Genomic DNA, 56,898 nt, shown 5'->3' on the forward strand with positions numbered 1-56,898 from the left:
CGGCATCGTCCAGCTCGCCAAGACCGACTGGCATGTCCGCTCCACCGAGCTGTCGTACATCATCGCCCCCTGGGCCCGCGGCGAGGGCTACGCCTCCGAGGCCGCGCTCGCCACCGCCCAGTGGCTGTTCACCGACCAGAAGCTCGAGCGCATCGAGCTGCGCACGGCGGCCGACAACACCGCCTCCCAGCAGGTCGCCCAGAAGATCGGCTGTATCAGCGAGGGCGTCCTGCGCGGCGCCTGCATAGCGCACGTCCGCGCCGAGGACGGCACCTGGAGCGACGTCCGCACCGACTTCATCGTGTGGAGCCTGCTGCCCGAGGACCTCGACGGCGCGGGCGAGCAGATGGCCGACGCGGACGGCTTCACGCCCTACTCGGACTGGAACTGACCGAGTTCGGCGAAAGCGCTTCCCCGTCCGACGGGGTAACCTCCCGACGAACACCTGCGCATATTCCTGGAGACTGAGACACGATGGCCGACCGGGTCACGGTGATCGGCTGGGACGGCTCGCCGCTGACCGCCGCGGCACGCTCCGCCCTCGGCGCGGCCACCCTCGTGGCGGGCGCCGCCCACCACCTGGCACTTCCCGAGGTGCCCCCCAACGCCGAACGCATCCGCCTCGGCAGCGTCGCCCTCGCCGCCCGCCGCATCACCGGCCACCGTGGTACCGCGGTCGTCCTCGCCGACGGCGACCCCGGCTTCTTCGGCGTCGTACGGACCCTGCGCGCACCCGAGTTCGGCCTGGAGGTCGAGGTCGTCCCCGGTGTCTCCTCGGTCGCCGCCGCCTTCGCCCGCGCCGGGATGCCCTGGGACGACGCCCAGGTGGTCGTCGCGCACCGCCGCACCCTGCGCCGCGCGGTGAACGTGTGCCGCGCCCACACCAAGGTCGCCGTCCTCACCTCACCCGGAGCCGGCCCCGCCGAGCTCGGCCTGCTGATGGACGGCGTCCACCGCACCTTCGTCATCTGCGAGGAACTCGGCACCGACCGCGAACAGGTCACCGTCGTCACCTCCGACAAGGCCGCCGACCACACCTGGCGCGACCCGAACATCGTCATCGTCATCGGCGGCACGGCCCCCGTGACGCCGGACGGCGGCTGGATCGCCGGCCGTGACCCGGCCGCCGCACCGCGCGGCTGGACGCTGCCCGCCGAGTCCTACGGCGGCCTCATGGGCGAAGGCGAACTGGAACCGCTCCGCGCGGCCCAACTCGCCCGGCTAGGACCGCGCGTCGGCGACCTGGTGTGGGACATCGGCTGCGGCAGCGGCGCCTTCGCCACCGAGGCCGCCCGGGCAGGAGCCGCCGTCATCGCCGTCGACCGCGACCTCAGGGCCTGTGAACGCACCGAGGCCAACGCCCGTGCCTTCGGACTCCAGGTCCAGATCGTCGCCGGCACCGCCCCGCACGTCCTGGAGAACCTCCCCGAACCCGACGTCGTCCGCGTCGGGGGCGGGGGAGTGGCCGTGGTCTCCGCGGTCGCCGACCGCCGACCGCAGCGGATCGTCGCCCACGCGGCCACCCGCGACGAGGCCGAACTCGTCGGCCGGGACCTCACCGAACACGGCTACCGCGTCGAGTGCGCCCTCCTCCAGTCCGTCGAACTCGACACCAGGGCCTGGACGGAGACGGAGCGGAGCGTTGCGTTCCTGCTCAGCGGGGTCCTTCCGGACCGTACGGTCTGACCCGGTTCGCCGTCCCCGTGATCCTGTTGTCGTACTGCGCGCGGTAGGCTGGCCGACCGTTGTACCGCAGCAAGCGGCCCGGCATTCGTTCGTCAATGTCCGGAAAGCGCGCCCGTTTTGGGGTGGGTGCGGTACGGCACAACCGGAGGACGCGCAACGTGGCGCAGTCCACAGCGGGTCGTCGCGGATCAAGCTGTCGCGACGGGGGAACGGCCGGGACAATGCCAGTTAATGGCTTTGTCGTCTTTCTCGGCGGGCCGTTCGTGCCGCTGGGCACGCACGCTCGTTCTTCACTGCGGGGGCGGTCGGTGCGCCGTCCCCGGTGAGCTGGTCGTAGAAGCACTAACCGATGGGCGAGGGGTACGCATGACCGACACCGGCCAGGTTCCGGGCGAGGGACTGCCGGAGAACGCAGGCATGGTGGAACAGCCGGGCGTCCCGGGTGCGTACACCTACCTCTCCGAGACTCCCGCCGAGGACGAAGACCTGTTGCTGCTGCCGGGCGCCCAGAGCCCCTGGGGCAACGAGGTCGCCCCGCCCGCGCCGGAGCCGGTCGTCGAGACCCTCCACGAACCGGGACCGCACGAGATGGCCGGCCGCGACAGCGGGGCGCACGACCTCAGCGCCGTCCGCAGCCCCCAGCTCCAGGCGCCCACGGTGCCGATCCCGCCCATCACCCCCCGTCGGCCGCTGCACCTCGGCCCGCCGATCCCCGACTCCTCCGCGAGTCCGGTCCGTTCCCTCGCCGACCGCGGCCCCGCGGGCGCGCCCGTACGGCAGCCGGTCACGGCCGGTCCCGAGTACTTCGACGCCCCGCAGCCGCAGGGCGCGGTCCCGTGGGGCGCGCCGACCGCCGTCCAGACGCCGGTGAGCGCGGTGGCCCCGGCTGCCGAAACGGTTATTCCGGCGCCCGCTCCTGTTGCGGAGCCGGTGGGCGCGGCGCAGGCGGCCGTGGCCCGGCTGGCGTCCGAGGCGGGTTCCGTCGGATATGCGCCGCAGGAGCAGGCTCCCGTCGCCGTCCCGGAGGCCGTGCACGAGGCGGCCCCCGAGCCGCTGCCGGGCGCGGAGACGGGCGCGGTGGCCGACCTCGGCCCGGACGGGGAGCAGGCCGTGAGCGCCGAGGCGGCTCCGGCCGTCGCCGAGGAGCCGGCCCCGGGGCAGCTGCCGGGTGACGGCGATCTGCCCGAGGCGGTTCCGGCGGTGGAGGGTGATGCCGCTGACGCCGGGCAGGTGCCCGCGGATCAGGACGTCCCCGGTACCGACCCGGCCGCGGTCGAAGGACTCGTGCCCACGCAGGAGCAGGAGCAGGTCCCGGGTGCCGAGCCGGTGGTCGAGGGTGCGCAGGTGGGCGAGGTCGCCGAACCCGCACCCGAGCCCCCGTCCGTCGCGGTGGACGGCGAGACCACGGCGGCGGAGCCGGAGGCGGCCCCGCAGGATGCCGCACCGGAGGCCGACGCTGCCCCGGAGGCCGACGCTGCCCCGGAGGCCGACGCTGCCCCGGAGGCCGACGCTGCCCCGGAGGCCGACGCTGCCCCGGAGGCCGACGCCCTGCCGGAGACTGCCGTCGCCGTTGCCGCGGAGGCTGCCGAGGTGCAGGAAGAGGTCGGCGCCACCGAGGAAGCCGACGCTGTCACGGAAGCCGTCGTTCCAGAAACGGTTGTTGTGGAGGAGACGGCTGTCCCTCCGGTCGCCGAGGTCGCCCACGAAGTCACCGTGACCCCGGAAGCGGACGCCCTCCAGGAAGCGGCCCCGGAAGCGGACGCCGTCCAGGAAGCGGCCCCGGAAGCGCCCCAGGCCCTGGAAGCCGACGCTCCCGAGGAGCCCGTGACCGCCCCCGAGCCCGCCCCTCTCGCCGAGGAAGCCCTCACGGCACCCGAAGCAACCGCGCCGGAAACGGCCGCGCCGGAATCCCCGCTCGCTGCCGAGGACGCCGAGTACGCCGAGTACGCGGAAGACACGGCACCCGCGACCACCCCGGCCACCTCCGAGGCCGTACCCCTCCCGGACCCGACGGAGACCGAGCCCACCGCTCAGCCGACGGCCCCCGCGGCACCGGTCGAGGTCGTTCCTCCCGCCAAGGATCCGTCCTTCGCGGAGCCGCTTCCCGAGCCGCTTCCCGAGCCCGCTCACGCAAGCCACTACGCCGCTCCGGAGCCGACCGTGGTCCCGGACAGCGCTCCGCAGGGCCCGCAGCCCGCTCCCCGGCCGCTCCTGGCCGATGTCGCCGACGCGCAGGGTCAGTTCGCGGTGCCCGGCAGCGCAGAGGCCCCCGGGGTCCTGCCCAGCGCGGTGCCCATGGAGCCCCACCCGGGCCAGCCCCTCGGCGAGTTCGTGGCGGTGGACGGTTCGGTGCCCACCACTCCGCACCTCGCGCCGACCCCGCCCCACCCCCTGAGGCTCCCCGAGGACCAGGCCGCGGTCCCGGCCCCGCGGGAGGCGGACGGCGACGCCGGACTCGTACAGCAGGCGGACGACCTGGACACCAGGGCGGCCGACCAGGAAGACCAGGAAGCACCGGAAGTGAGCACGGCCCCCGTGGCAGAAGCACGCCGGTCCACGGGCCCCGCCGCGCCCGCCTACGACGACGCCGAGCGCGAGGCCGTGCTCAAGGTGATGCGGGAGCGCCGGGACATCCGCAACGGCTTCCGAAGCGACCCGATCCCGCACGAGGTGCTGCTCCGCGTCCTGGAGGCCGCCCACACCGCGCCCTCCGTGGGCCACTCGCAGCCCTGGGACTTCGTCGTCATCCGCTCCGCCGAGACGCGCGGCGCGATGCACGAACTGGCCCAGCGCCAGCGCGACGCGTACGCCAGGTCGCTGCCCAAGGGCCGGGCCAAGCAGTTCAAGGAACTGAAGATCGAGGCCATCCTCGACACCCCGGTGAACATCGTCGTCACTGCCGACCCCACCCGCGGCGGCCGCCACACCCTCGGCCGGCACACCCAGCCGCAGATGGCCCCGTACTCCGCGGCGCTCGCCGTCGAGAACCTCTGGCTCGCCGCCCGCGCCGAGGGCCTCGGGGTCGGCTGGGTCAGCTTCTTCGACGAGCGCGAGATGGTCCGCGCCCTCGGCCTGCCCGAGCACCTGGAGGTCATCGCGTACCTGTGCGTCGGGTACGTCGACGAGTTCCCGGACGAGCCCGAGCTGATGCAGGCCGGCTGGTCCAAGCGCCGCCCGTTGTCCTGGGTCGTGCACGAGGAGACGTACGGCCGCCGCGCCCTGCCCGGCGAGGAGCCGCACGACCTGCTCGGCGAGACCGTCGCGCAGATCCGCCCGCTGGACGCCAAGGCGCTCGGCGAGGCCTGGGAGCGGCAGAAGCGCATGACCAAGCCGGCCGGCGCGCTCGGCATGCTGGAGATCATCTCCGCCCAGCTGTCCGGGCTTTCGCGCCAGTGCCCGCCGCCGATCCCGGAGCCCGCGGCCGTCGCGATCTTCGCCGGCGACCACGGTGTGCACGCCCAGGGCGTCACCCCCTGGCCGCAGGAGGTGACGGCCCAGATGGTCGCCAACTTCCTCGGCGGCGGCGCGGTCTGCAACGCCTTCGCCGGCCAGGTGGGCGCGGAGGTCTGTGTCGTGGACGTCGGTGTCGCGGCCGAACTCCCGGCCACGCCCGGTCTGTTGCCGCGCAAGATCCGGGCCGGCACGTCCGACATGACCACCGGTCCCGCGATGACCCGCGAGGAGGCCAAGCAGGCCATCGAGGTCGGCATCGAGACGGCCCGCGACCTGGTCGCCGCCGGCAACAAGGCCCTGCTCACGGGGGAGATGGGCATCGCGAACACCACCGCGTCCGCCGCCCTGATCTCCGTCTTCACCGGCACCGACCCCGCCGAGGTCACCGGCCGCGGCACCGGCATCAACGACGAGACGCTGGCCCGCAAGACCGAGGTCGTGCGGCGCGCGATCGAGGTCCACCAGCCGGACCCCGCCGACCCGATCGGCGTCCTCGCGGCCATCGGCGGCTTCGAGCACGCCGCGATGGTCGGCCTGCTGCTCGGCGGTGCCTCGCTGCGCACCCCGGTCATCCTCGACGGCGTCAGCGCCGGCGCCGCCGCCCTGGTGGCCCGCGCCATCGCCCCGGAGGTCCTCGCCGCCTGCATCGCGGGCCACCGCAGCGCGGAACCCGGCCATGTCGCCGCGCTGAACAAGCTCGGCCTGCGCCCCCTGGTCGACCTCGACCTGCGCCTGGGCGAGGGCACGGGCGCGCTCCTGGCCCTGCCGCTCGTCCAGAGCACGGCCCGCGCCATGCACGAGGTGGCGACGTTCGACTCGGCGGGGGTCACCGAGAAGTAGCTCCGGAACCGGGGTGGGGTACGCGTCCCTGCGTGCACCCCACCCCGGCCGTACGCTGAACCCGACTCTTAAAATCTGCACGTCAGGGCTGCTCCAGCGCCGTAGCACCCATCGCCTTGCCAGGACGAGGAGCCGCACCTCATGGCCGAACACCCCGCCTACCCCGTAGGCCTCCGCCTCACCGGCCGCAAGGTCGTCGTCCTCGGCGGCGGCCAGGTGGCCCAGCGCCGCCTCCCGGCCCTGATCGCGGCCGGCGCGAAGGTCCTCCTCGTGTCCCCGGCGGCGACCCCCTCCGTGGAGGCGATGGCGGACACGGGCGAGATCACTTGGGAACGGCGGCCGTACCGGGAGGGCGACCTGGAGGACGCCTGGTACGCCCTGATCGCCACCAGCGACCCCGAGGCGAACATCCGTGCCTCCGCCGAAGGGGAGCGGCACCGCGTCTGGTGCGTCCGCGCCGACGACGCCGACGCCGCCACCGCCTGGACCCCGGCGACCGGCCACAGCGAGGGCGTCACGGTCGCCGTGCTCACCACGAACGCCAAGGGCCGCGACCCACGTCACACCGCGGCCGTCCGGGACGCCGTGGTCGAGGGCCTGCGCGACGGCACCCTGGTCGCCCCCCACTACCGCACCCGCACCCCCGGCGTCGCCCTCGTCGGCGGCGGCCCTGGCGACCCGGACCTCATCACGGTCCGCGGCCGCCGCCTGCTCGCCGAGGCCGACGTCGTGATCGCCGACCGCCTCGGCCCCCGGGACCTCCTCGCCGAACTCCCCCCGCACGTCGAGGTGATCGACGCGGCGAAGATCCCCTACGGCCGTTTCATGGCCCAGGAGGCCATCAACAACGCCCTGATCGAGCACGCCAAGCAGGGCAAGTCGGTCGTACGCCTCAAGGGCGGCGACCCCTATGTCTTCGGCCGGGGCATGGAGGAGCTGCACGCCCTCGCCGACGCCGGCATCCCCTGCACCGTCGTGCCCGGCATCTCCAGCTCGATCTCGGTCCCCGGCGCGGCCGGCATCCCGGTCACCCACCGCGGAGTCGCCCACGAGTTCACCGTGGTCAGTGGCCATGTCGCCCCCGACGACGCACGCTCCCTGATCGACTGGCCCGCGCTCGCCCGGCTCACCGGCACCCTGGTGATCCTGATGGGCGTCGACAAGATAGGCCGTATCGCCGAGACCCTGATGGCCCACGGCAAGTCGCCCCATACCCCGGTCGCGCTGGTCCAGGAGGGCACGACGGCCGCCCAGCGCCGGGTCGACGCGACGCTGGCGACGGTCGCCGAGGTGGTCGTCGCCGAGGACGTGAAGCCTCCGGCCGTCATCGTGGTGGGCGAGGTCGTCGCCGTAGGGCCGAAGCCGTTGGCGTAACCCGGGGTAACACAACTCGTTCCCAGCCGTTGGCACCGCTCCCAGGACAAGGCAGTATCACCCTGTGGCCGATCTCATCACCGTCGAGGACCCCGACGACCCGCGCCTCCACGACTACACGGGCCTGACCGACGTGGAACTGCGCCGCAAACGCGAACCCGCCGAGGGCCTGTTCATCGCCGAGGGCGAGAAGGTCATCCGCCGGGCCAAGGACGCGGGCTACGAGATGCGCTCCATGCTGCTCTCCGCCAAGTGGGTCGACGTCATGCGGGACGTCATCGACGAACTCCCCGCCCCCGTCTACGCCGTGAGCCCCGAACTCGCCGAACAGGTCACCGGCTACCACGTCCACCGCGGCGCGCTCGCCTCCATGCAGCGCAAACCCCTGCCCACGGGGGCCGAACTGCTCCAGACCGCCCGTCGCGTGGTGGTCATGGAGTCCGTCAACGACCACACCAACATCGGTGCGATCTTCCGCTCGGCGGCGGCCCTCGGCATGGACGCGGTCCTGCTCTCGCCGGACTGCGCCGACCCGCTGTACCGCCGTAGCGTCAAGGTCTCCATGGGCGCGGTCTTCTCCGTGCCCTACGCCCGCCTCGACACCTGGCCCAAGGGCCTGGACTCGGTCCGCGAGGCCGGCTTCACCCTCCTCGCCCTCACCCCGGACGCCAAGGCCAGGACCCTCGACGAGGCCGCCCCGCACAAGATGGACCGGGTCGCCTTGATGCTCGGCGCCGAGGGCGACGGCCTCACCACCCAGGCCCTGGTCGCCGCCGACGAATGGGTCCGCATCCCGATGGCCCACGGAGTCGACTCCCTCAACGTGGGCGCGGCGGCGGCCGTAGCCTTCTACGCGGTGGCCACGGGACGTCCGCAGGCCTGACCAAGGGCCACGGGGCCGTGCCTCCGGGTCAGTCCGTCCCGCCGTCGGCCGCCGGCTCCGGGTCCTGCTCCGCCCCCGGTGGCGCTGCGTGCACCTGCCCCTGCCGCTGCTCCCGTACGACACTCCCGTCGCCGCCGAGGCCACGGGACGGCCCCTCGCATCCCTGCGCCGCCGCGATGCCGAGCGCCACGAACAGGGTGACGACGACGAAGACGAACAACCGCTGGCGCAGCAGCCGGGGGTTGGCGGGCCGACGTCCGGTACCGGTGTTCCGCGGCGCGGGACGCCCGGTGCCACTGCGGGGGGCGGAACGGCTGCCGCTGCCGGAACGGGTCGTGTTCCGCCCGGACGGAGTGGGCCGGGCCGCACCGGAACGCGGCGCGGGCGTGCCGTTGCCGCGGACGGGCCCGCTGCCGCCCCGGGACGGGACGCCACCGCGCGGCGGAGTGCCGCCGCGAGCCGGGCCGGAACCGCGCGACGGGCTGTCGCCACGACTTCCCTGAGTCCCCTGCGTCCCCGGCTGCCCCTGTGGGCGGCGCTGCGCGGGCCGGTCCGGGTAGCTGTCGGCGATCCGCCCGGTGGGCCGGTCCGCCTCGGCGGCACGCGGCGCGGGCGGGCGCAGATCGGGCAGACCCTGCGCCTCGCGGGCCGCGATCTCCTTGAGCCGCAGCGACAGTTGGAGCGTGCTCGGCCGCTCCTCGGGATCCTTCGCCAGACAGGCGCGGATGAGCGGGGCGAGCGCGTCGGGCACACCGTGCAGCTGCGCCTCCTCGTGCACCACGCGGTACAGCATCACCTCGGAACTGCCGTGCCCGAAGGGCGAGTCACCCATCGACGCGTACGCCAGGGTCGCGCCGAGGGAGAAGACGTCCGTGGCCGGCGTCACCGCGGCGCCGCGCACCTGCTCCGGCGCGAGGAAGCCGGGCGAGCCGACGGCGGTCCCGACGTGGGTGAGGGTGGAGGCCCCGGTGGCCCAGGCGATACCGAAGTCGATGATCCGCGGGCCCTTGGGGGACAGCAGGATGTTCGACGGCTTGAGGTCGCGGTGCACCACCCCCGCCTCGTGCACGGCGACGAGCCCCTCGGAGAGGGCGGCCCCGATCGCGGCGACCTCGGCGGCGCCCAGCGCACCCTCGTCCACGACCTTGTCGTGCAGGGAGGGCCCGGGGACGTACTGGGTGGCGAACCAGGGACGGTCCGCCTCCAGGTCGGCCGCGACGAGCCGGGCCGTGCAGCCGCCGCGGATCCGCCGGGCGGCCGAGACCTCGCGCGCGAACCGCGACCGGAACTCCTGGTCCTCGGCCAGATCCGGCCGGATGACCTTCAACGCGACCCGCTGCCCCTTGCGGTCGGAGCCCAGGTAGACGACACCCATCCCGCCCGCGCCGAGCCGTCTGTGAAGCCTGAACGAGCCGACGACGCGCGGGTCCTCGCGCCTCAGGCGCATCATCGCCATGTTCATCCCCGCTGCCCGGTCCGTGTGACGAGCGACAGCTTACGTAGTGACGGGCCGCCGCGCGCAGAGGCCGCGCCCTCTCGTCCCGATGGATTGTCAGTGCCGGGTGGGAGAATTGAGAGGTGGTCAGGGAGCCGGAGGGCGGGCGGACTTCGGTTCGGATGTGATCCCAACCACCCGTCCAAGAAGGGGGATTGAACGCGTGAAGGGCGATCGCGTGGAGATAGTCGTGGACGCAGGGGACACGACACGTACCTATGAGGTGGTGGCGAGCAGGGCGGGCCGCCGGGTGGAGACGGCGGTACGACGAGGCGTGGTGGAAGTGAGCGAAGTCACTCGCAACGGCTCGGTGGTCCGGACGGCCCGTTTCATGGCGACGAGGGTGCTGGCGCTGGTCGAGCAGCCGGTGCCGCGCGAGGACGGCTCGGAGAAAGCGGCACAGACCGGGCGACCCCTCCGGGAAGACCCGGAGTCCTAGGTCCTCGTCTCCACCCATGGGAGTACGTCAGCGGTGACGGCTCATCCTCGGGGAGGCCCGGCAATCGGTACGAAGGCATGACGTGCCGCAGGGCCGAGACGCCTAGATTTGAGGTCAAGCGGCGGGTGCAGCACTCGTCCCCCGAGGTCAGACACCCGCCGCTGCCAACGACAACAGAACGGTCAGGAGAGGGACCATGGCTCTTACGGCACCGCGGACACTGTCCCGCACACGTCAGCCCCGCCGTACGGGCCGCCGTCACCCACTGGTGGCGACGCTCATGGCCCTCCCGCTGGCGGTCCTGCTCCTCGTCGTCTTCGACGGCTGGGAGACAGTGGCCACACAGGCGTCGTCCGTGGGAGTGATGCTGGGGCGCTGAGCGGCGACCCCAGGCCCGGAAGAGCGGTCCGGGCGGGGACATCCACCCATGAAACCCCGTGGGGACGGGGGTGCGGCGGACGGCAAAATGCCGGCGCAGCTGGGGAGCTGCGCCGGCATTGCTTTTGCCTCCGGCGGTCGAGCCGGTTTTGTCTGCGGCGTGGTGGGGGCGGGCGTTCTGCGCAGTTCCCCGCGCCCCTGAAATGCCTGCGGCGGCCTGCGCGGCTTCGGTGGGGGCGGGCGCCCGCGGCTGAGGTTCCCTTTGTGGCGCAGGTGGACTGCAACCCCCCAGGGGCGCGGGGAACTGCGCGACCAGGCCCCACTCACCCGCACCCGCCGAACAACCGAACCCGGCACCCTCACAGGCGCCCGGCCCAAGGCCAGCGCAGCGGACCGGCACATACTGAGGCGCAAACCCCACCGTCCAGGAAGCCACGTGACGCAACACCCCCTCCTCACCGAGCTCACCCTCAGAGTCAGAGCCGAGGCTCACTCGGGGGGCCCCGCCACCTGCCCCTGCGGAGCAGCCACCCTCGCCGACCGCCCCGACGCCACCGTCGTCCGGCACGCCCGCACCGTCGCGAAGGCTCACGCTCCCGACACGGTCGCCGCCGACCTCGCGCACCGCCTCACCGCGGCCGCCCACCTCCCCGGCATCCTCCTGCCCCCGCTCCGGGCGACGCACGTCGACCTGCACGGGCGGCTCGTCACGTTCTGGCCGTACGGCGAACCCGTGGACCCGGAGGACCCCGACGCCGCCCCCTGGGAACCCGCCGCCACCCTCCTCGCCCGGCTCCACCGCACCCCCGCCCCACCCGGCCTGCCCGCCATGCGGGGTCCGGCCAAGGCCGCCCTCGCCGTCGCCCGGCTGCTCGGCGCCGCCCGGCAGAACCACCACCCCGCCCTCGCCCCCGTTCTCCGAGCCTGGTCCGCGCTGCCGTCCTGGGCGCGGGGAGAGAGCCCCATGCGGGACACCACGACCCTCTGCCACGGTGACCTGCACCTCGGGCAACTCGTGCGGCACCCCGCCCCGGACGGCCCCTGGTGTCTCATCGACGTCGACGATCTGGGCGTGGGGGAGCCCGCCTGGGACCTCGCCCGTCCCGCCGCCTGGTACGCCTGCGGCCTGCTGTCCCCCGAGGACTGGGACCTCTTCCTCGCCGCCTACCGCGCGGCCGGCGGACCGGCCGTTCCGGCCGACGGCGACCCCTGGCCCGCCCTGGACGTGCCCGCCCGCGCCCTCACCGTGCAGACCGCGGCGCGGGCCGTCGCCAAGGCGATCGACGCCGGCCGGCCGCTGGACGACGTGGAGCGGGCCGTCGTGGACGCCTGTGACCGAATGAGTTCGGTCCCGCCGGAGTTGGCTGACCGTTTCGCGAAGTAAGGTGCAACCGACCAGGGCTGGACGGAGTCTGTCCTGGGGAAATGCCAAGCAGGACCAACGGGCGAGGAGTTGAGCCGACGATGCAGTGTCCGAAGTGTCACGCACCGATGCACACCTACAACCGCAACGGTGTCCAGATCGAGCAGTGCAGCGGCTGCCGCGGGATCTTTCTCGACTACGGCGAGCTGGAGGCGCTGACCCGCCTGGAGGGGCAGTGGGGCGGCGGCCCCGCCGTTCCGCCGCCACCGGCCGCTCCGCAGTACCCGGCCCAGCCCGGCGCACCGGCCTGGGGTGCCCCGCAGCACGGCGGCGGCCACTACGGCGGCCACGGCGGTCATCACGGCGGCCACCACCGCAACCGCGGCTTCGGCCACATGCTGTTCTCCAGCTGACCAGGACCGGCTGACAGAGAGACGAAGAAGCCCCCGGCCGCAGGGCCGGGGGCTTCGGTGTGTGCGCGATACTGGGATTGAACCAGTGACCTCTTCCGTGTCAGGGAAGCGCTCTCCCGCTGAGCTAATCGCGCGGGAACCACGATCGAGATCGTGTCTGCTGCGTGCGCGATACTGGGATTGAACCAGTGACCTCTTCCGTGTCAGGGAAGCGCTCTCCCGCTGAGCTAATCGCGCGGGTCAGACCTTCGACGGACTGCTCGAAGATCCAGTGGACGATACTGGGATTGAACCAGTGACCTCTTCCGTGTCAGGGAAGCGCTCTCCCGCTGAGCTAATCGTCCGTGGAGGTGGAGACGGGATTTGAACCCGTGTAGACGGCTTTGCAGGCCGTTGCCTCGCCTCTCGGCCACTCCACCAGGAGTGTTGGGGGTCGGGATGATCCCCTTGCTCTTCCGAGCGAACGACGAGGTTCGAACTCGCGACCTCAACCTTGGCAAGGTTGCGCTCTACCAACTGAGCTACGTTCGCCTGTCCTTCCGATCCGCTTGCGCGGCTCGGCGACGTGTTGAACTCTAGCGGATTCCGGGGCCAGTACAAAAACGCGTTTGCGCAGCGTGCTGCGGTGCGCATGTCGACGTGCGTGGTCAGGGCGCCCTGAACGACATGGCCAGGTCACCTGCGGGACACGCGCCATAGACTCGTCCACGTGCTCGACCTCGCTCCTCTCGCCCGCTTCGGCGACCGCGTCGCCACCGGCCTCCTCGATGTCACCAGCGACCCCGCGGCGCTGGACTCCGCCGGTTTCTGGGCCGTCGCCGCCGATTTCGAGGGCGGTCTGACCTGCGCCCGTTTCGCCGACGTACGCCGCGAACCGGTCCCCGCTCCGGTGCCCGGGGCATGGCGGGGGCCGGCCGCCGGTGACTGGACGTCGTCCCTCGACAGCGCCGCGTACAGGGAAGGTGTACGGCGGATTCGCGCGCACATCGCGACCGGCGAGGTCTACCAGGCCAACCTCTGCCGTGTCCTGAGCGCGCCGCTCGCGCCCGGCGCCGACGTGGACGCGCTGACCGCGCTGCTCGCCCGGGGCAACCCGGCGCCGTATGCAGGAACGATTCGGTTGCCCGGGCACGGGGTGGAGATCGCCACCGCGTCCCCCGAGCTGTTCCTGCGCCGGGCCGGGCGGGTCGTGGAGTCGGGGCCGATCAAGGGGACCGGGCGGACCGAGGACGACCTGCTGGCCAAGGACTACGCCGAGAACGTGATGATCGTGGACCTGGTCCGCAACGACCTGGGACGGGTGTGCGCCACCGGCAGCGTCACCGTTCCCGACCTGTGTGCCGTCGAGAAGCATCCGGGGCTTGTCCATCTCGTGTCGACCGTGCGGGGCGAGCTGCGCGAGGGAGCCGGCTGGGCCGAGCTGCTCGACGCCGCCTTTCCCCCCGGCTCGGTCACCGGCGCGCCCAAGTCCAGTGCGCTGCGGATCATCGACGCCCTGGAGACCGCGCCCCGGGGGCCGTACTGCGGGGGGATCGGGTGGGTCGACGCCGACCGGGGCACCGCGGAGCTGGCCGTCGGCATACGGACCTTCTGGATCGACCGCGCCGACGGGGCGCTGCGCTTCGGGACCGGTGCCGGGATCACCTGGGGCTCCGACCCCGAGGGGGAGTGGCGGGAGACCGAGCTGAAGGCGGCCCGGCTGCTCGCGGTAGCGTCGGGGGCGTACGAGGCGAGTGGAGGGACCCTGACGTGAAGATCTGGCTCGACGGCGGGCTTCAGGACATCGAGACCGCCCGCGTCTCGGTCTTCGACCACGGGCTGACCGTGGGCGACGGCATCTTCGAGACCGTGAAGGCGGTGGACGGCCGGCTCTTCGCGCTCACCCGGCATCTCGACCGGCTGACCCTGTCGGCTCGCGGTCTCGGGCTGCCCGATCCCGACCACGACGAGGTCCGCCGCGCCTGCGCCGCCGTGCTCGAGGCCAATCCGATGCCGCTGGGCCGGCTGCGCATCACCTACACCGGCGGCCACGGTCCGCTCGGCTCCGACCGGGGGGAGCACGGGCCGACCCTCGTGGTCGCGCTCGGCGAGTCCGCCCCGCGGCCCGACTCCACGGCCGTGATCACCGTCCCGTGGACCCGCAACGAGCGGGGCGCCCTCACCGGCCTCAAGACCACCTCGTACGCCGAGAACGTGGTGGCGCTTGCACGCGCGCGTGCCGCCGGTGCCTCCGAGGCGCTGTTCGCCAACACCGTCGGGCAGTTGTGCGAGGGCACCGGGTCGAACGTGTTCGTGGTGCTCGACGGCGAGATCCACACCCCGCCGCTCGCCTCCGGCTGTCTCGCGGGCATCACGCGCGCGTTGACCGTCGAATGGACCGGGGCCAGGGAGACCGACCTGCCGCTGGACGTCCTGGAGCGGGCCGACGAGGTCTTCCTCACCTCGACGCTGCGGGACGTCCAGGCCGTGCACCGCGTGGACGCGCGCGAACTGCCGGACGCGCCGGGGCCGGTGACCGCGAAGGCCATGCGGATCTTCGACGAGCGGGCCGGGGACGACCTCGATCCCTGAGCGGCCGGCGGTAGCCGACGCAGGCGGCGACCGAGGGCCGTGACAGGCCCGTACCCGTAAGAGCCCCTGCCCGTAAGAGGCCCTAAAGGGTCGCGATATTGGGCTGCCCCGGCGCCCGCCAGCGGGTAGAACTCCCTTGATGACCACCACCCTGCGGCCGACCGAGCCGCTTCAGCGCGGTGCCGACGGGGCGCTGTCCCGCCACTACACGGTGTGCGTGAACAGCCGTCCCGTCGGAGCGATACATCTCGCGACCCACCCTTCCTTCGGGCGGACCGTCGCCCAGATCAAGGACCTGCGGATCGAGGAACCGGACCGCGGACGCGGCCGGGGCGCGGTCGCCGCGCTCGCCGCCGAGGAGGTGGCACGGGGCTGGGGCTGCGGGCAGCTGGAGATCAGGGTTCCGGCCGACGCCGCTCCCGCGCTGCGGCTCGCCACCGCGCTCGGGTACGTCCACCGCAATCGCGGCATGGAGAAACGGCTCGGCCCCACCGCGCCCGAACTGCCCGCAGGCAGCCGCAGCAGGCCCATGACGCAGGCCGAGTTCGGCCCGTGGGCGGAGCGCGGCATCAAGGAGTACGCCCGGGACTGGAGCGAGCGCGGGGTGCCCGAGGCCGAGGCGATGGCGAGGTCGCGCAAGGACCACCACCAGCTCGTCACGCGCGGCCTGGCGACCGACGAGGCCCTGTACAGCATCCTGGAGCACGACGGCGTCCGGGTCGGGTTCCTGTGGGTGGAGTTCATCGGCGAGAAGGCGTTCGTCTACGACGTCGAGGCCGAGGAGCCCTTCCGCGGCCGCGGACACGGCCGTTCCCTGATGCTGCTGGCCGAGGGCCAGGCGATCGCCTCCGGGCGGCGCCTCCTCGGTCTGAACGTCTTCGCGGGGAACACACCGGCCGAGCGGCTGTACGAGTCCCTCGGATACGAGACGGTCGGCTACTCGATGTACAAGAGCCTTGTCTGACCAGGAGAGCCTGCGCCGAGGCGGACTCAGCCCTGCCCGGCGAGCAGCCGGTCGGCGATCTCCTCGATCCGCTCGCGCAGCCCGTCCTGGCTCTTGCCGCCGTCGAGACGCTCGCCGCCGATGACGTACGTCGGGGTGCCGGTCACGCCGATCGCCTTGCCCTCGGCCTGGTCGGCGTCCACGATCAGGATGTGCCGGCCGTCGATCAGCGCGGTGTCGAACTCCTCGGCGTCCAGACCCAGTTCACGGGCGATCTCGACCAGGAAGGGTTCTCCCCGACGGTCCAGCTCCTCGACCCGCCCGAGCACGGCCTCCGCGTACTCCCAGCCCTTGCCCTGGTCCAGCGCCTCCTCGGCGGCCTGCGCGGCCGCGAAGGAGTGCTTGTGCTTCTCCAGCGGGAAGTGCCGCAGCCGCAGTTCCAGACGGTCGCCGTAACGGGCCCGCAGGGCGCGCAGGTCGTCCAGGGCGCTGCGGCAGTCGGGGCACTGCAACTCGCACCACACGTCGAGCACGGGGGCGGCGGGGGAGAGGTCGCTCATGCCCCCAGTCTCCCAGCTCCGCCCGACCGCCCCGAATCGCCCCCGGTCACGCTCCCGCCCCGAATCGCCCCCGGTCACGCTCCCGCCCTGAATCGCCGCCGGGACCACTCCCGCCCCGGGGCGCCCCGGTCACGCCCCCGCGCCAGGCCACCGGACTCCTCCGGATCCGTCTGCCTCCTCGGTACGACCCGGACCGGCACCCTGGGAGGAGGCGACCCGGAGATGTCCCTGATGTCCTGCCGGAGGATGGCTAGGCGGGGGCCGGGAGGTGCAGGATGGACAGTGACGAAGTGGCACACAGACTGCCGAACCCCGCCTGGAGGACCGGATGATTGCCGAGACCGTCTGTTCCGCAGTCGCCGCGGCCGGCCTGGGCATCGCGGCGGTCACCGCGTACCGCAAGCGCTTCCTCGCGGCCACCCGCATCGCCGCCTACTCCCTCGTCCCGCTCGGCCTGGTGATGACCGGGGTGGTCGACTGGCTCGCGGACACCGCGTTCAGCCCGACCGCGTGGGCGGGCTTCGGCGTGCTCGGTCTGTCGTGGGTGCTCTTCTCGGCCACGCGCGCGGTGGAGCGCCGCAGGGGCGGCACCCGCAAGGAGCGCAGGGCGGCCCGGGGTGCCCGCTCCCAGGAGGCGGTGGCCCCCACCGCGTCGGCGCCCTCGCTCGGCCCCGCCGCCCGTACGCCGGCCGCGCGTCCCGCGAACAAGCCGCGGGCCGCCGAGCGGCCCACGGACGACTTCAGCGACATCGAGGCCATCCTCAAGAAGCACGGCATATGACCTCCGCAGGACGGACGGAAACGTTCGCAGGGGGATCCAGGCCCGCCCGCAAGTGATCACGAACCGAAACGGACATCACGGAATTCGGCGAACTCCCGCCCATTCCGGGCGTGTTGATCGCGTCGGGGGTGTCGGCTGCGTCATCATCGCGGCGAGATGCTGGACACGACACAGAGCGACGCCGCGCCGCCTCAGGATGAGCCGCGTGGATGCCTTTTCGCCCTTTCCCAGCCACCGCTGATGATCTTCCTTGCGGTGATCGGGTGTCTGCTGCTCATGGCTGCGCTGCACGACCTGCTGCTGCTCTGAGCCGTACCCGTGGTCCCCGGCGCCACCCGCCGGGGATCACGTCGCGTGCTGTGGCCGGGTCAGCCCGCGGCCTCCTTGCGTCGCGCCCGGTACGCGGCCACATGCAGACGGTTTCCGCAGGTCCGGCTGTCGCAGTAGCGCCGTGACCGGTTGCGGGACAGATCGACGAAGGCGCGCCGGCAGTCCGGGGCCTCGCAGCGCCGCAGCCGTTCCTGTTCGCCCGCGACCACGAAGAACGCCAGGGCCATCCCGCAGTCGGCCGCCAGGTGATCGGCGACCGAGGCGCCGGGGGCGAAGTAGTGCACGTGCCAGTCGTAACCGTCGTGGTCGGTGAGTCGCGGCGTGGTGCCCGCGGCGGCGACGAGGTCGTTGATGAGGTTCGCGGCGGCCCGGGCGTCCGGGGCGGCGAAGACGGAGGCGAACCGTCCGCGGATCTTGCGCACCGCCGACAGGTCGAACTCCGAGAGCACCCCGACATCACTGATGTCGTGGTTTCGTACGAAATCTTCCAGTGCCGCGACATCGGGCAGCGCGTCCGGCGCCGCTTCGTCCTCCGGTGCGGTGTTCACCAGATCGACCACGGTGTCGAGGGCGCACCGGGTGTCGTGGGTGATCAGCACGATTCGCTCCCTGGCCTGGGGGTCGGGCGGACGCCCGCCGATGCTGGCCGATGGTAACGGCTCGCAGGGCCCCGGTGGCGGGCCGCACGACAGGCGCCGTGGCTGCGGAGCGCTCCGCAGCCACGGCGCCTGTCATTCTCTATTCGGTTGTGCGAGCCCGAGCCGTCTCCCCGAGTGGACGGCGCCGGGCGGCTCTGTGCGGTCTCGCCCCTAGCTTTCCGCCAGGATGTGCGAGAGCTCCTGATCCAGATCGAAATGGCGGTGCTCGGTGCCCGGGGGCACGGCGGCGTCCGTCCGCTTCAGGAAGGACTCCAGGGCCCGCGCCGGGGCCTCGAGCAACGCCTCGCCCTCAGGGGAGCTCAGGGCGATGCAGACGACGCCCTGACCGTGACTGCGCGACGGCCAGACTCGGACGTCGCCGGTTCCGGTGGGCCGGTGGAGGCCCTCCGCGAGAAGGTCGCGAGCGAAGACCCACTCGACGGTCTCCTCGGCTCCGGTGTGGAAGGTGGCGTGCACGGCGTAGGGGTCGGCCGTGTCGTACCGCAGGCCTGCGGGGACAGGCAGGGAGGACTCGCTCGACACAACGAGGCGCAGGTGCAGCTCGCAGCTGACCGTGGTGTTCATAAGCGCCAGGGCCTTTCGCTCAGTGTGCGCTCGGGGATTCGCACGTCGGCGAAATCGACATGCCACCTACGGTGCCGTTGTAAACCCCTCTGAGTGTTTTGCGTGCCTTTACGTAACTCTTCCGGCCGAGAGCCTCTTCGGGAGGTACGACCATTCCGGTGATCGGTTTCTCTCCGGTAGGGTTTGTCTGTATGAATACGGGGAGTGACGAGCCGCGCGAGGTCGCCGTGGCACCTGACGAGCAGATCGGTCAGAAGCCGGACGAGACGCCGGCCGAACAGGGGCTCGGTTCCAAGGCGCCGGAGTTCATCAAATCGAGGCGCCTGCTGCATCTGAGCTGGCAGGTTCTGGTCTTCGTCATCGGTCTCGCGGTCGTGGTCGCCGGCATCATCATGCTGCCGCTGCCGGGACCCGGCTGGGTCGTGATCTTCGCCGGTATGGCGATCTGGGCGACCGAGTTCGTCTGGGCGCAGCTCGTGCTCCGCTGGACCAAGCGGAAGGTGACCGAGGCGGCCCAGCGGGCCCTCGATCCCAGGGTGCGCCGCCGCAACATCATCCTGACCTCGATCGGCCTGGTGGTCATCGCCGCGATCCTCGGGGTCTACCTCTGGAAGTTCGGCTTCGAGATGCCCTGGAACATCAAGGACCAGTGAGCCGCGCGGGGGAGGGGGCGAGGCGCCGGACTCCGTGAGCTGTGGCTGCGTCGCGGCCGGTCCCCGTTCGCTGTGGCAGGGCACAGCTCCGCGGGAACCCGGGCGCCCGGACCTCGGCGTCAGCTCGCGGGACATGACACAGGGCACCCCGTGACATGGGGTAATGTTCTTCCTGCGTCCGGGCGATTAGCTCAGTGGGAGAGCGCTTCGTTCACACCGAAGAGGTCACTGGTTCGAACCCAGTATCGCCCACCCGGACCGACGGCCCGTCTGCGAGATCGCGGACGGGCCGTCGCCGTGTACGGACGGGCCGTCGGCGTGTGCACGGCCGGACGCCGAGGCTGGGCAGGCCCGCTCCGCCGCGTGAGACGGTCCGCGGCGAGCGGCCCCCGCCGCCCGTCGTTTTCCGGCCGCGCACCGATCTCGTACGAGGGCGTGTGGCCTGTTCGGCCGGTCGATCCGGCGTCCCTCACCTGCGGCATCGTCAGATTCGGCGTCGCGCAAGGCGGTTGGAGGCGCACCGGCCTCTCACCAGACTCTTGAGAAATTCCTGTCCGAATCATTGACGCATCTCCGGGCCCTCCGTAGCTTGTGCCAGCAAGCGCTTACTTGAAACGATTCATGCAGGCGGCGACGCTGCGGGGAGGGGTCCGACCGTGGGAACCAGCAGAAATGTCGAGCGGCGAACGATCTTGAAGGCTGCCGGGGCGACGGCGGCGACGCTGGGGCTGGCCGCGACGACCGGGTGCGGTGGCGACAGCGGCAGTTCCGGGGATGGGACCGTGACACTCCGTTATGCGTGGTGGGGTGGCGAGCCGCGCACCATCGCCATCAAGAAGTCCATCGCGCTCTTCGAGAAGAAGTATCCGAAGATCAAGATCAAGCCTGAATTCACTGATTACGCGGCGTTCTGGGAGAAGTTCCAGACGCAGGCGTCCGGCGGGAATCCGCCGGACGTTTTCCAGAATGCTGTCGGTTTCCTGCGCAAGTACGACAAGCGCGGTGTTCTGCTGGATCTCAAGACGCAGGCGGACGCCGGGAATCTGAGCCTGGACAACTTCCGCAACGGTGTTCTGGCGAACGGTCAGGTCGACGGGAAGCAGCTCGGCGTCCCTGTCGGAGCCAACACCATGGCGCTCGTCATCGACCTCAAGGCCTTCAAGAAGGCGGGCGTCGAGGCCAAGTTCGGCTGGACCTGGGACGAGTACTTCGCCGCGCTCCAGACCGTCCAGGACAAGCTGAAGATCGCCGGGGACACCGGCTATTTCGGCATCATGTACCTCTACGACCTGTATCTGCGTCAGAACGGCAAGGCCTTCTTCACCGAGACGGATCTCGGCTTCACCGAGGACGATCTGACGCAGTGGTGGGCGGACGGCTACAAGCGCGTGAAGTCCGGCCTGGTCGCCGACCCCAAGAAGATCGAGCAGGTCCAGCCCAAGTCGGGCCTCTCGGCCGGTCTCGCCGCCTCCGAGTTCACCTGGGACAACTTCTCCATCCGGTACGAGGGCGAGGGGGCGTCGGACTACGGCCTCGCGCCGATCCCCACCACGGACGGCAAGCAGACCGGCCAGTACCTCGGCTCGCTGATGCTCAGCGCCTTCGCCGGGACCAAGCACCCCGAGGAGGCCGCCCGGTTCATCTCCTTCATGGTCCACGACCCCGAGGTCGGCAAGATCATGGGCTACGACCGAGGCATCCTCGCCACCACCGAGCAGTACGACGCGTTCAAGCCCACCGACCCCAGCAACAAGGGTGTCGCGGCCTACGAGGACGAGGTGGCCAAGGCCGGGGTGCTCGGGAAGATCACCCCGCACCCGTCCGGGGCCGACGTCGTCGAGGCGGCGTTCCTGCGCATCGGCGGCGAGGTCGCCCAGGGCAAGACCAAGCCGGCCGACGCGGCCAAGGCGCTGTTCGGCGAGGCCAAGGCCGCGTTCGCGGGCTGAGGGGACGTACCACCATGACGCTCGTCAAGGAAGCGCCCGTGCGCCCGGCCGGGAAGCGGTCCGCCGCTCCCGTCGCCGGGCGGCACGGGAGGCGCCGTGAGAACCTCGTCGGCTATCTCTTCATGTCGCCCTGGATCGCGGGGTTCCTGCTGCTCACGGCAGGGCCGATGATCGCGTCGCTGTACTACGCGTTCACCCGGTACAACCTGTTCACGCCGCCCGAGTGGGTCGGCCTCGACAACTTCACCACGATGTTCCAGGACCCGCGCTGGCAGAAGTCGGTGGAGGTCACGCTCAAGTACGTCGTCGTGGCCACCCCGCTCAAGCTGCTGCTGGCCCTCGGCGTCGCCATGCTGCTCGCGCAGAAGCGGCGCGGACAGGGCCTGTACCGGGCCGCGTTCTACATGCCGTCGCTCATCGGGGCCAGCGTCTCCGTCGGCTTCGTGTGGCGGGCGCTGTTCTCCGACGACGCGATCGTGGACCGTACGCAGAAGGTCTTCGGCGTCGACGTGGGCGGCTGGATCGGCAACCCGGACTACGTCCTCTACTCCCTGGTGGCCCTGAGTGTCTGGCAGTTCGGGGCGCCGATGGTCATCTTCCTGGCCGGTCTGAAACAGGTCCCGCAGGAGCTGTACGAGGCCGCGGAGATGGACGGGGCCGGGCCCGTGCGGCGGTTCTGGAACATCACCCTGCCGATGATCTCCCCGGTGCTCTTCTTCAACGTGCTGCTGGAGTCCATCCACGCGTTCCAGGTGTTCGGCTCCGCGTACGTCGTCTCCAACACGCAGTGCGGGCCGGCCGACGCCACCCTCGTCTACACCTGCTACCTCTACCAGAAAGGCTTCAAGGAGGCCCAGATGGGCTTCGCCGCCGCCATGGCCTGGACGCTGGTGCTCGCGGTGGCCCTGGTCACGGCGGTTCTGTTCTGGTCGCAGAAGAAATGGGTGCACTACGAGGAGGCCGCCAAGTGACCACCGCCACCAGCCCTGCCGTGCGCACCGCGAACGAGCGGCGGCGCCTCGGATCGCTCGCCTGGCACCTCGGCGCGCTCGTCGTCCTCGCGGTCATCCTGTACCCGGTGATCTGGGTCCTCGGTGCCTCGTTCAAGCCGAGCAAGGACATCATCGCCAGCATCGAGCTGCTGCCGGCCAAGCCGGTGTGGGCGAACTTCTCCGGACTCGCCGACGGCATCTCCGGCATCTCCATCAGCACCTTCTTCCTCAACTCGCTGACCTACGCCGGGCTCGCCGTGGCCGGGGTGGTGCTGTCGAGCTCGCTGACCGCCTACGCCTTCGCCAAGATCAGGTTCGCCGGACGGAACCTGCTGTTCACCCTGATGATCGGCACCCTGCTGCTGCCGTACCACGTCCTGCTCATCCCGCAGTACGTGATGTTCCGCAAGCTGGAACTCGTCGACACGCTGGTGCCGCTCGTGGCCGGCAAGTTCCTCGCCACGGAGGCGTTCTTCGTCTTCCTGATGGTGCAGTTCATGCGCGGGCTGCCACGCGAGCTGGACGAGGCGGCGAAACTCGACGGCTGCGGGCACCTGCGCACCTACTGGTCGATCGTGCTGCCGCTGTGCCGGCCCGCCCTCATCACCAGCGCGATCTTCACCTTCATCAACGCGTGGAACGACTTCATGGGCCCGTTGATCTACCTCAACACCCCCGACAAGTACACCGTCTCCCTCGGCCTGATGATGTTCCGCGACCAGGAAGGCATCTCCAACTACGGCAGCATGATCGCGATGTCGCTGGTGGCGCTGATCCCGGTCATCGCCTTCTTCATGGCCTTCCAGCGCTACCTCATCGACGGCATGGCCACGTCCGGACTGAAGTGAGGCGGTCAGCATGGCGCGAGCACGTGTGAAGGCCCGCAGGGCGTCGGTGTTCGGCGGTGAGCGCTTCGCGGTCTTCGCCGAGGCCCTGCTCACCGGCGTGTGGATCGCCGTGGCCAGTCTCGGGCTGGTCACCTACCCCGCGGCCTTCGCCGCAGGCGCCCGGCATCTGCGGCGCCGCACGGGCCACGAAGGCGGTGGCTGGCGGGAGTTCGTCGCGGACTTCCGTGCGGCCGTGCGCCACGGGTGGCTCGTCGGGCTCGCCGGGTGGGCCGCGGCGGCCGCGGTATGGGTGGACGTCCAGGCCGCCCGGGCCGGGATCCCCGGCGGCCCGCTCGTCGGGGCCGTCGGACTGTTCGCGCTGATCGGCCTCGTGGTGGCCGGGCTGCGCGCCGCGGCGGTCTGGACGCCGGGCGCCTCCTGGCGGGCGCTGCTCGCCGACGCCGTACGGCGGACCGTGCGCGACCCGGCAGGTTCCTTCCTTATCGTCGCCGGGCTGGCGGTCGTTGCCCTGACCGCGGGGTTCCTCGCACCGCTGGCGGTTCCCGTGCTCGGAGCCCTCGCGGCGGCGGCCGTCGCCGTGGAGGAGCGCCACCGGCGCCGCTGACGAGCCCCCGCCCTCACCACAAGGGCGGTGTCGTGCGCACCGCACCCCCTCTGTCATGCCCCTGACCAGCTCGCCCATGGAAAGGAACGGCCATGTCCCCCATCCCCCGCAGGTCCCTCCTCAAAGCCGCCGCAGTCGCCGGAGCCGCCGCGCAGTTCAGCTGGGCGCTAGGGGCCAAGGACGCGCAGGCCGCGCCGAGAGCCGCCGAGGCCGACGACTCACCCGTGACCCTGGACTGGCTCGAGGACGGCGGCCTCGGCGCCGCGCCCGGCTCCACCGTCGGTGTCCCCTGGCCGAGAGGCGTCCACCAGGAGGGCCAGAAGTTCGCGGTCACCGACGCGGACGGCAGGGCTGTACCGGTCCAGTCCTGGCCGCTCGCCTACTGGCCGGACGGATCGCTCAAGTGGACCGCCCACGCCGTCAGTTCGGGCCACGGCAAGCTCTCCCTGACCGCCGGAGAGGCCGCCGTACCCGACAAGAAGGTCACCGTCGACAGAAGCGGCGGCACGGTCACCGTCTCCACCGGGGTCATCACCGCGAAGATCGGCACTTCGGGCGCCACGATCGTCAAGTCCGTCACCCGCGGCTCCACCGAGATCGCCAGGAACGGCCGGCTGGTCCTGATCCGCCAGCCCGAGATCGAGGACGAGGACCAGGGCACGGTCAGGACCGAGCGCTTCGAGGGGGCCGTCTCCGAGGTCACCGTCGAGCAGCCGGGCCCGGTCCGCGCGGTCGTCAGGATCGACGGCAAGCACCGCAAGGGCAAGCGGAGTTGGCTGCCGTTCTCGATCCGCCTCTACTTCTACGCGGGCGCCGACTCCTTCCGCATGGTGCACACGATCACCTACGACGGCACGCAGGAGCCCGGCAAGGCGAGCGGCGACTTCATCCGCGGCCTCGGCGTCCGCTTCACCGTGCCGATGCGCGACCAGGCCTACGACCGCCACATCCGCATCGGCGGCGAGGGCACCGGTCTGCTGCGCGAGGCCGTCAAGGGCATCACCGGACTGCGCCGCGACCCCGGCATCGCCGTGCAGGAGGCCCAGTACGCGGGCCGGAAGCTGCCCGACCCCGCCACCTGGGACCAGCGGGTCACCACCCGGCTCCAGTACATCCCCGAGTGGGGCGACTACACCCTCTCCCAGCTCTCCGCCGACGGCTTCACCCTGCGCAAGCGCACCAAGAAGGGCCACGGCTGGATCGGCGCCGGCGGCGGGCGGCGGGCCTCCGGATTCGGCTACGTCGGTGGCGCGAGCGGCGGACTCTCCTTCGGACTGCGGGACTTCTGGGAACGTCACCCCTCCCAGCTCGACATCCGCGACGCCCAGACCGACGAGGCCGAGGTCACCCTCTGGCTCTGGTCGCCCGAGGCCCAGCCCATGGACCTGCGCTTCTACCACGACGGCATGGGCCAGGACACCTTCGCCGAACAGCTCGAAGGCCTCAACATCACCTACGAGGACTACGAACCCGAGTTCGGCACGCCCTACGGCATCGCCCGCACCTCGGAACTGCTGTTCTGGGCCAACGAGTCCACGCCCACGCCCGAGACCTTTGCCGAACAGGTCGCGGCCGTACGGGTGTTGCCGCAGCTCGCCGCGCCGCCGAAGCAGCTCATCAAGGCGAAGGTCTTCGGGCCGGGCCTGTACTCCGAGCCCGACCGCTCCACCCCGGCCAAGGCGAGGATCGAGGACCACCTCGACTTCCTCTTCACCTACTACAAGGACCAGGTGGAGCAACGCCGTTGGTACGGCTTCTGGGACCACGGCGACATCATGCACACCTACGACACCGTCCGGCACCAGTGGCGCTACGACATCGGCGGCTACGCCTGGGACAACTCCGAACTGTCGCCCGACCTCTGGCTCTGGTTCGCCTACCTCAGGTCCGGCCGGGCGGACATCTTCCGGTTCGCCGAGTCCATGACCCGGCACACCGGCGAGGTCGACGTCTACCACCTGGGCAAGTGGGCGGGCCTCGGCACCCGGCACGGTGTCCAGCACTACGCCGACAGCGCCAAGCAGCAGCGCATCGCCAACACGACGTACCGTCGCTACTACTACTTCCTCACCGCGGACGAGCGGGTCGGCGACCTCATGCACGCCAACGTCGACTCCGACGAGACGTTCCTCGTACTCGACCCGCTGCGCAAGGTACGCACCGATCCGTACACGCCCGACCGGCACGCCCTGTCGATCGGCTTCGGCACGGACTGGAGCGGGCTGGTGTCGGCGTGGCTGACCGAGTGGGAGCGCAAGGGGCCCAAGTGGGAGAAGGCCAAGGCGCGCGTGCTGTCGACGATGGAGGGCATCGCCGCCCAGCCCAACGGGTTCGTGCAGGGCGGTGGGCTCTACGACCTCGACACCGGACGCTTCGCCGTGGCCTCGGCACCCGTCGTGGGCGTGTCCCATCTGTCCGCGGTGTTCGGGCTCAACGAGCTGTGCGCCGAGCTGATCGACCTCGTCGACATGCCGAAGTTCAACGAGGCGTACTTCGACTACTGCCGCTACTTCAACGCCACGAAGGCCGAGCAGGCGGCGCGGTACGGGTCCAACTTCGGGACACTGCTGCTGTTCCAGGGGCACTCGCGGCTCGACGCGTACGCGGCGGTCAAGACCGGGGACGCGAAGCTGGCCGCCCGGGCGTGGGACAAGTTCTACAACTCCGACGGCTACAAGGAGTCGGCGCCGTGGAAGACGGAGGCGTTGAGCGGGCCGGTGGCTCTGGTGGCGGGTAGTGAGGCGGCCTGGGTGTCGACCAATGACACCGCTCTGTACGGGCTCGCCGCCATTGAGAATCTGGCGCTTCTCGGGGAGAGAATGCCGTCGTAGGGGCTGAGGCGGTGGGGAACTGCGCGTCCGTTGTGACTGGTCGCGCAGTTCCCCGCGCCCCTGAGGGAGTCAGCTCATCCTTCCTAGGATGTCCCGCATTCTTCGGACATCCCTGATGCGTCGCTCGTACGTCGCTCCCAGGGCGAGGAGCAGGAGGCCTGCCAGCGCCGGGGGGACCCAGCGGGGGAGGGCGTCGGCCATCTGGACGATGTACGGGGCCAGTTCATGGAGGGCGTCCAGGGTCAGGACCGAGCCGCCCAGGACCAGGGGGGCCTGGAGGCTGTAGCCGCCGCCCATCAGGGTGAGGGACAGCGCCGCCAGGCCCAGGAGCAGCGGGCGGGTCCAGTCGGGGTCGCCCCAGGCCGTGACCAGGCTCGGCAGGAGAGTGGCGGCCAGACCCGGGCCGTACGCCGTCCAGGACGAGGTCTCCGGGACGCGCCGCCTGCGGAGGTGGCCGACGAGCAGGGCCGGGATCGTGACCGGGAGTGTGTACGCCTCGGGGGTGCCGACCTCCCAGGCCGCCAGCCGGACCCAGGTCGCCAGGAGGAACAGGGCGGCGGCCGCGTAGCCGAGGGGACGGCGGTCCTCGCGGATCGCCGTACCCGCGCTGATCACCGCACACAGGGCCAGGACCAGGGCGAGCATCGGGAGGTCGGTCACGGCCATGCCGATCGCCACGAGCGCGGTCGCCGCTCCCGTCACTTCGATCGGCACGGTCGCGGGGGAGTCGCCGAGCCGCCAGGCCAGCAGGGCCGCGGCCGCCGGGACCGTCAGGACGAGCAGGGCCGTGTGCGGGGCCGACCAGTCGGCGGCGGCGCCGGTCGCACAGGCGAGGGCGACGGCGTATCCGAGGGCGGTCGGCGCTGTGACGGCCGCGGCCCGCCAGGAGGCCGCCGCGAACAGCACGACCAGGGCGCCCAGTGTGACGAGGGTCGCCGGCTGGGTGGCGAGGGACAGGAGGGCGAGACTCGCGGAGGCGACCAGCGCCGGGACGAGCTCGACGGGCCGGGACCGCCACACGGCCACCGCAAGGGCACCCGCGGTCGTCGCACCCTGGATCAACAGGCCTGCCGCGTAGGGCAGTTCCAGTACCGCCGGGACGGTGAGGAGCGCGGACCAGACCAGGATCGGAGCGGCCGTCAGTGCCCTCGGACGCCAGGTCGTGTCGCGAACGGCCAGGAACAGGACGCCGGCCAGGGCCGCCAGGACCAGCGGGACCGTCCCGGCGTACGGCGGCCAGGTCAGGTTGGCGGTCACCGCGGCGCGGGCGTCCGGCGGGGTACCGGTCCACGCCTGCGAGGCCCAGGAGAGCGGCCCCAGCACGACCACGCCGACCACGGGCAGCGTCCACAGGAGGGACAGCGCCTGCACCGCACCGGACGCCCACAGCAGACCCCGCCGTACCGTCTCCGGCAGCCGGTCGGCCCGGAGCGCCGCCAACAGGGCGATGCCGAAGGCCAGATGGACCGGGACCGTCCACACCGCGGGCAGCGCGGACCGGGCCACGCCGCCGAGGGCGGCCACCGTGAGCAGACCGGCGGTGAGGGCGAGACCGAGGGAGTGCTCGGCACCGGGCACGCGGGTCGGCGTACGGCTGCCCTGCCAGGCGGCGCCCAGCGCGATCGCGCTCGCGAGGAGGAGGAGCGCCGCCGCCCGTGCGGCGGCGCTCGGGCCAGAGGCCGTCCAGGTCAGCCAGCCGGCCGCCAGTGTGCCCGCGGCGCCCACGCCGTACGCGCCGATCGTGGCGATCACGCGGACGGACCGGCGCGTCACCCGCAGCGCCAGGACGGTGTCGGAGACGGCCGTCACGAGAAGCGCTGCCGTGAGCCCGTAGGAGCCGGCGTCGGCCGCGATCGCCCAGAAGAACAGCGGGAGTTGGGCCGCGACCACGGCGGCCGGGCGGGGCAGGCGCAGGGTGTCGGCGCCCGGCAGGAAGCCGTAAGCGCACCACGAACCCGCCAGCAGCGCGGAGACGACCGCCGTGTAGGGCGCGCCGGCGGTCTCCGAGAACACCGCTCCGTGCAGGGCGACCGCGTCCAGGACCGTCAGGGCCAGGCCCAGGCCCGCCACCGACTCGGCCGTCGAGCGCAGCCCGTGCTTCAGCAGGAGCAGCGGGGAGCCGAGCGCCGCCACGGTGACCGCGCCGAGTACCAGGGCCCGGCCGGTGATCGCCAGGTGGCCCCAGCTGACCAGCGTGAACACCATCGCCGCGACCGTGAGCAGGGTGCCGCCGAGGATCAGGAGCACGTTCTGCACGCTCGGTGCGCTCGCGTCGGGGCGGGGAGCTGCGGCGGGCGTCGAACCGGGCGGCCTCGGCGCCTGCCACTGCGGCCGGTGCGACGGGCGGGCCTGAGGCGCCTGGAGCTGCTGGAGCGCGGCGACCAGCCAGGCCCGACGGGTCAGCAACTGGGTGCGGCGCGCGTCCAGTTGCCACAGCTCGGCGTCGATGAGCCGCAGCTCCTCGGCCGGGGGCGGGGTGTTCGTCATGTCCTGAAGTGTGGGCTGGCTCACGGCGGGCGACATGAGTACGCGTACTCAAGAGCTACTCGGATCCGATGCCAGACTCTCCCCATGGACTGGTGCCACTACCGTTTCCGCAGCCTGTGGGCCCTGCCCGCGAAGCCCGCCGCCGTCTACGACGCGCTGGAGCGTGCCGAGGACTACCCCCGCTGGTGGCCGCAGGTCCGCGAGGTACGACGGCTCGACGACACCAGCGGCCTCATCACCATCCGCGCCACGCTGCCGTACGACCTGGTCTTCACGGCCCGCGAGGTGCGGCGCGACCGGGAGGCCGGCGTGCTGGAGATCGCGATGGAGGGGGACCTGGAGGGCTGGGCGCGCTGGACCCTCACCGCGGACGGCGAGGGCACGCTCGCCCGCTACGACCAGGTCACCGAGGTCAACAAGCCGCTGCTCCGGCGTTTCGCGGTGCCCGGACGGCCCGTCTTCCTGGCCAACCACCGGCTGATGATGCGCGCCGGCCGGCGGGGTCTTGTCGCCTACTTGGAAGCGGTTTGAAGGAAGGCCGCGGGGACCTGTATTGTTCAGTGCGTTCCCGGGCGATTAGCTCAGTGGGAGAGCGCTTCGTTCACACCGAAGAGGTCACTGGTTCGAACCCAGTATCGCCCACCGGGAAAGGCCGGTCCGTCACAGACGGACCGGCTTTCTTCATGAACAGGTCCGCTTCATGGATGTCTTCATGAAGCGGTTTTCTTCACGCCGCCGCCGGCAGGTCCGGTCGCAGCGGCCACGCCGGGTCCACCAGTTCCTCCTGGCCGCTGCGCGCGAACCACGCCTGGAGGCCCCGGGCCTGGGCCGCATGCCAGACCGCCTGGAGGTTGTGCAGCTCCGCGGGTGCGAGCCGCTCCAGCCGGGCGGCGAAACGGCGCCCCAGGGCCCGTACGACATCCAGCGCCGCCTGCGCGTCGGCCGCCGCGTCGTGCGCGCCCTCCAGCTCCACGCCGTAGTGCGCGCAGAGGTCGGTGAGAGTGCGGCGGCCCTTGCGGTAGCGGTCCAGATGCTTGTCGAGGACCCGCGGATCCAGCACCAGCAGCGGTGAGGTGTCCAGCCAGCGGTCCAGGGACGAGGCGCGGTGGCGGCGCAACTCCCGGTCCAGCAGCGTCAGATCGAACGGTGCGTTCATCACCACCAGCGGACGGCCCGCCACCGCCTGCTCCGCCAGCACCTCGGCTATCTCGAACATCACCGGCGCCGGCCAGCGGCCGTTGCGCTGGAGATGCTCGTCCGTCAGCCCGTGCACCGCCGTCGCCCCAGCGGGCACCGGTACACCCGGATTGACCAGCCACCGGCTCACCCGTGGCCGGGTGCCCGCCGCGTCCTGGACGACGACGGCGGCCGACACGATCCGGTCGGTCTCGACGTCCACGCCCGTGGTCTCCGTGTCGAAAGCGGCCAGGGGCCCTTCGTACCAGCACGTCATACCTACACAACCCCTCGTTCACCCACGGCAGCTGACGCCCCGTCTTCTGCCAGTTTGGTGATACCCGGGCTGTTTGCGCCGTACGCCGGAAGGACACAACAGGAGTACGGGTCTTTGCAGTTCAGCGGCCCGGTGTGCGATTCATGTGGCCCCTGTGCGGGCATGTCACTTGGCTTGGAAGGCTGTTGGTCATGGCGATAGCGCAGCCCGAGCGGGGCGGGCTGCTGCCCGAACGTACGGGACCCCTTCGCGGCACGCTCGCCACCACCGCCTGCATGGAGACCTTGCAGGTGGGATATCTGCACGCCGTCGCGGCGGCGGCCGGCTGCTCGCTGTCCCAGCCCTTCCCGGACAACGGCATCGACTGGCACGTCAGCCACGGCTCGCCCGGACACACCGTCGACGACGAGGTCACCATCAAGGTGCAGCTCAAGTGCACCTACCAGATCGCGCCCAACCCCCCGGGCCGCTTCTTCTCCTTCACCCTCGACAACGACCACCTGCGCAAACTCGCCCGCACCCCGGTGTCGGTCCACAAGATCCTGGTGGTCATGCTCGTGCCGAGAACCCAGGACGACTGGCTGCGCGCCAGCCACGACCGCCTCGACCTCCGGCACTGCTGCTACTGGGTCAACCTGGCCGGCCACCCGATCACCGGCCGCACTCGGACCACCGTGCGGATCCCCACCAACCGCATCTTCGACGACCGGGCCCTGTGCGAGATCATGACGCGGGTCGGGACGGGAGGCAGACCATGACCCACCGCCCGACCGAGGAGCCACTGCGCGCGGTACGCCCCCACCCGGAGGCCCACTGGGACCGTCCGCCGAACCCCGACGAGGTCGACCCCGCCGTCCTGAGCGCCCTGCTGCACCGGCACGGCTGGCAGCGGCGCGGCGGTGCCCCCGGGCGCTACGGCCGCTGGACGCCACCGGGACCGGGTGCGAGCGGGACCAGCCTCCTCGTCCCCGAGAGCCGCGCCTTCCCGGACAGCGGGGACCTCCTCGGCGAGGCCCTGGTCGCCCTGTCCCGCAGCGGCACGCCCTCCGCGCGCGAGGTCCTCGTCGGCCTTGCCGTGCCCAGCGACGAGATCCGCTGGTGGCGGGACGTCCCGAGCGGCCCCGCCGACGCCGCGCCCTGGACCGTCGAGGAGCACCTGCGCACCGCCGCCCGCCAGACCCTGCTCGCCGGCGCCCTCGCCACCCGCGCGCGGGCCGGCTACTACGGCGCCCGCTACCGCCGTACGGCAGCCGCCGCCCTGGACAACGTCCTGGTCGGCCCGGCCACGGGCGGCCGCCGGCTCACCGCCTTCGTGCCCGTCGGCACCGGCCGGCCGCTCGCCGTCCGGCTCCACCAGGCGCTCTACGCCGCCCGCGAGGCCATCGACTACCAGCGGGCCACCGGCGGCATGGACGCCTTCGACGGGGCCGTCGAGGCGGGCGTCAGCCGGGAACTCACCGAGGCGCTGATCGCGCTGGTGCGCGGCACGGAGGGCGCCCGGATCGCCGTCGAATGGGCGCCCGCGGCCGGGGTGCCCGAAGGGTGCGCCGCGCGCTCCGAGGCCGTCGAGTTCTCGCCGGGCGACCTGCCCGTGCTGCGTGAGGCGGGGGCCCGCTTCCTGCGCGAGGAGCCCTCCGTGCCGGTCCGGATCACCGGCACAGTCGTGCGGATGCGCAGGTCGGGCCCGCGCGGGGACGGGTCGGTACGGCTGCGGGTGATCGCCGGCGCCGAGATCCCGCACCTCAGGCTGACCCTGGACGAGGAGGCCTACCGGATCGCCGGGCAGGCCCACCTCGTCGGGCTGCCGGTGCGGGTGCACGGCCGGCTGGAGAGCCGGGGCGGCTTCCGCAGGCTCACCGGGGCCACCGGAGTGGCACCCGTGCAGGTCGAGGAGGCCGAGCGGGACCGGCTGATGAAGTCCCTCCAGGAGAATCTCGACTTCTTCGAGGAGGCCTGCGGCGAGCCCGCCGAGGAGTCCTTCCCAGAGGACTGATTTCGCGGAGGTGGGGGCCGGGTCGGTACGATCCCCTATTGCGCGCGCTCCCGGTATGGGCGCCGCATCCACCTTCAGTCAGGAGAGACCGGTGTCAGACGTCCGTGTGATCATCCAACGCGATTCCGAGCGGGAAGAGCGCGTGGTGACGACGGGCACTACGGCCGCCGAGCTCTTCGCCGGCGAGCGCTCGATCGTCGCCGCGCGCGTGGGAGGCGAGCTCAAGGACCTCGCCTACTCGCCGGCCGAGGGCGAGGTCGTGGAGTCGGTCGAGATCTCCTCCGAGGACGGTCTGAACATCCTGCGCCACTCCACCGCGCACGTCATGGCGCAGGCCGTGCAGGAGCTGTTCCCCGAGGCCAAGCTCGGCATCGGCCCGCCGGTCAAGGACGGCTTCTACTACGACTTCGACGTCGAGAAGCCGTTCACGCCCGAGGATCTCAAGGCCATCGAGAAGAAGATGCAGGAGATCCAGAAGCGGGGGCAGAAGTTCTCCCGCCGCGTGGTGACCGACGAGGCGGCCCGCGAGGAGCTCGCGAACGAGCCGTACAAGCTCGAACTGATCGGCCTCAAGGGCTCGGCCTCCTCGGACGACGGCGCGGACGTCGAGGTCGGCTCCGGTGAGCTGACGATCTACGACAACCTCGACGCCAAGACCGGCGACCTGTGCTGGAAGGACCTCTGCCGCGGTCCCCACCTGCCGTCGACCCGCGCGATCCCGGCCTTCAAGCTGATGCGCAACGCGGCCGCCTACTGGCGCGGCAGCGAGAAGAACCCAATGCTCCAGCGCATCTACGGCACCGCGTGGCCGACCAAGGACGAACTGAAGGCGCACCTCGACTTCCTCGCCGAGGCCGAGAAGCGCGACCACCGCAAGCTCGGCTCCGAGCTCGATTTGTTCTCCATCCCGGAGCAGATCGGCTCCGGCCTCGCCGTCTTCCACCCCAAGGGCGGCATCATCCGCCGGGTCATGGAGGACTACTCGCGCCGCCGCCACGAGGAGGAGGGCTACGAGTTCGTCTACACCCCGCACGCGACGAAGGGGAAGCTCTTCGAGCAGTCCGGGCACCTGGACTGGTACGCCGACGGCATGTACCCGCCCATGCAGCTCGACGAGGGCGTGGACTACTACCTCAAGCCCATGAACTGCCCGATGCACAACCTGATCTTCGACGCGCGCGGCCGCTCCTACCGTGAACTGCCGCTGCGACTCTTCGAGTTCGGGACCGTGTACCGGTACGAGAAGTCGGGCGTCGTGCACGGCCTCACGCGTGCGCGTGGCTTCACGCAGGACGACGCGCACATCTACTGCACCCGTGAGCAGATGTCGGAGGAGCTCGACAAGACGCTCACCTTCGTCCTCGGCCTGCTGCGCGACTACGGCCTGACCGACTTCTACCTGGAGCTGTCCACCAAGGACCCGGAGAAGTTCGTCGGCTCGGACGAGGTCTGGGAGGAGGCGACCGAGACCCTGCGCCAGGTCGCCGAGAAGCAGGGCCTGCCGCTGGTTCCCGACCCGGGCGGCGCTGCCTTCTACGGCCCGAAGATCTCCGTCCAGACCAAGGACGCGATCGGCCGGACCTGGCAGATGTCGACGATCCAGCTGGACTTCAACCTGCCGGAGCGCTTCGAGCTGGAGTACACCTCGCCCGACGGCTCCAAGCAGCGGCCGGTCATGATCCACCGCGCGCTGTTCGGCTCCATCGAGCGGTTCTTCGCGGTGCTCCTGGAGCACTACGCGGGCGCGTTCCCGGCGTGGCTGGCCCCGGTCCAGGCGGTCGGCATCCCGATCGGCGACACGCACGTCGAGTACCTGGAGAAGTTCGCGGCCGCGGCCAGGAAGCAGGGCCTGCGCGTCGAGGTGGACTCCTCCTCCGACCGGATGCAGAAGAAGATCCGCAACGCCCAGAAGCAGAAGGTGCCCTTCATGGTCATCGCGGGCGACGAGGACATGTCCGCCGGCTCGGTGTCCTTCCGGTACCGCGACGGCTCGCAGGAGAACGGCATCCCCTTCGACGAGGCCATCGCGAAGATCGCGAAGGTCGTGGCGGAGCGGGCGCAGGTCTGACGTTCCGTACGCCGGACGTTCCGTACGGCGGGGCCCCCGGGGAGATCAGATCCCCGGGGGCCTTTCGTCGTCTTCGCGGGCGAACACCTGGAGCAGCCAGGACGCGAAGGTGCCGGTGACGGCGCCCAGCAGGGCGAGGCCGATCACCATCACGCCGACCGCGATCAGGCGTCCGAGCGGAGTGACCGGGACCACGTCGCCGTAGCCGACGGTGGTGAGGGTGGCGCAGGTCCACCAGACGGCGTCGCCGAAGGTGGGCATGGTCGTGCCGGGGGCGTCGCGTTCCTGCTGGAAGACGGCCAGGGCGCCGGTGAAGCCCAGCAGCAGGGTCGACAGGCCGGAATAGACGATCACGCGCGCGTGCAGGGCGAGCCGGGGGCGGCCGTGCCGGCGCTGCACTGCCTCGTACACCTTGACGACCCTGAGGGGGCGCAGCAGCGGCAGGAGCAGCACCACGGTGTCCAGCAGGTGCGTCCGTACGAAGCCCAGGCGCCGCCCGCTGAGACGCCAGCGCACGGCGTAGTCGACGGTGAACACGCCCCAGGCGGCGAAGGTCACGGTCAGACAGACATCCAGCAGGGTGTCGGGGAGGCCGGGAGCCAGGACGCGGAGGGCGTACGAGGCGAGGAAGGCCAGCGACGCGATGCCGAGGGGGATCTCGGAGCCGCGCTCCCAGCGGGTCAGGCGAGCGGCGCGGTCATGGCCCTCGGGCCCGTCACTGTGCGGGTGTGTGCCGGTGTCGTCGTCCACGTGCCCAGCTTGGCCCGGGCCGCTTTTCGCACAACCCCGCCGACACGGCGCGAACGGGCGAAGCCATATGCTGCATGGCATGACGAGTGAGCCGGAGCAGCAGTTGGGAGTGGGGACGCAGGACGCGTTCCAGCGTCTGTGGACACCCCACCGGATGGCCTACATCCAGGGTGAGAACAAGCCGACCGGCCCGGGTGCCGACGACGGCTGTCCCTTCTGCTCGATCCCGGCCAAGTCCGACGAGGACGGCCTGATCGTCCGCCGCGGTGAACTGGTGTACGCGGTGCTCAACCTCTACCCGTACACCGGCGGCCACCTCATGGTCGTGCCCTACCGTCATGTGGCCGACTACACCGAACTCACCGAACCGGAGACCGCCGAGCTGGCCGCGCTCACCAAGCAGGCGATGACGGCCCTGCGCACGGCCTCCGGCGCACACGGCTTCAACATCGGCATGAACCAGGGCACGGTCGCGGGCGCGGGCATCGCCGCCCACCTCCACCAGCACATCGTCCCCCGCTGGGGAGGCGACACGAACTTCATGCCGGTCGTCGGCCACACGAAGGTGCTGCCGCAGCTGCTGGGCGACACCCGCAAGATGCTGTCGGAGGCCTGGCCGGCTTCAGGCAGCCCGTCCGGCGTTTGAGGACGAGGCCGTAAGGCCGAAGGGGGTCTGGGGGCGCAGCCCCCAGGGACCGCACCCCAGACCCACCCGCACGCCGAAGTCGGCCCAACCGCCGGAGGCCTACGCGTCGTAGACGTCCGCCTTGCGCGGCGACACATCCTGCACCTGCGTGCTCAGGAACCCCGCGCGCGTGCCGAACTTCTCGGTGTCCACGCCGTTCTCCGCCAGGACCCGTATCGCCGCGGAGTGCACGACCCGCAGGACCGGAGTCGCGGCGCGCAGCGCGTCGTCGGCCATGAAGCGGTGCCGCCACGGCCGGTCCGCCCAGGCGTGCCGGAGACCGAACGGCTCGGGCAGGGCGAGCGAGCCGCCGAGCCAGTTGAGCAGCGGAGGATACCGGGTCAGCGGAGCCCGGGCGGCGAGACGGACCACCTCGTCGGCGTCGACCAGCGGGAGCTTGATCTTCCGGGTCTCCCAGAACCGGATCGACTTGGCGACCTCCTTCTCCTTGGCCGCCGGCTTCGAGGTGAACAGTCCGTGCACGGGCCCCAGCGCGTGCCCGGTGACCTCGATGCGCAGTGTCTCGTGCAGCACGGTCACGGTGATCAGCATGGTGAGGACCAGCTGGCCCTCCCACAGCGTCCACTGCACGCCCAGGTAGTGCCGGTCGCCGCCGCCGAACTGCTGCTTGTTGCAGATGTCCTGTATCGCGTGGCTCTTGACCTGGTACGCGTCCACGTCGGTGCCGCCGGGCCGGGACACCTCCTTGGAGCCTTCCGCGATCGGGGTGACGATCCAGTGCCGTACGGTCGGCTTCGGGAAGCCGCCGGTGTTGATGGTGTTGCGCTCCAGCATCCGCAGCTGGTCGTGGATGGAGCGGATGACGTCCCAGCTGCGGAAGGGGTGGATCTCCCGGGTGGGGTCGGCGGAGACCAGGTCCTCGGCCAGCTGCCAGCTGCCCCAGCGGGTGCCCATGCCGAGTATCCCCTTGGGCCCGGCGTAGAAGACCGAGTTGGACTGCTGCTCGGCGCTGAGCTGGGCCAGGGACTGGCGCAGTTGCTCGGCCGCGGTCTCACCGGGGTTGCTCGGCACCGCCTCGGGCACCTTGGCGCCGACGCTGCTGCCGGCCAGCAGACTGGACCAGCGTTCCCGCAGATCCGTCGCGGTGCGCTCGCAGATCTGCTTGGCCCAGAACCAGCCGACCACGGGCAGGACCACGCACGCGCGTGCGTACCAGCCCCAGAAGCCGGCGAACGGCATCTTGATCAGGAAGAGCACGGCGAGCGCGCCCACCGCGACCAGCAGCGCGGTGGCGAGCGCCCCGGCCTGCTTGTCCTCGCGCCGGGCGACGTTGGTGCGCAGGGTGAAGATCAGCAGCCAGACCAGGAGGCCGGGCAGGAAGAGCAGCCCGCACAGCACCATGACGGCGGTCAGCCAGTTGTCCCGGTCCCGGCGGATGTTGTTGGCCGCGAGGCAGTGCTCGACCACGACCTGCGGCTCCGCGCCGAAGGACTGGATGAGGGGCTTGCGGCCCTTTCCGAGCATGCGGATGATCACCGCCGTGGAGAATGCCTCGCCCAGGTTGGGGCGGAAGATCCTCGCCCACTTGCGGCCGCCTTTGACGGCAGACTCGTGCCATTCGTTGTTGGCCTTGAGGATCTCCTCCACCGGACTGTCCCGATAGGCCGCCGAGGCCAGCGCGAAGGTGGCCGTCTGTGCCTCGTCACCCGTGCGCGGCACCTGCGGACCGAAGATGTCCGCGTAACCGCCGTCAACGGTCATTCCCGCCCCCGATCGCCGCCGGACTCACCCACTGCGGCCTTCCCGACTTCCGTACTCCGCACACCTGTTGATCAGGTCATCAGCGTATCTGTCGGCGCTGACATTAGTCGGCGGACGGCCGAAGCCGCCCGCCGAATCGGAAGGAAGGGTTCCGTACGGGTCACTTGTGGGGCGCGGAACGCCACCTGCGCGCCGCCGGAAGCCACTTGTCCCCGGTCTCGCACCAACTACGAGGCTTCACGCGCCTCTTCACGGATCCTCTCGGCGATCTGCGGCGGCATGGGTTCGTGCCGCGCGTAGGAACGGCTGAAACGCGCGGTGCCGTGCGACAGGGACCTCAGGTCGACCGCGTACCGGCCGATCTCGATCTCGGGCACCTCGGCCTTGATCAGCGTGCGTCCGCCGTTGGTCTGCTCGGTGCCGAGCACCCGGCCCCGCCGCCCGGACAGGTCGCTCATCACGGTGCCCACGTAGTCGTCGCCGACCAGCACGGACACCTCGGCGACCGGCTCCAGCAGATGGATGCGCGCCTCCGCCGCGGCCTCCCTGAGCGCCAGCGCTCCGGCGGTCTGGAACGCGGCGTCCGAGGAGTCCACGGAGTGCGCCTTGCCGTCCAGGAGCGTCACCCGCACGTCGATGAGCTCGTGTCCGGTCGCGACCCCCTTGGCGGCCTGCGCCCGGATCCCCTTCTCGACGGACGGGATGAACTGCCGCGGCACCGCGCCGCCGACGACCTTGTCCACGAACTCGATGCCCGAACCGCCCGGCAGGGGCTCCACCTCGATCTCGCAGATGGCGAACTGCCCGTGCCCGCCGGACTGCTTCACGTGCCGCCCGCGCCCCGCCGCCTTCTCGGCGAACGTCTCCCGCAGCGACACCCGGTGCGGTACGACGTCCACCTGCACGCCGTACCGGCTGCGCAGCCGCTCCAGTGCCACGTCGGCGTGCGCCTCGCCCAGGCACCACAGCACCACCTGGTGGGTGTCCTGGTTCTGTTCGAGCCGCATGGTCGGGTCCTCGGCGACCAGCCGGGCCAGGCCCTGGGAGAGCTTGTCCTCGTCCGCCTTGCTGTGCGCCTGGATGGCCAGCGGCAGCAGCGGGTCGGGCATCTCCCACGGCTCCATGAGTAGCGGGTCGTCCTTGGCGGAGAGCGTGTCGCCGGTCTCCGCGCGGCTGAGCTTGGCCACGCACGCGAGGTCGCCCGCGATGCAGTGCGAGAGCTGCCGCTGCTGCTTGCCGAAGGGCGCGGACAGGGCGCCGATGCGCTCGTCGACGTCGTGGTCCTCGTGCCCGCGGTCGGCGAGCCCGTGCCCGGAGACATGGACCGTCTCGTCCGGGCGCAGGGTCCCGGAGAAGACCCGCACCAGCGAGATGCGGCCGACGTACGGGTCGGACGCGGTCTTCACGACCTCCGCGACCAGTGGTCCCTCGGTGTCGCACGCCTTGATCTCGCGCGGCTTGCCGTCGATGGTCGTCACGCCCGGTGTGGGGTGCTCGAAGGGCGTCGGGAAGCCGCCCGTGACCAGCTCCAGCAGCTCGACCGTGCCGAGGCCCTGCTTGGCGCCCTCGGCGGCCGGCGCGGCGGCCAGGACCGGATGGAACACCCCGCGCGCGACGGCCCGCTCCAGGTCCTCCACGAGCGTCTTGAAGTCGATCTCCTCGCCGCCCAGATAGCGGTCCATGAGGGTCTCGTCCTCGCTCTCCGAGATGATCCCCTCGATGAGCCGGTTGCGGGCCTCCTCGATCTCCGGCAGCAGCTCCTCGCCGGGCTCGGACTCCTTGCGCTCCCCGGACGAGTAGTCGAACAGCTTCTGCGACAGCAGGCCGGTCAGACCGGTCACGGGCGCGTGCCCGTCCGGCCCCTGCGGGCCGTGCAGAGGCAGGTAGAGCGGCAGGACGGCGTCGGGGTCGTCGCCGCCGAAGGTCTCCGCGCAGATCCGGGTCATCTCCTCGAAGTCCGCCCGCGCGGCCTCCAGATGCGTGACGACGATGGCCCGGGGCATCCCGACGGCCGCGCACTCCTCCCACACCATGCGCGTGGAGCCGTCCACCCCGTCCGAGGCCGAGACGACGAAAAGGGCCGCGTCCGCGGCTCGCAGACCGGCCCTGAGCTCCCCGACGAAGTCGGCGTATCCGGGGGTGTCCAGAAGGTTGATCTTGTACCCGTCCCATTCGACGGGCACCAGGGAGAGCTGTACCGAGCGCTGCTGCCGGTGCTCGATCTCGTCGTAGTCCGAGACGGTGCCGCCGTCCTCCACGCGGCCCGCCCGGTTCACCGCCCCCGCCGTCAGCGCGAGAGCTTCCACCAATGTCGTCTTGCCCGAACCGGAGTGGCCGACCAGCACCACATTCCGTACGGACGCGGGGTGGTCGGCCGCTGCTGCCCTGCCGGCGGCTCCGGGGTGTGCGTTCGCCTTGTCGCCCATGGCCTTGCCTCCCGTGCACGGTGAGGTCATCTGTGGGCGCGGACATGCGGACCCGCGTGCGGTGCGGCTCCGGTGACGCCCGCGGTCCTTCGAGCTTTCCACTCCCGTCACGGTGCGTCCATACGACGGACGCGATCCCGCCGCGGTCCGGGGCGGCACGTCCGTGACAGACGCTCCGGGTGCCCGGCCGCCGCCCACGCGCGCGCGTGGCTACGATGGGCCAGCCGGTGGCCAGCAGGGGCCGAGCCGGCCACACCGACCGTCGGGAAGGCCATGCTGAACAAGTACGCGCGTGCATTCTTCACGCGTGTCCTCACCCCGTTCGCCTCATTTCTGATCAGAAGGGGCGTCAGCCCCGACACGGTCACGCTCCTCGGCACGGCGGGCGTGATGGCGGGCGCGCTGGTCTTCTACCCCATGGGCGAGTTCTTCTGGGGCACGGTCGTGATCACGCTGTTCGTGTTCTCCGACCTCGTCGACGGCAACATGGCCCGCCAGCTCGGCCGCTCCAGCCGCTGGGGCGCCTTCCTCGACTCCACGCTCGACCGCGTCGCCGACGGCGCGATCTTCGGCGGCTTCGCCCTCTGGTACGCCGGGGGCGGCGACGACATCGCCCTGTGCGCGGTCTCCATCTTCTGCCTGGCCAGCGGCCAGGTGGTGTCGTACACCAAGGCCCGGGGCGAGTCGATCGGACTGCCGGTCGCCGTCAACGGCCTCGTGGAACGCGCCGAGCGCCTGGTGATCTCCCTGGTCGCGGCCGGTCTCTCCGGGCTCCACAAGTTCGGTGTGCCGGGCATCCAGTACCTGCTGCCGGTCGCCCTGTGGATCGTCGCCGTCGGCAGCCTGGTCACGCTGATCCAGCGGGTCGTCACGGTCCGCCGCGAGTCGGCGGAGGCCGAGGAGGCCGCGGCTGCGGCTGCACCCCCTCCGGCCCAGGCCGAGGAGAAGCCCCGGCAGCAGGGGAGCGAGGCCGCGAAGTGAGCGTCCAGGATCGGCTGACGGACTCGCTGTACGGCCTCGGCTGGGGCGTGGTCAAGAAGCTCCCCGAGCCGGTCGCCGTGCGCCTCGGCCGGAGCATCGCCGACCTGGCCTGGAAGCAGCGCGGCAAGGGCGTCCTGCGGCTGGAGAGCAACTACGCGCGCGTGGTGCCCGACGCGAGCCCCGAGCGCCTCGCGGAGCTCTCCCGCGCGGGCATGCGCTCGTACCTGCGCTACTGGATGGAGTCCTTCCGGCTGCCGGCCTGGAGCAAGGACCGCATCCAGGCCGGCTTCGACCCCAAGGGCCTGCACCACCTCACCGACGGCCTCGCCGCCGGCAAGGGCGTCGTCCTCGCGCTGCCCCACATGGCCAACTGGGACCTCGCCGGCGCCTGGGTCACCACCAAGCTGGAGACGCCCTTCACCACGGTCGCCGAACGGCTCAAGCCCGAGACGCTCTACGACCGTTTCGTCGCCTACCGCGAGGGCCTCGGCATGGAGGTCCTCCCGCACAGCGGCGGCACCGCCTTCGGCACCCTGGCCCGGCGACTGCGCGACGGCGGACTGGTCTGCCTGGTCGCCGAGCGCGACCTGTCGTCGTCCGGCGTCGAGGTGCGGTTCTTCGGTGAGGCCACCCGCATCCCGGCGGGACCCGCCCTGCTGGCCCAGCAGACGGGCGCGCTGCTCCTGCCGGTGACACTCTGGTACGACGACTCGCCCGTCATGCAGGGGAGGGTGCACCCCCCGGTCGAGGTGCCCGAGTCAGGTACCCGGGCCGAGAAGACGTCTGTCATGGCACAGGCGCTGGCCGATGCCTTCGCCACCGGGATCGCCGACCATCCGGAGGACTGGCACATGCTCCAGCGCTTGTGGCTGAAGGATCTCGAACCCCGCCCGTCGGACGGGGCCCGCCCGTGAGAATCGGCATCGTCTGCCCGTACTCCTGGGACGTGCCAGGCGGCGTGCAGTTCCACATCCGCGACCTCGCCGAGTACTTCATCCGCCTCGGCCACGAGGTGTCCGTCCTCGCCCCGGCCGACGACGACACCCCGCTGCCGCCGTACGTCGTCTCGGCCGGGCGCGCGGTGCCGGTGCCGTACAACGGCTCGGTGGCCCGGCTGAGCTTCGGCTTCCTGTCGGCGGCACGGGTGCGTCGCTGGCTGCACGACGGCGCGTTCGACGTGGTCCACATCCACGAGCCGTCCTCGCCGTCGCTCGGCCTGCTGACCTGCTGGATCGCGCAGGGTCCGATCGTCGCCACCTTCCACACCTCGAACCCGCGCTCCCGGGTCATGGTCGCCGCGTACTCGATCCTCCAGGCCGCCCTGGAGAAGATCAGCGCCCGCATCGCGGTCAGCGAGTACGCCCGCCGTACGCTCGTCGAGCACCTCGGCGGTGACGCGGTGGTGATCCCGAACGGCGTGGACGTCGACTTCTTCGCCGAGGCCGAGCCGAAGCCCGAGTGGCAGGGCGGAACGATCGGCTTCATGGGCCGCATCGACGAGCCCCGCAAGGGCCTTCCGGTGCTGATGAAGGCCCTGCCCAGGATCCTCGCCGAGCGCCCCGGCACGCGGCTCCTGGTCGCCGGACGCGGGGACGAGGAGGAAGCGGTCGAGTCGCTCCCCGAGGAGCTGCGCGCGCGGGTGGAGTTCCTCGGCATGGTCAGCGACGAGGACAAGGCCCGCTTCCTGCGCAGCGTCGACCTGTACATCGCCCCCAACACCGGCGGCGAGAGCTTCGGGATCATCCTGGTCGAGGCCATGTCGGCGGGCGCCCCGGTGCTGGCCTCGGACCTGGACGCCTTCGCCCAGGTCCTGGACCACGGCTCGGCCGGCGAGCTCTTCGCCAACGAGGACGCGGACGCGCTGGCGGACGCGGCGGTACGGCTCCTCGGCGACCCCGGTCGACTGGCCGAACTGCGCGAACGCGGCAGCGCCCACGTCCGCCGCTTCGACTGGTCGACCGTCGGCGCGGACATCCTCTCGGTCTACGAGACGGTGACCGCGGGCGCGGCCGCGGTGGCGGCGGCGGACGACGACCGGGGCACGGGACTGCGGGCACGGCTGGGCCTGGCGCGGGACTGAGGGGTACCGGGGCCTGCGGGCTGAGGGTGCGGTGGGGCTTGCTCGACCGCGCCCTGTTGAGTCACCGTGCCTGCCCCACGCCTCTCCACCCCGCCCCTATAGCCTGCTCCCCGTGACTGCCACCCTCATCTGGATCGTCGTCGCGCTCGTCGCGATCGGCCTCTACCTCAGCTGGACCGCGGGCCGTCTCGACCGCCTGCACGCCAGGATCGACGCCACGCGCGCCGCGCTGGACGCCCAGCTGGTGCGACGGGCCTCCGTGACCCAGGAGCTGGCCACCTCTGGCGTCCTCGACCCGGCCGCGTCGATCGTGCTGTACGAGGCCGCGCACGCCGCCCGGCAGGCCGAGGAGGAGCAGCGGGAGGTCGCCGAGAGCGAGCTGAGCCAGGCGCTGCGGGCCGTGTTCGCCGAACCGGACCAGGTGGAGGCCGTACGGGAGGCGCCCGGCGGGGAGTCGGCGGCCCATGAACTCACCGAGACCGTACGACGGGTCCCGATGGCCCGCCGCTTCCACAACGACGCGGTGGGAGCCGCCCGCAGGCTCCGCCAGCACCGCAAGGTCCGCTGGTTCCGGCTGGCCGGCCATGCCCCCTTCCCGATGGCCTTCGAGATGGACGACGAGCCGCCCGCGGCCCTGGTCGAGCGGGCCGCGTAGGGCCTGAGCGGGGCGGAGGGGGCCAGAGGGGGCAAAAACGATCCACCCGCTCCTCATTGGCCCTTGCTGTGGCCTGGTCCGATGACGTTTCCTCGGTGCTGCACAAATCCTCTTTTCACTTCAGTGAGGTCAACCCGTGTCCAGCACCGAGAACCAGGCTCCCGAGACCGGCACCGCGCGCGTGAAGCGCGGTATGGCGGAGCAGCTCAAGGGCGGCGTGATCATGGACGTCGTCACGCCGGAGCAGGCGAAGATCGCGGAGGACGCGGGCGCCGTCGCCGTCATGGCCCTGGAGCGGGTCCCCGCCGACATCCGCAAGGACGGCGGCGTGGCCCGGATGTCCGACCCGGACATGATCGAGGGCATCATCGAGGCCGTGTCCATCCCGGTCATGGCGAAGTCCCGCATCGGGCACTTCGTCGAGGCCCAGGTCCTCCAGTCCCTCGGCGTCGACTACATCGACGAGTCCGAGGTCCTCACCCCCGCCGACGAGGTCAACCACTCCGACAAGTGGTCCTTCACGACCCCCTTCGTCTGCGGCGCCACCAACCTGGGCGAGGCCCTGCGCCGCATCGCCGAGGGCGCGGCCATGATCCGCTCCAAGGGCGAGGCCGGCACCGGCAATGTCGTCGAGGCCGTCCGCCACCTGCGCCAGATCAAGAACGAGATCGCCCGGCTGCGTGGCTTCGACAACCACGAGCTGTACGCCGCCGCCAAGGAGCTGCGCGCCCCGTACGAGCTGGTCAAGGAGGTCGCCGAGCTCGGCAAGCTCCCCGTGGTGCTGTTCTCCGCCGGTGGCGTGGCCACCCCCGCCGACGCCGCGCTCATGCGTCAGCTCGGCGCCGAGGGCGTCTTCGTCGGCTCCGGCATCTTCAAGTCCGGCGACCCGGCCAAGCGCGCCGCCGCCATCGTGAAGGCCACCACCTTCTTCGACGACCCTAAGATCATCGCGGACGCGTCCCGCAACCTCGGCGAGGCCATGGTCGGCATCAACTGCGACACCCTCCCCGAGACCGAGCGCTACGCCAACCGCGGCTGGTAACCACCCCATGTCCAACGAAGCCCCTGTCATCGGCGTCCTGGCCCTCCAGGGCGACGTCCGGGAGCACCTCGTCGCCCTGGCCGCGGCCGACGCCGTGGCCAGGCCGGTCAGGCGCCCCGAGGAACTCGCCGAGGTGGACGGCCTCGTCGTCCCCGGCGGCGAGTCCACCACCATCTCCAAGCTGGCCGTCCTGTTCGGCGTGATGGAACCCCTCCGCGCGCGGGTGCGGGCCGGCATGCCCGTCTACGGCACCTGCGCGGGCCTGATCATGCTCGCCGACAAGATCCTGGACCCGCGCTCGGGCCAGGAGACGATCGGCGGCATCGACATGATCGTGCGCCGCAACGCCTTCGGACGTCAGAACGAGTCCTTCGAGGCGGCCGTCCACGTGAAGGGCGTCGCGGGCGACCCCGTGGAGGGCGTCTTCATCCGCGCCCCCTGGGTCGAGTCCGTCGGCGCCGAGGCCGAGGTGCTCGCCGAGCACGAGGGCCACATCGTCGCGGTCCGCCAGGGCAACGCGCTCGCCACGTCCTTCCACCCGGAACTGACCGGCGACCACCGTGTGCACGCTCTGTTTGTCGACATGGTGCGCGCGAACCGGGCGCCGGAGTCCTTGTAGGATCTCAGGCGTTGGTTGCAGGGATGGGTAACGCGAAGGAGACAGGCAGATGTCCGGCCACTCTAAATGGGCTACGACGAAGCACAAGAAGGCCGTGATCGACGCCAAGCGCGGCAAGCTCTTCGCGAAGCTGATCAAGAACATCGAGGTCGCGGCCCGCATGGGCGGCGTCGACATCGAGGGCAACCCGACGCTGTACGACGCCATCCAGAAGGCGAAGAAGCAGTCGGTCCCGAACAAGAACATCGACTCCGCGGTCAAGCGCGGCGGCGGCCTTGAGGCCGGCGGCGCCGACTACGAGACGATCATGTACGAGGGCTACGGCCCGAACGGTGTCGCGGTGCTCATCGAGTGCCTCACCGACAACCGCAACCGCGCCGCCTCCGACGTCCGTGTCGCCATGACCCGCAACGGCGGCTCCATGGCCGACCCGGGCTCGGTGTCCTACCTCTTCAACCGCAAGGGCGTCGTCATCGTCCCCAAGGGCGAGCTCAGCGAGGACGACGTCCTCGGCGCCGTCCTGGACGCGGGTGCCGAGGAGGTCAACGACCTGGGCGAGTCCTTCGAGGTGCTCAGCGAGGCCACCGACCTGGTCGCCGTCCGCACCGCCCTCCAGGACGCCGGGATCGACTACGACTCCGCCGAGGCCAACTTCGTCCCGACCATGCAGGTCGAGCTGGACGAGGAGGGCGCCAGGAAGATCTTCAAGCTGATCGACGCCCTCGAGGACAGCGACGACGTCCAGAACGTCTTCGCCAACTTCGACGTGAGCGACGAGGTCATGGAGAAGGTCGACGCCTGAGCCGACGCTCCAGGTACGAACGGGCCGACGGGACACACCCCGTCGGCCCGTCGCATTGTCGGTGGCACCCGATAGCCTGCACAAACAGGCGATCGAGAGGGAGGGGGGCGCGTGCGCGTACTCGGGGTGGACCCCGGTCTCACGCGATGCGGTGTCGGTGTCGTCGAGGGGGTCGCGGGGCGCCCGCTGACGATGGTCGGTGTCGGTGTCGTACGGACGCCCGCCGACGCCGAGTTGGGCCACCGCCTCGTCGCGATCGAGCAGGGCATCGAGCAGTGGCTGGACGAGCACCGGCCCGAATTCGTCGCCGTGGAGCGGGTGTTCAGCCAGCACAACGTCCGTACGGTCATGGGCACCGCCCAGGCCAGTGCGGTCGCGATGCTCTGCGCCGCCCGCCGTGGCATCCCCGTCGCCCTGCACACCCCCAGCGAGGTCAAGGCCGCCGTCACCGGCAGCGGCCGCGCCGACAAGGCCCAGGTCGGCGCCATGGTCACCCGGCTGCTCCGTCTCGACGCCCCGCCCAAGCCGGCCGACGCCGCCGACGCCCTCGCGCTCGCCATCTGCCACATCTGGCGTGCCCCCGCCCAGAACCGCCTTCAGCAGGCCGTCGCCCTGCACTCAGCCAAAGCAGCACCGAAAGGCCGTCTCGCATGATCGCGTTCGTCAGCGGCACCGTCGCAGCCCTCGCCCCCGACGCCGCGGTGCTCGAAGTGGGCGGTGTGGGCATGGCCGTCCAGTGCACCCCGAACACCCTGTCCACGCTCCGGCTCGGACAGCCCGCCAAACTGGCCACCTCGCTCGTCGTGCGGGAGGACTCCCTCACCCTGTACGGCTTCGTCGACGACGACGAGCGCCAGGTCTTCGAGCTGCTCCAGACCGCCAGCGGAGTCGGTCCGCGCCTCGCGCAGGCCATGCTGGCCGTGCACGCGCCGGACGCCCTGCGCCGCGCGGTCGCCACCGGTGACGAGAAGGCCCTCATCGCGGTGCCCGGCATCGGCAAGAAGGGTGCCCAGAAGCTGCTGCTCGAGCTGAAGGACCGGCTCGGCGAGCCGATCGGGGCGCCCGCGATCGGCGCCCCTGTCACCCAGGGCTGGCGCGACCAGCTGCACGCCGCCCTCATCGGCCTCGGCTATGCCACGCGCGAGGCCGACGAGGCCGTCACCGCCGTGACCCCGCAGGCGGAGGCCACCGAGGGCACGCCCCAGGTGGGCCAGCTGCTGAAGGCCGCCCTCCAGACCTTGAACCGCGCCCGCTAGGAGAACGTCAGTGAACTGGGACGACACCACCGACGACACCGCCGCCGAGCGGCTCGTCGGTGCGTCCGCCGACCGCGAGGACCAAGCCGTCGAGGCCGCCCTGCGCCCCAAGGACCTGGACGAGTTCATCGGCCAGGAGAAGGTCCGCGAACAGCTCGACCTGGTCCTGCGCGCCGCCCGCGCGCGCGGCGCCACCGCCGACCACGTGCTGCTCTCCGGCGCCCCCGGCCTCGGCAAGACCACCCTGTCGATGATCATCGCGGCCGAGATGGGCGCCCCGATCCGCATCACCAGCGGTCCCGCCATCCAGCACGCCGGCGACCTCGCGGCGATCCTCTCCTCCCTCCAGGAGGGCGAGGTCCTCTTCCTCGACGAGATCCACCGCATGTCGCGGCCCGCCGAGGAGATGCTGTACATGGCGATGGAGGACTTCCGCGTCGACGTCATCGTCGGCAAGGGCCCCGGCGCCACGGCCATCCCCCTGGAACTGCCCCCCTTCACCCTGGTCGGCGCCACCACCCGCGCGGGCCTGCTGCCGCCCCCGCTGCGCGACCGCTTCGGCTTCACCGCGCACATGGAGTTCTACGAACCGGCCGAACTGGAGCGGGTCATCCACCGCTCGGCCAACCTCCTCGACGTCGAGATCGGCTCCGACGGCGCCGCCGAGATCGCGGGCCGCTCCCGCGGCACGCCCCGGATCGCCAACCGCCTGCTGCGCCGGGTCCGCGACTACGCCCAGGTCAAGGCCGACGGGATCATCACCCGCGACATCGCGGCGGCCGCGCTCAAGGTCTACGAGGTCGACGCCCGCGGTCTCGACCGCCTGGACCGCGGGGTCCTGGAAGCCCTGCTCAAGCTGTTCGGCGGCGGCCCGGTCGGCCTGTCCACGCTCGCCGTCGCGGTGGGGGAGGAGCGCGAGACCGTCGAGGAGGTCGCCGAACCGTTCCTGGTCCGCGAGGGCCTGCTCGCGCGCACTCCGCGCGGTCGGGTCGCCACCCCGGCCGCCTGGGCCCACCTCGGCCTCACCCCGCCGCGCTCCGTGTCCACGGGAAACGGACAACAGGACCTGTTCGGGACGTGATGCCTTTGTGACGGCACGGCATTGGCCGGGGCAGGAACCCTGGTGCGATGCTGAGCGTTGTTCCCTGCGCGCGGACTCGCTTAGACTCCGCCGATGCCGCCTTTGTCGGCGGCATGCACACCCCCAACCATCAGGCCGCTCACCATCGCGGTCGCGTGAAGGAAGTTCCGACCCGTGAGTCTCGTGACCCTCCTCCCGTTCATCGTGCTCATCGGGGCCATGTTCCTGATGACCCGGTCGGCCAAGAAGAAGCAGCAGCAGGCCGCCAGCATGCGGAACGACATGCAGCCCGGCAGCGGCGTCCGCACGATCGGGGGTATGTACGCCACGGTCAAGGAGGTCGGCGACGACACCGTCCTCCTCGACGCGGGCCCGGGCGTGGAACTGCTCTTCGCGAAGAACGCCATCGGTGCCGTACTGACGGACGACGAGTACAACCGCATCGTCCACGGCATCGAGCACGACCTGAAGTCCGACTCCGACGTCGTCCCGGACGACGCCTCCTCCCTCACCGACGACGAGCCCGCCGACGAAGCTGCCGCCGCCTCCGACGAGAAGTCCGTCGACCTCGGTAAGAAGGACACGGCCGACGAGGCCCCCGTCGACGCGCCTGCCAAGGCCGACGCCGACGTGGAGGACGCCGAGGCGAAGTCGGACGACGAGCCGAAGAAGACCGACGGCGAGTCCGGCGCGAAGTAGTCGCTTTCCCGGGCGAGCGGTCACCTCCGCGCGCCCGGGATTCCGCGCGACTCGCACGGAATCCCCAACCATGTCATGGCCGCCCGCCCGCCGACCCGGCGCGAGAGCGGCCCGAGAGGGAGTACGAGAAGGTGGCAGCACCTAAAAGGGGGCGGAGCGCGAGTGCCCAGAGCAAGCCAGGGCGCGCGCTGGCCCTGATCCTGATCGCCATCGTGGCGCTCACCGGTGGAATGTTCCTCTCCGGACACACCACCCCGCGCCTCGGCATCGACCTCGCCGGAGGCACCAGCATCACGCTGGAGGCCAAGGCCGACCAGGGGTCCGCGATCAACAAGGCCAACATGGACACCGCGGTCGAGATCATGAACCGTCGTGTCAACGGCCTGGGCGTCTCCGAGGCGGAGGTGCAGACCCAGGGTGATCGCAACATCATCGTGAACATCCCCAAGGGCACCAACTCCAAGGAGGCCCGCGACCAGGTCGGCACCACCGCCAAGCTGTACTTCCGTCCGGTCCTCGCCCAGGACGCCACCGGCGTCGCGGCCGCCACGCCGAGCCCGTCCGCCAGCGGCACCTCGAAGGCCTCGCCGAGCCCCTCCGCGAGCAAGTCCGGCACCGGCGAGAAGGCGACCTCGTCGTCCTCCCCGTCGGCCTCCGCCACCTCGCAGGGCCGTGCCGTCACCGACGCCCTGAAGGCCGACTCCACTCCGTCGGCGTCCGCGAGCGCGTCGGGCTCACCCTCGCCGTCGGCCTCCGCGAGCGGCGGCACCGGCACCGCCGACCAGGCCAAGCTCCAGGCCCAGTACACCGCCCTGGACTGCTCCAAGCAGGCCCAGCGCAACAAGGCGGGCGAGGGCGCCAAGCCCACCGAGACCACCGTGGGCTGCGGCGAGTTCAACGGCGTCTGGTACAAGTACCTGCTCGGCCCCGCCGCCGTCGCCGGCACCGAGGTGAAGAAGGCCCAGGCGGTCTTCGACACCCAGACCGCCGCCGGCTGGCAGGTCACCATGACCTTCAACAGCAAGGGCGCCAGCAAGTTCGCCGACATCACCGGCAAGCTCGCGCAGAACACCCAGCCGCTCAACGAGTTCGGCATCGTGCTCGACGGCCAGGTCGTCTCCAGCCCCACCGTGAGCTCCTCGATCACCGGCGGCAACGCCCAGATCTCCGGCAGCTTCACCCAGGAGGAGGCGCAGAGCCTCGCCAACATGCTGTCGTACGGCGCCCTCCCGCTCTCCTTCAAGGAGCAGAGCGTGACCACGGTGACCGCCGCGCTCGGCGGTGAGCAGCTGCACGCCGGTCTGCTGGCCGGCGCGATCGGCCTGGCGCTGGTCGTCATCTACCTGGTGGCCTACTACCGCGGTCTGTCCATCGTCGCGATGGCCTCGCTGCTGGTCTCCGCGATCCTCACCTACGTGATCATGGCCCTGCTCGGCCCGGCGATCGGCTTCGCGCTGAACCTCCCGGCCGTGTGCGGTGCCATCGTCGCCATCGGTATCACCGCGGACTCGTTCATCGTGTACTTCGAACGCATCCGGGACGAGATCCGCGAGGGCCGCTCGCTGCGACCCGCCGTCGAGCGGGCCTGGCCGCGCGCCCGGCGCACCATCCTGGTCTCCGACTTCGTGTCGTTCCTCGCCGCCGCCGTCCTGTTCATCGTGACGGTCGGCAAGGTCCAGGGCTTCGCGTTCACGCTCGGCCTGACCACCGTGCTGGACGTCGTCGTGGTCTTCTTCTTCACCAAGCCGCTCATGACGCTGCTGGCCCGCCGCAAGTTCTTCGCGAGCGGCAGCAAGTGGTCCGGCCTCGACCCGAAGAGCCTGGGCGCCAAGCCCCCGCTGCGCCGTACCCGCCGTCCCGCCGCCCCCGCCCACACGAAGGAGGCGTGAGCATGTCGAAACTCGGCAACATCGGCGCCCGACTGCACCGTGGCGAGATCAGCTACGACTTCATCGGTCACCGCAAGCTCTGGTACGGCATCTCGATCCTGATCACCATCACGGCGATCCTGGGCCTCGCGGTGCGCGGCCTGAACATGGGCATCGACTTCCAGGGCGGCGCGGTCTTCACCACCGAGAAGACCAGCGTCTCCGTCTCCCAGGCCGAGGACTACGCGAAGGAGGCCTCCGGCCACGACGCGGTCGTCCAGAAGCTGGGCAACGGCACGATGCGCATCCAGATCGCCGGCATGGACACCCAGCAGTCCGACGAGATCAAGAACAAGCTCGCCTCGGACTTCAAGGTCGACCCGGAGAAGATCGCCGCCGACCTCGTGGGTCCCAGCTGGGGTGACCAGATCGCCAACAAGGCCTGGCAGGGTCTGGCGATCTTCATGGTCCTCGTCGTGATCTATCTGGCGATCGCCTTCGAGTGGCGCATGGCCATCGCGGCGCTCGTCGCCCTGATCCACGACATCACCATCACCGTCGGCATCTACGCCCTGGTCGGCTTCGAGGTCACGCCGGGCACGGTGATCGGTCTGCTGACCATCCTCGGTTACTCGCTCTACGACACGGTGGTCGTCTTCGATTCCCTCAAGGAGCAGACGAAGGACATCACCAAGCAGAACCGCTGGACCTACAGCGACATCGCCAACCGCTCGATCAACGGCACCCTGGTCCGTTCGATCAACACCACGGTGGTCGCGCTGCTGCCGGTGGCGGGTCTGCTGTTCATCGGTGGCGGCTTCCTCGGCGCGGGCACGCTCAACGACATCTCGCTGTCGCTGTTCGTCGGCCTCGCCGCCGGTGCGTACTCCTCGATCTTCATCGCCACCCCGCTCGTCGCCGACCTCAAGGAGCAGGAGCCGGCGATGAAGGCGCTGAAGAAGCGGGTCCTCGCCAAGCGCGCCCAGGCCGAGGCGGAGGAGGACTTCACGGAGGCCCGCGGCGACGCCGTGGACGACGACGAGCCCGAGGACACCGGGCACGCGGTCGTCGGTCCCCGCACCCAGCCCGCCTCGCGCGGCCGGGGCCGGGGCCGTCCCTCGGGGAAGCGCCGATGACCGAGCTCGCAGGCATCACAGAGCTGCTGCTCAGCCGTATCCGCGATGTGGCCGACTACCCGGAGCCGGGCGTGATGTTCAAGGACATCACCCCCCTCCTGGCGGACCCGGCGGCCTTCACCGCGCTCACCGACGCGCTGGCGGCGGTCGCCGCGAGCACCGGCGCCACCAAGGTCGTCGGCCTGGAGGCCCGGGGCTTCATCCTCGGCGCCCCGGTCGCCGTCCGCGCGGGCCTCGGTTTCATCCCGGTGCGCAAGGCGGGCAAGCTCCCCGGAGCGACCCTCAGCCAGGCGTACGACCTGGAGTACGGCTCGGCGGAGATCGAGGTGCACGCGGAGGACCTGTCCTCCGGTGACCGCGTCCTGATCGTCGACGACGTGCTGGCCACGGGCGGTACCGCCGAGGCGTCCATCGAGCTGATCCGCCGCGCGGGCGCGGAGGTGGCGGGCCTCACGGTCCTGATGGAGCTGGGCTTCCTGGGCGGCCGGGCCCGTCTGGAGCCGGCGCTGGCGGGGGCTCCGCTGGAGGCACTGCTGGTGGTCTGACCGCGAAAGCATGGAGAAACGGCCGTTCCGGAACCTCGGGACGGCCGTTTCCCATGGGGGAGCGAAGTGCTGTGACGGCTGCCGCGCCGTCGTGGCTGGTCGCGGAGTTCCCCGCGCCCCTTCAGGCGCTCCAGCCGCCGGAATGCGGGCGGCAGCCCCTCGTGTTGCACAGGTTGACGTCCCTCACATCGGCCTGGAGGCGATCCCGGGGCGCGGGATCGCTACCATGGGGGTCCGGAGCCTGACCTGGGGACCCGGATCGCGCACGAGGAGTCCTCTTGCCAGACGAGGCCCAGCCCCTGACCGCCGCCAAGCCCGAGTCCGCCTCGGAGTCCGCGGCCAAGCCCGCGCCGGACGCGAAGACCGCGACGAACGACGCGCACGGGCCGATCGAGCACGCCCAGTCCGCGCCCGTCGACAAGCCCGCCGAGCCGGCCAGGCCCAAGCCCGCCCAGCCCGAGCACCCCGCGCCGTCGGCCGCGGCCCGCCCGAACACGGGCCAGCCCGCCCGCAGCGGCTCCTCCAACCGCGTCCGCGCCCGCCTCGCCCGTCTCGGCGTGCAGCGCTCCAACCCGTACAACCCGGTCCTGGAGCCGCTGCTGCGGATAGTGCGCAGCAACGACCCGAAGATCGAGACGGCCACCCTCCGCAAGATCGAGACCGCCTACCAGGTCGCCGAGCGCTGGCACCGCGGCCAGAAGCGCAAGAGCGGCGACCCGTACATCACCCACCCGCTCGCGGTGACCACCATCCTCGCCGAGCTCGGCATGGACCCGGCCACCCTCATGGCGGGCCTGCTGCACGACACCGTCGAGGACACCGAGTACGGACTCGACCAGCTCCGCCGCGACTTCGGCGACTCGGTCGCCCTGCTCGTCGACGGCGTCACCAAGCTGGACAAGGTCAAGTTCGGCGAGGCCGCACAGGCCGAGACCGTGCGCAAGATGGTCGTGGCCATGGCCAAGGACCCGCGCGTCCTGGTCATCAAGCTCGCCGACCGCCTGCACAACATGCGCACCATGCGCTACCTCAAGCGCGAGAAGCAGGAGAAGAAGGCGCGCGAGACGCTGGAGATCTACGCGCCGCTCGCCCACCGCCTCGGCATGAACACCATCAAGTGGGAGCTGGAGGACCTCGCCTTCGCGATCCTCTACCCCAAGATGTACGACGAGATCGTACGGCTGGTGGCCGAGCGGGCGCCCAAGCGTGACGAGTACCTGGCCATAGTGACCGACGAGGTGCAGTCCGACCTGCGCGCGGCCCGGATCAAGGCCACCGTCACCGGCCGCCCGAAGCACTACTACAGCGTCTACCAGAAGATGATCGTCCGCGGCCGTGACTTCGCGGAGATCTACGACCTGGTCGGCATCCGCGTCCTGGTGGACACCGTCCGCGACTGCTACGCGGCCCTGGGCACCGTCCACGCCCGCTGGAACCCGGTTCCGGGGCGGTTCAAGGACTACATCGCGATGCCCAAGTTCAACATGTACCAGTCGCTGCACACGACGGTCATCGGGCCCAACGGCAAGCCGGTCGAGCTCCAGATCCGCACCTTCGACATGCACCGCCGCGCCGAGTACGGCATCGCCGCGCACTGGAAGTACAAGCAGGAGGCCGTCGCCGGCGCCTCCAAGGTGCGCTCGGACCAGCCCCGGTCCACCGGCAAGGACGACCACCTCAACGACATGGCGTGGTTGCGCCAGCTCCTCGACTGGCAGAAGGAGACCGAGGACCCCGGCGAGTTCCTGGAGTCCCTGCGCTTCGACCTCTCGCGCAACGAGGTCTTCGTCTTCACTCCCAAGGGCGACGTCATCGCGCTGCCGGCCGGAGCCACCCCCGTGGACTTCTCCTACGCGGTGCACACCGAGGTGGGCCACCGCACGATAGGAGCACGGGTCAACGGCCGCTTGGTGCCGCTGGAGTCGACCCTCGACAACGGCGACCTTGTCGAGGTCTTCACCTCCAAGGCGCCCGGCGCCGGACCCTCCCGGGACTGGCTGAACTTCGTCAAGTCGCCGCGGGCCCGCAACAAGATCCGCGCCTGGTTCTCCAAGGAGCGCCGCGACGAGGCCATCGAGCAGGGCAAGGACGCCATCGTCCGCGCGATGCGCAAGCAGAACCTGCCGATCCAGCGCATCCTCACCGGTGACTCCCTCGTCACGCTCGCCCACGAGATGCGCTACTCCGACATCTCCGCCCTGTACGCGGCGATCGGCGAGGGCCATGTCTCCGCGCAGAACATCGTGCAGAAGCTCGTCCAGGCGCTCGGCGGCGAGGAGGCGGCCACCGAGGAGATCGACGAGACGGTCCCGCCGACCCACGGCCGCAGCCGCAAGCGGCGCACCAGCGCCGACCCGGGCGTCATCGTCAAGGGCGTCGAGGACGTGTGGGTCAAGCTGGCCCGCTGCTGCACCCCCGTGCCGGGCGACCCGATCATCGGGTTCGTCACCCGCGGTAGTGGCGTATCGGTTCACCGCAGCGACTGCGTCAACGTGGAGTCACTGTCCCGCGAGCCGGAGCGCATCCTGGACGTCGAGTGGGCCCCCACCCAGTCCTCGGTCTTCCTGGTCGCCATCCAGGTCGAGGCACTGGACCGCTCCCGGCTCCTCTCGGACGTCACCCGCGTCCTGTCCGACCAGCACGTCAACATCCTCTCCGCGGCCGTCCAGACCTCCCGCGACCGCGTCGCCACCTCCCGCTTCACCTTCGAGATGGGCGACCCCAAGCACCTGGGCCACGTCCTGAAGGCGGTCAGGGGCGTGGAGGGCGTGTACGACGTGTACCGCGTGACGTCGGCGCGGAACCGGTCGTAGGGCATACGACGAGAAGGGCCCCGTACGTCACGTACGGGGCCCTTCTCGTCGTAGCCGAAGCCGACGGGCTGATCAGCCGCCGAACTCCTGGAGGCCCTTGAGGGCCTGGTCCAGCAGGGCCTGGCGGCCTTCCAGCTCGCGCTCCAGCTTGTCGGCCTTGCTGGTGTTGCCCTGGGCGCGGGCCTGCTCGATCTGGCCCTTGAGCTTGTCCACGGCGGCCTGGAGCTGGCCGGTCAGACCCGCGGCACGCGCGCGTGCCTCCGGGTTGGTCCGGCGCCACTCGGTCTCCTCGGCCTCCTGGAGCGCACGCTCGACGGCGTGCATGCGGCCCTCGACCTTCGGCCGGGCGTCCCGCGGGACGTGGCCGATGGCCTCCCAGCGCTCGTTGAGCGTGCGGAAGGCGGCACGGGCCGTCTTGAGGTCGCCGATGGGCAGGAGCTTCTCGGCCTCCTCGGCCAGCTCCTCCTTCAGCTTGAGGTTCTCCGTCTGCTCGGCGTCCCGCTCGGCGAAGACCGAGCTGCGGGCCGCGAAGAACACGTCCTGGGCGCCGCGGAAGCGGTTCCACAGGTCGTCCTCGTGCTCGCGCTGGGCACGGCCCGCGGCCTTCCACTCCGCCATCAGCTCGCGGTAGCGGGCGGCCGTCGGACCCCAGTCCGTCGAACCGGACAGCGCCTCGGCCTCCCCGACCAGGCGCTCCTTGGTCTTGCGGGCCTCCTCGCGCTGCGCGTCCAGCGACGCGAAGTGGGCCTTACGTCGCTTGGAGAACGCCGAGCGGGCGTGCGAGAAGCGGTGCCACAGCTCGTCGTCCGACTTGCGGTCCAGGCGCGGCAGACCCTTCCAGGTGTCCACCAGGGCGCGCAGCCGCTCGCCGGCGGCCCGCCACTGGTCGGACTGGGCCAGCTGCTCCGCCTCGACGACCAGCGCCTCCTTGGCGTGCCGGGCCTCGTCGGACTGCTTGGCGCGCTGCTGCTTGCGCTCCTCGCGACGCTTGTCGACCGTCTCCACCAGCTTGTCGAGCCGCACCTTGAGCGCGTCCAGGTCGCCGACCGCGTGATGCGCGTCGACCTGTTCGCGAATGTGGTCGATCGCGGTCTGCGCGTCCTTCGCCGACAGGTCGGTGGTCTTCACTCG

General features: G+C 71.2%; 50 protein-coding genes and 7 tRNA genes (2 of these 57 running past the window's edge). 42 read left to right on the plus strand and 15 right to left on the minus strand.

Going from position 1 to position 56,898, the window contains the following annotated elements:
- The 5 genes from IF54_RS0122205 to IF54_RS0122225 all read left to right on the plus strand — a co-directional run.
- A protein-coding gene (locus IF54_RS0122205; RefSeq protein WP_030321377.1) for a GNAT family N-acetyltransferase crosses the window boundary here: on the plus strand, positions 1 to 391 show its 3' portion. It extends 248 nt beyond the left edge of the window; the window shows 391 of its 639 coding nt (coding positions 249-639); the start codon falls outside the window, past its left edge; its stop codon occupies positions 389 to 391.
- A gap of 83 nt (positions 392 to 474) precedes the next feature.
- Positions 475 to 1,686 (plus strand): precorrin-6y C5,15-methyltransferase (decarboxylating) subunit CbiE, encoded by a 1,212-nt coding sequence (gene cbiE / locus IF54_RS0122210; RefSeq protein WP_030321379.1) that lies wholly within the window; start codon positions 475 to 477, stop codon positions 1,684 to 1,686.
- 366 nt (positions 1,687 to 2,052) lie between these two features.
- On the plus strand, positions 2,053 to 5,979 hold the full coding sequence (gene cobT / locus IF54_RS0122215) for a nicotinate-nucleotide--dimethylbenzimidazole phosphoribosyltransferase (RefSeq protein ID WP_030321383.1): 3,927 nt from the start codon (positions 2,053 to 2,055) through the stop codon (positions 5,977 to 5,979).
- A gap of 141 nt (positions 5,980 to 6,120) precedes the next feature.
- Positions 6,121 to 7,353, plus strand: coding sequence for a uroporphyrinogen-III C-methyltransferase (cobA, locus tag IF54_RS0122220; protein ID WP_030321385.1), 1,233 nt, complete (start codon positions 6,121 to 6,123; stop codon positions 7,351 to 7,353).
- Positions 7,354 to 7,417: 64 nt separating this feature from the next.
- A complete protein-coding gene (locus IF54_RS0122225; protein WP_030321388.1) occupies positions 7,418 to 8,236 on the plus strand; it encodes a TrmH family RNA methyltransferase in 819 nt (272 codons plus the stop codon).
- A gap of 28 nt (positions 8,237 to 8,264) precedes the next feature.
- Here the strand turns inward: IF54_RS0122225 and IF54_RS0122230 are convergent, their stop codons facing one another.
- The gene (locus IF54_RS0122230) at positions 8,265 to 9,698 is read right to left on the minus strand and encodes a serine/threonine-protein kinase (protein ID WP_030321390.1); all 1,434 of its coding nucleotides are present in this window, start codon (positions 9,696 to 9,698) and stop codon (positions 8,265 to 8,267) included.
- Between the two features lie 196 nt (positions 9,699 to 9,894).
- Between IF54_RS0122230 and IF54_RS0122235 the strand changes: the two genes are divergently transcribed.
- The 4 genes from IF54_RS0122235 (at position 9,895) to IF54_RS0122250 (ending at position 12,324) form a co-directional block, all read left to right on the plus strand.
- A complete protein-coding gene (locus tag IF54_RS0122235) occupies positions 9,895 to 10,170 on the plus strand; it encodes a hypothetical protein (protein ID WP_030321392.1) in 276 nt (91 codons plus the stop codon).
- A 196-nt stretch (positions 10,171 to 10,366) separates the two neighbouring features.
- Complete coding sequence (locus IF54_RS0122240) at positions 10,367 to 10,549, plus strand: hypothetical protein (protein WP_028809711.1); 183 nt, start codon at positions 10,367 to 10,369, stop codon at positions 10,547 to 10,549.
- A 435-nt stretch (positions 10,550 to 10,984) separates the two neighbouring features.
- Positions 10,985 to 11,932 (plus strand): phosphotransferase family protein, encoded by a 948-nt coding sequence (locus IF54_RS0122245; RefSeq protein ID WP_030321395.1) that lies wholly within the window; start codon positions 10,985 to 10,987, stop codon positions 11,930 to 11,932.
- An 80-nt stretch (positions 11,933 to 12,012) separates the two neighbouring features.
- Complete coding sequence (locus tag IF54_RS0122250; RefSeq protein ID WP_037899326.1) at positions 12,013 to 12,324, plus strand: zf-TFIIB domain-containing protein; 312 nt, start codon at positions 12,013 to 12,015, stop codon at positions 12,322 to 12,324.
- Between the two features lie 62 nt (positions 12,325 to 12,386).
- Here IF54_RS0122250 and IF54_RS0122255 read toward each other — a convergent pair.
- The 5 genes from IF54_RS0122255 to IF54_RS0122275 all read right to left on the minus strand — a co-directional run bounded on the left by IF54_RS0122255 (position 12,387) and on the right by IF54_RS0122275 (position 12,855).
- Positions 12,387 to 12,458: transfer RNA gene (locus IF54_RS0122255), tRNA-Val, on the minus strand.
- Between the two features lie 31 nt (positions 12,459 to 12,489).
- Positions 12,490 to 12,561, minus strand: a tRNA-Val gene (locus IF54_RS0122260).
- A gap of 35 nt (positions 12,562 to 12,596) precedes the next feature.
- Positions 12,597 to 12,668: transfer RNA gene (locus IF54_RS0122265), tRNA-Val, on the minus strand.
- Between the two features lies 1 nt (position 12,669).
- A tRNA-Cys gene (locus IF54_RS0122270) sits at positions 12,670 to 12,743 on the minus strand.
- Positions 12,744 to 12,782: 39 nt separating this feature from the next.
- Positions 12,783 to 12,855, minus strand: a tRNA-Gly gene (locus IF54_RS0122275).
- Positions 12,856 to 13,033: 178 nt separating this feature from the next.
- On the opposite strand from IF54_RS0122275, the gene IF54_RS0122280 reads away from it, so the two are divergent.
- The 3 genes from IF54_RS0122280 to IF54_RS0122290 all read left to right on the plus strand — a co-directional run bounded on the left by IF54_RS0122280 (position 13,034) and on the right by IF54_RS0122290 (position 15,859).
- Positions 13,034 to 14,077, plus strand: a complete 1,044-nt coding sequence (locus IF54_RS0122280; protein ID WP_030321398.1) for a chorismate-binding protein — start codon at positions 13,034 to 13,036, stop codon at positions 14,075 to 14,077.
- On the plus strand, positions 14,074 to 14,895 hold the full coding sequence (locus IF54_RS0122285) for an aminotransferase class IV (protein ID WP_030321401.1): 822 nt from the start codon (positions 14,074 to 14,076) through the stop codon (positions 14,893 to 14,895). Before IF54_RS0122280 ends, IF54_RS0122285 begins: the two co-directional genes overlap by 4 nt.
- A 136-nt stretch (positions 14,896 to 15,031) precedes the next feature.
- On the plus strand, positions 15,032 to 15,859 hold the full coding sequence (locus tag IF54_RS0122290; RefSeq protein WP_037820394.1) for a GNAT family N-acetyltransferase: 828 nt from the start codon (positions 15,032 to 15,034) through the stop codon (positions 15,857 to 15,859).
- 26 nt (positions 15,860 to 15,885) lie between these two features.
- Here the strand turns inward: IF54_RS0122290 and IF54_RS0122295 are convergent, their stop codons facing one another.
- A complete protein-coding gene (locus IF54_RS0122295) occupies positions 15,886 to 16,398 on the minus strand; it encodes a DsbA family protein (RefSeq protein WP_030321406.1) in 513 nt (170 codons plus the stop codon).
- 328 nt (positions 16,399 to 16,726) lie between these two features.
- Between IF54_RS0122295 and IF54_RS0122300 the strand changes: the two genes are divergently transcribed.
- Both IF54_RS0122300 and IF54_RS43045 read left to right on the plus strand, forming a co-directional pair.
- Positions 16,727 to 17,179 carry a hypothetical protein gene (locus tag IF54_RS0122300; RefSeq protein WP_030321409.1) on the plus strand — a complete coding sequence of 151 codons (453 nt, stop codon included), beginning with the start codon at positions 16,727 to 16,729 and terminating at the stop codon, positions 17,177 to 17,179.
- A gap of 156 nt (positions 17,180 to 17,335) precedes the next feature.
- Complete coding sequence (locus tag IF54_RS43045) at positions 17,336 to 17,488, plus strand: hypothetical protein (RefSeq protein ID WP_020138043.1); 153 nt, start codon at positions 17,336 to 17,338, stop codon at positions 17,486 to 17,488.
- A gap of 59 nt (positions 17,489 to 17,547) precedes the next feature.
- Here the strand turns inward: IF54_RS43045 and IF54_RS0122310 are convergent, their stop codons facing one another.
- The gene (locus tag IF54_RS0122310) at positions 17,548 to 18,108 is read right to left on the minus strand and encodes a CGNR zinc finger domain-containing protein (protein ID WP_030321411.1); all 561 of its coding nucleotides are present in this window, start codon (positions 18,106 to 18,108) and stop codon (positions 17,548 to 17,550) included.
- A 210-nt stretch (positions 18,109 to 18,318) separates the two neighbouring features.
- Complete coding sequence (locus IF54_RS0122315) at positions 18,319 to 18,732, minus strand: SsgA family sporulation/cell division regulator (protein ID WP_004002642.1); 414 nt, start codon at positions 18,730 to 18,732, stop codon at positions 18,319 to 18,321.
- A 191-nt stretch (positions 18,733 to 18,923) separates the two neighbouring features.
- Between IF54_RS0122315 and IF54_RS0122320 the strand changes: the two genes are divergently transcribed.
- The 7 genes from IF54_RS0122320 to IF54_RS0122350 all read left to right on the plus strand — a co-directional run bounded on the left by IF54_RS0122320 (position 18,924) and on the right by IF54_RS0122350 (position 26,606).
- Entirely contained in the window at positions 18,924 to 19,385 is a 462-nt protein-coding gene (locus tag IF54_RS0122320; protein ID WP_030321412.1) for a TIGR02611 family protein, read from the plus strand.
- 180 nt (positions 19,386 to 19,565) lie between these two features.
- Positions 19,566 to 19,637, plus strand: a tRNA-Val gene (locus IF54_RS0122325).
- A 404-nt stretch (positions 19,638 to 20,041) separates the two neighbouring features.
- On the plus strand, positions 20,042 to 21,331 hold the full coding sequence (locus IF54_RS0122330) for an extracellular solute-binding protein (RefSeq protein WP_030321413.1): 1,290 nt from the start codon (positions 20,042 to 20,044) through the stop codon (positions 21,329 to 21,331).
- Between the two features lie 14 nt (positions 21,332 to 21,345).
- Complete coding sequence (locus tag IF54_RS0122335) at positions 21,346 to 22,302, plus strand: carbohydrate ABC transporter permease (protein WP_030321414.1); 957 nt, start codon at positions 21,346 to 21,348, stop codon at positions 22,300 to 22,302.
- The gene (locus IF54_RS0122340) at positions 22,299 to 23,171 is read left to right on the plus strand and encodes a carbohydrate ABC transporter permease (RefSeq protein ID WP_037820395.1); all 873 of its coding nucleotides are present in this window, start codon (positions 22,299 to 22,301) and stop codon (positions 23,169 to 23,171) included. The genes IF54_RS0122335 and IF54_RS0122340 overlap by 4 nt, the downstream gene beginning before the upstream one ends.
- Positions 23,172 to 23,181: 10 nt before the next feature.
- Positions 23,182 to 23,775, plus strand: a complete 594-nt coding sequence (locus IF54_RS0122345; protein WP_030321419.1) for a hypothetical protein — start codon at positions 23,182 to 23,184, stop codon at positions 23,773 to 23,775.
- A 92-nt stretch (positions 23,776 to 23,867) separates the two neighbouring features.
- On the plus strand, positions 23,868 to 26,606 hold the full coding sequence (locus IF54_RS0122350; protein ID WP_030321422.1) for a hypothetical protein: 2,739 nt from the start codon (positions 23,868 to 23,870) through the stop codon (positions 26,604 to 26,606).
- 69 nt (positions 26,607 to 26,675) lie between these two features.
- Here IF54_RS0122350 and IF54_RS0122355 read toward each other — a convergent pair whose 3' ends face one another.
- Entirely contained in the window at positions 26,676 to 29,093 is a 2,418-nt protein-coding gene (locus tag IF54_RS0122355) for an SCO7613 C-terminal domain-containing membrane protein (protein ID WP_234439033.1), read from the minus strand.
- Positions 29,094 to 29,177: 84 nt separating this feature from the next.
- Here IF54_RS0122355 and IF54_RS0122360 point away from each other — a divergent pair, with 84 nt between their 5' ends.
- On the plus strand, positions 29,178 to 29,624 hold the full coding sequence (locus IF54_RS0122360) for an SRPBCC family protein (protein ID WP_030321425.1): 447 nt from the start codon (positions 29,178 to 29,180) through the stop codon (positions 29,622 to 29,624).
- 39 nt (positions 29,625 to 29,663) lie between these two features.
- Positions 29,664 to 29,735: transfer RNA gene (locus IF54_RS0122365), tRNA-Val, on the plus strand.
- 85 nt (positions 29,736 to 29,820) lie between these two features.
- Here IF54_RS0122365 and IF54_RS0122370 read toward each other — a convergent pair.
- Positions 29,821 to 30,546, minus strand: a complete 726-nt coding sequence (locus IF54_RS0122370) for a 3'-5' exonuclease (protein WP_030321427.1) — start codon at positions 30,544 to 30,546, stop codon at positions 29,821 to 29,823.
- A gap of 191 nt (positions 30,547 to 30,737) precedes the next feature.
- Here IF54_RS0122370 and IF54_RS0122375 point away from each other — a divergent pair, with 191 nt between their 5' ends.
- From IF54_RS0122375 to thrS, 3 genes are all read left to right on the plus strand, one after another.
- Positions 30,738 to 31,304 carry a DUF4365 domain-containing protein gene (locus tag IF54_RS0122375; protein ID WP_030321429.1) on the plus strand — a complete coding sequence of 189 codons (567 nt, stop codon included), beginning with the start codon at positions 30,738 to 30,740 and terminating at the stop codon, positions 31,302 to 31,304.
- Positions 31,301 to 32,539 (plus strand): hypothetical protein, encoded by a 1,239-nt coding sequence (locus IF54_RS0122380; RefSeq protein WP_030321430.1) that lies wholly within the window; start codon positions 31,301 to 31,303, stop codon positions 32,537 to 32,539. The genes IF54_RS0122375 and IF54_RS0122380 overlap by 4 nt, the downstream gene beginning before the upstream one ends.
- A 91-nt stretch (positions 32,540 to 32,630) precedes the next feature.
- A complete protein-coding gene (gene thrS, locus IF54_RS0122385) occupies positions 32,631 to 34,607 on the plus strand; it encodes a threonine--tRNA ligase (protein WP_030321432.1) in 1,977 nt (658 codons plus the stop codon).
- 45 nt (positions 34,608 to 34,652) lie between these two features.
- Here thrS and IF54_RS0122390 read toward each other — a convergent pair whose 3' ends face one another.
- On the minus strand, positions 34,653 to 35,357 hold the full coding sequence (locus tag IF54_RS0122390) for a potassium channel family protein (protein WP_051735499.1): 705 nt from the start codon (positions 35,355 to 35,357) through the stop codon (positions 34,653 to 34,655).
- Positions 35,358 to 35,424: 67 nt separating this feature from the next.
- On the opposite strand from IF54_RS0122390, the gene IF54_RS0122395 reads away from it, so the two are divergent.
- Positions 35,425 to 36,003: an HIT family protein gene (locus IF54_RS0122395; RefSeq protein WP_063754949.1), complete on the plus strand. Its 579-nt coding sequence runs from the start codon at positions 35,425 to 35,427 to the stop codon at positions 36,001 to 36,003.
- A 99-nt stretch (positions 36,004 to 36,102) separates the two neighbouring features.
- Here IF54_RS0122395 and IF54_RS0122400 read toward each other — a convergent pair whose 3' ends face one another.
- Positions 36,103 to 37,764, minus strand: coding sequence for a hypothetical protein (locus IF54_RS0122400; protein ID WP_030321439.1), 1,662 nt, complete (start codon positions 37,762 to 37,764; stop codon positions 36,103 to 36,105).
- Between the two features lie 227 nt (positions 37,765 to 37,991).
- Positions 37,992 to 40,190: an elongation factor G-like protein EF-G2 gene (locus tag IF54_RS0122405; RefSeq protein ID WP_030321441.1), complete on the minus strand. Its 2,199-nt coding sequence runs from the start codon at positions 40,188 to 40,190 to the stop codon at positions 37,992 to 37,994.
- A gap of 273 nt (positions 40,191 to 40,463) precedes the next feature.
- On the opposite strand from IF54_RS0122405, the gene pgsA reads away from it, so the two are divergent.
- From pgsA to IF54_RS0122480, 15 genes are all read left to right on the plus strand, one after another.
- Positions 40,464 to 41,171 (plus strand): phosphatidylinositol phosphate synthase, encoded by a 708-nt coding sequence (pgsA, locus tag IF54_RS0122410; protein ID WP_030321443.1) that lies wholly within the window; start codon positions 40,464 to 40,466, stop codon positions 41,169 to 41,171.
- Positions 41,168 to 42,085: a phosphatidylinositol mannoside acyltransferase gene (locus IF54_RS0122415; RefSeq protein ID WP_030321445.1), complete on the plus strand. Its 918-nt coding sequence runs from the start codon at positions 41,168 to 41,170 to the stop codon at positions 42,083 to 42,085. The genes pgsA and IF54_RS0122415 overlap by 4 nt, the downstream gene beginning before the upstream one ends.
- Positions 42,082 to 43,251, plus strand: coding sequence for a glycosyltransferase family 4 protein (locus tag IF54_RS0122420; RefSeq protein ID WP_030321447.1), 1,170 nt, complete (start codon positions 42,082 to 42,084; stop codon positions 43,249 to 43,251). The genes IF54_RS0122415 and IF54_RS0122420 overlap by 4 nt, the downstream gene beginning before the upstream one ends.
- Before the next feature lie 112 nt (positions 43,252 to 43,363).
- Positions 43,364 to 43,906 carry a membrane protein gene (locus IF54_RS0122425; RefSeq protein WP_030321449.1) on the plus strand — a complete coding sequence of 181 codons (543 nt, stop codon included), beginning with the start codon at positions 43,364 to 43,366 and terminating at the stop codon, positions 43,904 to 43,906.
- A gap of 136 nt (positions 43,907 to 44,042) precedes the next feature.
- Entirely contained in the window at positions 44,043 to 44,948 is a 906-nt protein-coding gene (gene pdxS, locus IF54_RS0122430) for a pyridoxal 5'-phosphate synthase lyase subunit PdxS (protein ID WP_030321451.1), read from the plus strand.
- Between the two features lie 7 nt (positions 44,949 to 44,955).
- A complete protein-coding gene (gene pdxT / locus IF54_RS0122435) occupies positions 44,956 to 45,567 on the plus strand; it encodes a pyridoxal 5'-phosphate synthase glutaminase subunit PdxT (protein ID WP_030321452.1) in 612 nt (203 codons plus the stop codon).
- Between the two features lie 49 nt (positions 45,568 to 45,616).
- Positions 45,617 to 46,369, plus strand: a complete 753-nt coding sequence (locus tag IF54_RS0122440; RefSeq protein ID WP_030321453.1) for a YebC/PmpR family DNA-binding transcriptional regulator — start codon at positions 45,617 to 45,619, stop codon at positions 46,367 to 46,369.
- Positions 46,370 to 46,480: 111 nt separating this feature from the next.
- On the plus strand, positions 46,481 to 47,023 hold the full coding sequence (ruvC, locus tag IF54_RS0122445; RefSeq protein WP_030321456.1) for a crossover junction endodeoxyribonuclease RuvC: 543 nt from the start codon (positions 46,481 to 46,483) through the stop codon (positions 47,021 to 47,023).
- Positions 47,020 to 47,625 carry a Holliday junction branch migration protein RuvA gene (gene ruvA / locus IF54_RS0122450; protein ID WP_030321458.1) on the plus strand — a complete coding sequence of 202 codons (606 nt, stop codon included), beginning with the start codon at positions 47,020 to 47,022 and terminating at the stop codon, positions 47,623 to 47,625. The genes ruvC and ruvA overlap by 4 nt, the downstream gene beginning before the upstream one ends.
- Positions 47,626 to 47,635: 10 nt before the next feature.
- Positions 47,636 to 48,706: a Holliday junction branch migration DNA helicase RuvB gene (gene ruvB / locus IF54_RS0122455; protein WP_030321460.1), complete on the plus strand. Its 1,071-nt coding sequence runs from the start codon at positions 47,636 to 47,638 to the stop codon at positions 48,704 to 48,706.
- A gap of 174 nt (positions 48,707 to 48,880) precedes the next feature.
- On the plus strand, positions 48,881 to 49,405 hold the full coding sequence (gene yajC / locus IF54_RS0122460; protein ID WP_030321462.1) for a preprotein translocase subunit YajC: 525 nt from the start codon (positions 48,881 to 48,883) through the stop codon (positions 49,403 to 49,405).
- A 131-nt stretch (positions 49,406 to 49,536) separates the two neighbouring features.
- Positions 49,537 to 51,294: a protein translocase subunit SecD gene (gene secD / locus IF54_RS0122465; RefSeq protein WP_199821235.1), complete on the plus strand. Its 1,758-nt coding sequence runs from the start codon at positions 49,537 to 49,539 to the stop codon at positions 51,292 to 51,294.
- A 2-nt stretch (positions 51,295 to 51,296) separates the two neighbouring features.
- Positions 51,297 to 52,409 (plus strand): protein translocase subunit SecF, encoded by a 1,113-nt coding sequence (secF, locus tag IF54_RS0122470; protein ID WP_030321466.1) that lies wholly within the window; start codon positions 51,297 to 51,299, stop codon positions 52,407 to 52,409.
- A complete protein-coding gene (locus tag IF54_RS0122475) occupies positions 52,406 to 52,954 on the plus strand; it encodes an adenine phosphoribosyltransferase (protein ID WP_030321468.1) in 549 nt (182 codons plus the stop codon). The genes secF and IF54_RS0122475 overlap by 4 nt, the downstream gene beginning before the upstream one ends.
- Positions 52,955 to 53,232: 278 nt before the next feature.
- On the plus strand, positions 53,233 to 55,767 hold the full coding sequence (locus IF54_RS0122480) for a RelA/SpoT family protein (protein ID WP_030321470.1): 2,535 nt from the start codon (positions 53,233 to 53,235) through the stop codon (positions 55,765 to 55,767).
- Positions 55,768 to 55,839: 72 nt separating this feature from the next.
- Here IF54_RS0122480 and IF54_RS0122485 read toward each other — a convergent pair whose 3' ends face one another.
- On the minus strand, positions 55,840 to 56,898 hold the 3' portion of the coding sequence (locus IF54_RS0122485; RefSeq protein ID WP_030321472.1) for a DUF349 domain-containing protein. 171 nt of this gene lie beyond the right edge of the window; the window shows 1,059 of its 1,230 coding nt (coding positions 172-1,230); the start codon falls outside the window, past its right edge; it ends in the stop codon at positions 55,840 to 55,842.

Source organism: Streptomyces sp. NRRL B-3229 (assembly GCF_000719505.1).
Taxonomy (GTDB): domain Bacteria; phylum Actinomycetota; class Actinomycetes; order Streptomycetales; family Streptomycetaceae; genus Streptomyces; species Streptomyces griseorubiginosus.

What these genes read in the sequence shown, in the direction of transcription:
- IF54_RS0122345 (WP_030321419.1), top strand. Translation starts at nt 23,182, where the DNA reads ATGGCGCGAGCACGTGTGAAGGCCCGCAGGGCGTCGGTGTTCGGCGGT.
- secF (WP_030321466.1), top strand. Translation starts at nt 51,297, where the DNA reads ATGTCGAAACTCGGCAACATCGGCGCCCGACTGCACCGTGGCGAGATC.
- IF54_RS0122370 (WP_030321427.1), bottom strand. Translation starts at nt 30,546, where the DNA reads ATGACGTGCTGGTACGAAGGGCCCCTGGCCGCTTTCGACACGGAGACC.
- IF54_RS0122250 (WP_037899326.1), top strand. Translation starts at nt 12,013, where the DNA reads ATGCAGTGTCCGAAGTGTCACGCACCGATGCACACCTACAACCGCAAC.
- cbiE (WP_030321379.1), top strand. Translation starts at nt 475, where the DNA reads ATGGCCGACCGGGTCACGGTGATCGGCTGGGACGGCTCGCCGCTGACC.
- IF54_RS0122240 (WP_028809711.1), top strand. Translation starts at nt 10,367, where the DNA reads ATGGCTCTTACGGCACCGCGGACACTGTCCCGCACACGTCAGCCCCGC.
- cobT (WP_030321383.1), top strand. Translation starts at nt 2,053, where the DNA reads ATGACCGACACCGGCCAGGTTCCGGGCGAGGGACTGCCGGAGAACGCA.
- IF54_RS0122405 (WP_030321441.1), bottom strand. Translation starts at nt 40,190, where the DNA reads ATGGGCGACAAGGCGAACGCACACCCCGGAGCCGCCGGCAGGGCAGCA.
- IF54_RS0122300 (WP_030321409.1), top strand. Translation starts at nt 16,727, where the DNA reads ATGATTGCCGAGACCGTCTGTTCCGCAGTCGCCGCGGCCGGCCTGGGC.
- IF54_RS0122315 (WP_004002642.1), bottom strand. Translation starts at nt 18,732, where the DNA reads ATGAACACCACGGTCAGCTGCGAGCTGCACCTGCGCCTCGTTGTGTCG.
- pgsA (WP_030321443.1), top strand. Translation starts at nt 40,464, where the DNA reads ATGCTGAACAAGTACGCGCGTGCATTCTTCACGCGTGTCCTCACCCCG.
- IF54_RS0122400 (WP_030321439.1), bottom strand. Translation starts at nt 37,764, where the DNA reads ATGACCGTTGACGGCGGTTACGCGGACATCTTCGGTCCGCAGGTGCCG.
- IF54_RS0122360 (WP_030321425.1), top strand. Translation starts at nt 29,178, where the DNA reads ATGGACTGGTGCCACTACCGTTTCCGCAGCCTGTGGGCCCTGCCCGCG.
- IF54_RS0122350 (WP_030321422.1), top strand. Translation starts at nt 23,868, where the DNA reads ATGTCCCCCATCCCCCGCAGGTCCCTCCTCAAAGCCGCCGCAGTCGCC.
- IF54_RS0122230 (WP_030321390.1), bottom strand. Translation starts at nt 9,698, where the DNA reads ATGAACATGGCGATGATGCGCCTGAGGCGCGAGGACCCGCGCGTCGTC.
- IF54_RS0122335 (WP_030321414.1), top strand. Translation starts at nt 21,346, where the DNA reads ATGACGCTCGTCAAGGAAGCGCCCGTGCGCCCGGCCGGGAAGCGGTCC.
- cobA (WP_030321385.1), top strand. Translation starts at nt 6,121, where the DNA reads ATGGCCGAACACCCCGCCTACCCCGTAGGCCTCCGCCTCACCGGCCGC.
- IF54_RS0122320 (WP_030321412.1), top strand. Translation starts at nt 18,924, where the DNA reads ATGAATACGGGGAGTGACGAGCCGCGCGAGGTCGCCGTGGCACCTGAC.
- IF54_RS0122380 (WP_030321430.1), top strand. Translation starts at nt 31,301, where the DNA reads ATGACCCACCGCCCGACCGAGGAGCCACTGCGCGCGGTACGCCCCCAC.
- IF54_RS43045 (WP_020138043.1), top strand. Translation starts at nt 17,336, where the DNA reads ATGCTGGACACGACACAGAGCGACGCCGCGCCGCCTCAGGATGAGCCG.
- IF54_RS0122375 (WP_030321429.1), top strand. Translation starts at nt 30,738, where the DNA reads ATGGCGATAGCGCAGCCCGAGCGGGGCGGGCTGCTGCCCGAACGTACG.
- IF54_RS0122295 (WP_030321406.1), bottom strand. Translation starts at nt 16,398, where the DNA reads ATGAGCGACCTCTCCCCCGCCGCCCCCGTGCTCGACGTGTGGTGCGAG.
- pdxT (WP_030321452.1), top strand. Translation starts at nt 44,956, where the DNA reads ATGTCCAACGAAGCCCCTGTCATCGGCGTCCTGGCCCTCCAGGGCGAC.
- IF54_RS0122355 (WP_234439033.1), bottom strand. Translation starts at nt 29,093, where the DNA reads ATGACGAACACCCCGCCCCCGGCCGAGGAGCTGCGGCTCATCGACGCC.
- IF54_RS0122395 (WP_063754949.1), top strand. Translation starts at nt 35,425, where the DNA reads ATGCTGCATGGCATGACGAGTGAGCCGGAGCAGCAGTTGGGAGTGGGG.
- ruvA (WP_030321458.1), top strand. Translation starts at nt 47,020, where the DNA reads ATGATCGCGTTCGTCAGCGGCACCGTCGCAGCCCTCGCCCCCGACGCC.
- IF54_RS0122475 (WP_030321468.1), top strand. Translation starts at nt 52,406, where the DNA reads ATGACCGAGCTCGCAGGCATCACAGAGCTGCTGCTCAGCCGTATCCGC.
- IF54_RS0122440 (WP_030321453.1), top strand. Translation starts at nt 45,617, where the DNA reads ATGTCCGGCCACTCTAAATGGGCTACGACGAAGCACAAGAAGGCCGTG.